Raw genomic sequence first — 56,131 nt, forward strand, 5'->3', positions numbered from 1 at the left:
GATTCAGCCAAACGGATTGCGTATTCACGCAAAAAGTACTGGCGACTGTCATGCACACATGAATTTCATCGTGCAATAACAACAGAAAGACTCAGCAAGTGGGGCTTAGTTCCACTAAGCACTATCGCTGAGTCTGCTTACGCAAGATATTGAACCGCCGTGTACGGAACCGTACGCACGGTGGTGTGAGAGGTCGACTAGCCAATTAATGGCTAGTCTCCTACTCGATTTCTTGTTTTATCGGTCTAAGCCTAGCCTAAACTTATCCGTCATCTGTCTTAGTCTGTGCTATAATAGAATTATCTATGGCGAGACATAGCTTGCTAGGCAAGTGAATCTGTTATTAAAGGGGTAAGGACATGGACCAGGATAGAGTAAACCGCGTCAACGACCAACTGGTTTTGATTTTTAATGAGATTCTTGAAATTCAAGAAAGGGTACTTAAAAAGAGCCGGTTTTCAGATTTAACCCTTAAAGAAATGCATACCATCGAAGCCATCGCCCAGGATGGGAGTTTGAGTTCCAACCAGGTAGCTAAAAACCTAAAAGTCACCCCTGGGACCTTGACCGTAGCCATCCAAGGACTTGAGAAAAAAGGTTATGTGAAACGAGTCAAATCGGACAAGGACCGTCGCGTAGTCCTACTCCAATTAACTGACCGAGGCCAAGCCATCTACCAGGTCCATAAAAACTTCCACCAAGAAATGGTGGAAGAAACCTTAACTGGTTTAGACCCTAAAGAAGTGGAAGTCTTGACCAAGGGGTTGAATAACCTCCAGCAATTTTTGCTAAAGAAAAAGTAAGCTATACGTTTTGACCATATAAAATAGATGGAAAAGCAAGCCTAGTCCGGGCTTGCTTTTTTATGTGGTGATTTTGTAATTGAAATGAGAAGGTAATTGAAGGAAGGCAAGTGGCCTTATAATGGAGGACAAGTGTAAATCCTATCATAGCAGTAAAATAAAAGTTGCATTATCAAATTATTTTTCAAAAATAAGATGTATTATTATTGAACTTTAATGACATTTGTCTATAATAATTATATATGAATTCTATATGAGTTATATATAATAGAATTCATATTAAAAATACATAAAGAAGGTGTGCTTGTATGAAGTTACTGCGCAAGAAAAATGGTCAGTGGCTAACGGTCTCGCTAGCAGTCAGTGGCCTACTTTTAGGAGCTAATTCCCTTCAAGTCTCAGCGCAAGATCCGGCTGGTGACCTGGAGGAAGACCAGTTGACTAGCGGACTCGACTTTTTAGCTGATCCTGTAGGGGTTAGTGACACGGATTCTGCGGAGTCAGTTGAATTGAGAGGACTTGAAGAAGCTTTAGAGGAAGAGACAGATAATGGCGAAGGGACTTGGCAAGAATTTGAATATGATCAGGGCTATGATGAACCTGGTTCAGCTTTGCCAGAGTCTTTTAGAGAAGGCCTTAAACCTAGTCGACCAAATGAAGGTTTAACGGCAGAAGACAAGGAAGACCAGTCAAGTCCTTCAGCTCAGGAGGTCCAAACTTCTGGTCAGGAAGCTCAGGTTCAAGAGTCAGTTAATGGAGAAGCAGACCGCAAAGACCGAGAAGCTGAGGCAAGGAGTGAGAACCAGGATTCTGCTTCTTATGAGGACCAGAAAAGCAGTGATCCAAACCAGGTTGATTGGCAAGAGAATGGGGCGACTGACTTGGCTAGAGTTGGGACTACAGTCCTTTCCCCTGTAGAAGTGGAGACTGAGAACCCGGCTGATCAAGCAAGAGACCAGTTAGTTTCCTACCGTAGCGACCAAGTGAACTTACAGCAAACCTGGTCAGATGGCTACCGAGGTCAAGGACAAGTTGTTGCGATTATTGACTCCGGTTTATATGTCGACCATGATGCCTTTGCCCCCCTTTCAGACCCAGACCAAGCCCTCTACCGGACAGAAGAGGAATTAAACCAGGCTAAAGCAGCGGCTGGTATTGATTATGGCCGTTGGTTTAATAATAAGGTCATTTTTGGTCATAACTACAATGATGTTAATGACAACCTTTCTGAACTTGCCCAAGCTTCTCACGGGACCCACGTTTCAGATTCAGCAGTTGGAAACACCCCTCAAGCTCTCGATATCGGGACAGAGGCCAATCCAGCTTCACGTTACAATGTCCATGGGGTTGCACCGGAAGCCCAATTGATGTTTATGCGGGTCTTTTCAGATGTGAACGGTGCTGGAACCAGTGAATACTTATATGTCCAAGCTATTGAGGATGCAGTGGCCTTAGGGGCTTCCAGTATTAACTTGAGTTTAGGGGCAGTTGCTGGGTCGCAATACGAAACCTCTGGAGCCCTGGAACGAGCTATTGCCCAAGCCCGGCGCCAAGGTGTGTCCGTAGTCATTGCAGCTGGGAATGAGAACAGTTTTGGAGACGGTCATAGCAAGCCCCGGGCCCAACACCCCGATTATGGAGTTGTTGGGACACCTTCAACTTCGCGCGATTCCATTTCTGTTGCAGCATTTGAATCAGACTGGTTAGTCAATGATGTGATGAACTTGGTTGACCAAGACGGACAGGTGACCAGCCTGCCTTATACTATTGTGGCTAATGGCGGTGAGGCTACTTTAGAAACACCTGCCTATGCTGGACAAGCCTTTGCCTATGAACACGTTGGCCTTGGAACACCTAGTGAGTTACTAGGGGTGGATCTGACTGGTAAATTTGCCCTTATCAGCCGGGGTCAAATTACCTTTACAGAAAAAGCCCAATTTGCTCGTCAAGCAGGAGCAGCTGGAGTTGTGATTTATAATAATGTAAACGATGGTACGACAGTTAATATGGGGATAGAAGGCTTGGAAGGCTACCCAATTATTGGGGTCACTTACGATGTAGGCCAAGTCTTGATAGACAACCAGGAAAGTCACCTTTTGAGTTTTACAGGCGAAAAATTGCGGTTTAAAAACCCCAACGCTGGTCAACCAACCAACTTTACTAGTTGGGGCTTGACAGCAGATGGGGAACTCAAGCCGGACCTCGCAGCGCCAGGGGGCAATATCTATGGGGCGGTCAACAATAATGATTACCAATCCATGAGTGGGACTAGTATGGCTTCGCCTCACGTTGCTGGAGCTGTAGCCTTGTTAAACCAGCGTTTACCTGATTTATATCCTGGGCTTGAAGGGGAAGAGCTGTCAAGTTTGGTGAAGGCTCTTTTAATGAGTTCGGCCAGACCCCACTATAATACCGAAAGAGGAGCCTTTACCTCGCCACGTCAGCAAGGTGCTGGTCTTATCGATGTTGATAATGCTTTGAACTCAGGAGTATACCTCACTGGTCTTGATAATTATCCAAGTATTTCTTTGCGTAATGTCGGCGACCGGTTTGAATTCGACATTAAGGTCTACAATATTTCTAATGAAGACAAGTTGTTAAATATCACCAGTCACCTGACTACTGATGCTGTGGAGGATAGTATCTTGGGTAAGGTCTTTGCTTTAGAACCTCGCCACCTAAAAGATATCCCTGAAGGGCAAGTTTTGGTGCCAGCCCACAGTCATGAGATTGTAACCATCAGTATTGACGCTCGGGAGTTTGCCCAAACTTTATCCAGAGACATGCCAAATGGTTACTTCCTAGAAGGCTTTGTCAGTTTCGGAACTAGTCAGGATCCACTTTTAGCTAGCATTCCATTTGTAGGCTTTAGGGGAGATTTTGCCAACCTAGATGTTGTTGAAAAACCCGTTTACGATTTTGACTTTGACATGACGACTGACTACTCTGACACACCATTCTATTTTGTAGACTTATCCAATAACACGACAACGCCAAACTTTACAACTTTGATTACCAACCAGGGCAATTACCTTTTGAACTTGGGTCTGGACACCATTGCTTCATTGGACTCAGACGAAGAGGTAACCCTGGCAATTTCACCTGATAATGACGGAAGCAAAGACTTCCTTGGTTTCAACGGTGTCTTCTTGCGTAACTATGAAGACTTCAGGGCTAGCGTTTACGCCTTAAATGACTTGGGGGAAGCAGAATTAGTTTGGGTCAGCCAGCCAGCTTGGGGTATTAAGAATTATTTTGGAGGGACCCCTTTTAGTCCTAAATCATCTTTTGTCTTATCATCCATTTGGGAGGGACAAGATTTCTGGGGCCGGCCTGTGGCAGATGGGCTCTACCGCTACGATATAACTGTTCGGTCACAGGTTCCAGGTAGTTTGAACCAACTCCTGTCCTTTAATATCCATGTCAGCAGAACAAAACCTCGTGCAAGTGGTGCTGATTTTGATGAGGACACCAGACTCTTAACCCTCCGGGAAGTCGAAAATGTCTACCCGGGCCTGAACCCCTACCGAACTCGAATTATGATCGGTAATCCCCCAGATTCAAGACTTCTTTCTTTGGGATTAGTCCAAGATACTCGTCCAGCTATTTACTTAAATGGTCATGGCAACCATTCTTTCACTATTCCTGACCAAGTCGATCTTTTCGCCGTCAATGCCTACCTTCACTTAGAAGACTATGCGGGAAATACTTCGGTGACCCTCCTATCTGATATCCTGCATGGTCAAGGTGGTGTAGTTGAATTTAAATTAACGGATGCTAGGACAGGTCAAGATTTAACTGGAATGGGACTCCGAGTCCGTATAAGGGATGAGGAAGGCAACATAGTCGAAGGGCACCGCCTACAAGGATTAAACAAGCAGAATGTTAGACGTTTGCCGTATGGGGCTTATACAGCTGAAGTTTTCTTGATGAACGATGAACGAGGAGTATTTAGACTTGGTTAATGAACCAGTTCAAACCTTCTTTGTCACTGAAGACAATTCTTGGCAAGAGGTTGAATTTTTGGTCAATCTTGTAGAACAAGTGGACGTTCGAATCGAATTAAACGAGCCTCTGCCTGCCGGGGGCGCTATTTACTTGGTTGATGGACTAGGTCATGCAAGCTTGGTCCCACAAACCAGCTACGTTAATACTGTTCATCAGGTAAGGGTCCGGGCTGGTGACTATGTTCTTAGAGTCCAATTGCCAGAGGGATATGTTTCAGACCAAAACGGCCAGCAAGTGACAGTAGATTCCACTCAAAATGTGTTAGTAGTGGAGGTTAGACGAGAAGAAGTTGACAAGTCTGACTTGGGTCAATTGATTGACTATGCCCGAGGAGTCGACCAGTCACAATTGGAATTTGTAGACCAGTATCTACTTAATTCTGTCTTAAGAAGAGCCGAATCAGTTTATGAAGATCCCGAAGCGCTCCAACAAGATGTTGATTACATGACAGCTGGTTTGAGGGGCACTTTAGAAAGACTAAACTTATTAGATACCCTAGCAGAAGACCGGACAGTCGCTAAAGACCGGGTATCTGAATTGACCTTGTTAAGTGAAGCAGAAGTTTTGGCATACAACGACCAGATTGACTTAGCTGATAGTCTTGAAGCTATTGCTAGAGTGGTTAGTGAAGCAGAAGACCTGCAAGCAGAGCGGCAAGCCCAGTTAGAGGCAGCTGAAACATTAGCCCGGGTTAAAGACCAGGCAAGCAGCCAGATTAATGACTTAGAAGCTTTAGATGAAAACCGAAAAAACCAATACTTGGAAGCTATTGCTGGTGCTGAATCAGTTGAGGCGGTAACCACCCTTGTTTCTGCTGCCCGTGAAGAAAATGAACAAGCAAAGGCTGAAGCAGAACGGCAAGCCCAACTAAACCAAGCTAAACAAGTGGCCTTAGATGAATTAGGACAACTGGAAAATCTGCCTGAAGACCAAAGCCGTGACTTTGCAAGGAGAATTGAAGCAGCAGATAGTTTAGAAAACGTCCAGGCTATTCTTGCAGAAGCTAGACAAGCTGATGAACTGGCACGGGAAAGACTGGAAAATGAACGCTTGGAACAATTGCTTGCCCAACAAGCCTTGGCTACAAGCAAGGACCTAGCTCGCAGACTGGTCGATCAATTGTCTGAATTGTCTGACCAAGAGACAAGTCGTTTCCTAGACCGGGTTGAAGCTGCTACAACACCTGAAGAAGTGAATGCGGTCATCGAGTCGGCCCTAAAAGCCAATAATGATGCCCTTCTTGCTAACCAGGAGGCAGAAAAAGCAGCCCTCCAAGCACAGTTGGAAGCTCAAGCCGAAGCAGCCCGTCAACGGGAAGCAGAACTCCAGGCTCAGTTAGAAGCCCAGGAAGAAGTAGCTCGCCAGCGGGAAGCGGCCCTTCAAGCACAATTGGAAGCCCAAGCTGAAGCAGCTCGTCAGCGGGAAGCAGCCCTTCAAGCCCAAGTAGAAGCTAGTCAGAAATTGGCTGAAACACTTCAGGCTAGACTCGTTGGTTTAGAGTCTCAATTAGAGGAACAAAGTAAGACTACTCGTCAATTGTTAGAAGATTTACAGGCACAACTAGCTAAGCAAGTAAATGAACTTCAAGCTCAACTAGTTGCGCAGACAGCTGAATTACAAGCTGTGTTAGCAGAACTAGAAGGACGGTTGATTGACCAGCCAAAAGCAACACGCGAACGAGTGGAAGAGTTAGAAGACCAGCTAGGAAAACATACTCGTGACTTGGAAGCTGAGCTAGCAGACCTTGTCAGACAAGTCCAAGCTCAATTGGATGCTCAAGCGGAAGAGGCCCGTCAACGGGAAGCAGCCCTCCAAGAACAGTTGGAAGCCCAAGCTGAAGCAGCTCGCCAGAGGGAAGCGGCCCTTCAGGCTCAACTAGAAGCTCAAGCAGACCTGAAAGCTCAAATTGAAGCGAGCCGACAACAAGTAGCTGAATTACAGGCTGAGTTGATCAGACAAGTTGAACTTGCTGACCAGCGTGAAGAAGAGCTTAAAGCTCTTCTGAAAGAAAAAGAAGAAGCCAGAGCGCAGCAGCAAGCAGACCTAAAAGCTAAGTTAGAAAATCTTCAGAAACAATTAAATGATCAAGCAAAAGCAAGTCGAGAGCGTGAAGCAGCACTTCAAGTGAAATTAAACCAAGCTATCCAAGCCTTAAAAGACCTATTGTCAAGAATACATGAAGATGAACCTAGCCCTAGTGAGGGGACACCAAAACCGAGTGATCCACAAGGTCAGAACCCTGACCAAGTTGATCCTGGAAAGACAGGTGATGATGACAAGGAAAGGGAAGATAATGAGAGCATTCCGGATGACTCCAACCCAGAAGAGTCTTACCCACGAGAAGGTGAGACTTCAGTTGATTCAGTTTATGACTTCTTAGCGCCCGTCTTTGAATGGAGACCAGGAAATAATGGAGTCAAACCTGACCCAGAAGCAGAGGACGACAAGGAAGGTCAAGGAGATTCAGGATCAGTTGACCCAGACCAGGTTAAACTTGACATCATTAACTCCGATGAGGATGCTACATCTCCCGACGAAAGTGGCTCCCAAGACCAGGACTCAAATTCAGGGACTGACGAAGGGGCTAATCCGACTGTAGGAGTTCCAAGTCCGGAAGCTCCAGATGTAGAGGATCCAAGTAAGGGGAGTTTAGGATCTGATGATCAAGAAGGAGCAGACGGTCCAAGTCTAGAAACACCAAAAGATGACTCTCCTGAAGTCAAAAAAGCTCTTGGTGAAGTTGACTTTCCAATAAAACTAGATGAAGCAAGAGATCCAGATCACACCACTATTTCTGATAAAAAAATTCCAGCTTCAGACCAAGCTGGGAGCACAAAACCTAATGCTGATCCAGTCTTAGCAAGTAATCCACCAAACAAAAAGAAAGCAAGTCTAACTAAGAAAAACCTGAGCCAAAAAACGAGTCAGACCAAGCAGAGAGAAGATTCGCCAAGTCAAGACAAACAGGTCTTGCCGAAAACAGCTACAGGGACTTGGATTTTAGGCATGTTAGGCTTAACCAACCTAGTGGGCGGTTTATTTGCTGGTAAAAAGAAGAAAGGGTAAATTGATTAATTATATTCTCTCGATAGTGATAAGTAAATAAAGAAGACATTTTTATGGAATAGCTTGATGGATAAGCTTAGTCCGAGAACCCAGCCATTTATGCTTAGCATACTTGGCAGGGTTTTTCGGTTTTTTCTTCTATTGAATAAAAACCATCCCAAAAGCGAACTCTTGGCAAAAATAACGAAAAACTTTAAGAAAAACTTGAAAGTACCTAGCAGAGTCTGTATAATGTCAAGAGTGTCTATGGAAGAGATAAGCTTTTTTTAGCATGCCCATTGAAGCAGCTAAAAACCATGAAACACCCATACAGGGGTGCGATTCATAGATAGCAGGCCAAGAAGTGAGAGGTTGCGACACACCCGGATGCATTGCCATGTGGAGGGTGTGCGGAAATTTTCATGGAGCCAGTTTATTTTTAAAGTAAGCGAAGGAGGGAATAACATGGCAAAACAAAAAATCCGTATCCGTTTGAAAGCATACGAACATCGCGTGTTAGATCAATCAGCATCTAAAATCGTTGAAACGGCAGAAAGAACAGGTGCCAAGGTTGCTGGCCCTATTCCATTGCCAACTGAACGAAAATTATTTACAGTGATTCGTTCACCACACAAACACAAAGATTCACGTGAGCAATTCGAAATGCGTACCCACAAACGTGTCGTTGATATTGTTAACCCGACACCAAAAACAGTCGATGCCCTAACTAAACTCGACCTACCATCTGGTGTTGACATTGAAATTAAACTTTAAAGACTAAATCAATCATATTAAATATGGAGGTGTAATCATGACCAAAGGAATCTTAGGGAAAAAAGTCGGTATGACACAGATTTTCGCAGAAAATGGTGAATTAGTGCCTGTTACTGTCGTTGAAGCTAAACCCAACGTAGTCTTGCAAGTTAAAACTTCTGAAACAGACGGCTACGATGCAGTTCAAGTTGGTTTCGATGACAAGCGAAATGTTTTGTCTAACCAGGCTGAGCAAGGTCATGTTAAAAAAGCTAACACTGCTCCTAAGCGCTTCGTTCGCGAATTTCGTGATGCTGAGCTAGGAGAGGTTGAAGTCGGTAGCGAAATTACAGTCGAAACATTTGCAGAAGGCGACATCATTGATGTAACCGGTACTTCAAAAGGTAAAGGATACCAAGGTGCCATCAAGCGTCACGGCCAAAGTCGGGGTCCTGAAACTCACGGGTCTCATTACCACCGAAAAGCAGGTGCTATGGCCATGGCTGCTGACCCATCTCGTGTTTACAAAGGCAAAAAATTACCAGGTCGTATGGGTGGTAACCAAGTAACCGTCCAAAACCTAGAAGTTGTCCGCGTTGATGCCGACCGCAATGTTCTCTTGATTAAAGGGAATGTACCGGGTGCTAAAAAATCCCTAGTTGAAATTCGAACAGCTAAAAAATCAAACTAAAATACTCGGAAGGGAGGATTAACCAATGCCTAAAGTAACCGTATTTAACCAAGAAGGAAAAGAGAATGGTGAAATCACTTTAAACGATACAATCTTTGGTGTCGAACCAAACGATAACGTCTTGTATGATGCCATTATTATGCAACAAGCCTCACAACGACAAGGAACTCATTCGGTCAAAAACCGAAGCGCTGTTCGTGGTGGTGGACGTAAACCATGGCGTCAAAAAGGGACTGGTCGTGCTCGTCACGGGTCTAACACCTCACCAATCTGGCGTGGCGGTGGTGTCGTATTTGGACCAACACCACGTTCTTACAGCTACAAATTACCGAAGAAAGTTCGCCGTTTAGCGATTTTATCTGCACTTTCACAAAAAGTCATTGATTCAGAGCTATCTGTCATTGACAAACTCGAATTTGACAAACCAAAAACAAAAGATTTCAGAGCCCTACTAGACCAATTAGAAGTCGACCGCAAAGCATTAGTCGTGTTAGAAAAAGACAACGAATTTGCTGCCCTATCCGCACGAAATATCCCAGGAGTTAAAGTAGTAGCCCCTGATAATGTATCTGTGCTGGATGTTGTTGGTCATGACGACTTAATCCTTACCCAGGCTGCTCTGGAACAAGTAGAGGAGGCACTTCAATAATGTCAGCACATGATATCATCAAGCGACCAGTGATCACTGAAAAATCAATGTATGCTATGGAAGATAAAAAATACACATTTGAAGTGGACGCTCGTGCTACTAAAGTTCAAGTTAGAAAAGCCGTTGAAGAATTATTTGATGTTGATGTCTTAAAAGTTAATATCGTCAACACTGCCCGTAAACCAAAACGAATGGGTCGCTACAATGGTTACACTAAACGCAAACGTAAAGCCATTGTTAGCCTAACCGAATCATCAAATGAAATTGATGTTTTTGGTGACGAAGAAGAATAAAACTTTGAAAACAAATTAAGGAGGGGAAGACCGTGGCGATTAAAAGTTATAAATCTATCACTAATGGACGTCGTAATATGACTACGCTCGATAACTCCGAAATTACGACTCACAAACCAGAAAAAAGCTTGCTAGAACCACAAAAAAGAGGGTCTGGTCGAAACAATGCTGGTAAAATTACTATCCGTCACAAAGGCGGAGGCCACAAACACAAATACCGTGTGATCGACTTTAAACGTCGAAAAGATAGTGTCCGCGGTGTTATTAAAACAGTTGAATACGATCCGAACCGTTCAGCTAATATTTCCTTGGTCCAATATGATGATGGAGTTAAAAGCTACATCCTAGCACCAAAAGGAATCAAGGTTGGACAAGAGATCTTCTCTGGAGAAGATGTTGACATTAAAGTGGGCAACGCTTTGCCACTAGCTAACATTCCAGTTGGGACTACCATCCACAACCTTGAATTAAAACCAGGCAAGGGCGGACAACTTGCTCGATCTGCTGGTTCAAGTGCCAAGATCCTAGGTAAAGAAGGCAAATACGTGCTCGTTAAGTTGAGTTCAGGTGAAAACCGTTTGATCCTAGCAAACTGCCGGGCAACAATCGGCTCTGTTGGGAATGAACAACACGAACTCATCAACTTTGGTAAAGCAGGCCGAAGCCGTTGGAAAGGGAAACGCCCTACTGTCCGTGGTTCTGTCATGAACCCCAACGATCACCCACACGGTGGTGGTGAAGGTCGTGCTCCAATCGGTCGACCAAGTCCTGTTTCACCATGGGGTAAACCAACCCTTGGTAAGAAAACACGCAAAGGCAAAAACAAGTCGGATAAATTGATTGTCCGTCGTCGCCGAACTAAAAAACGAAGCAAATAATCTGAGAAGAATAAATGGGTTTTCCCGTAAGGAGGGCGTAACATGGGTCGTAGCTTGAAAAAAGGACCTTTTGTCGATGATCACTTAATGAAAAAAGTAAAGGCTATGGACGATGACAATAAAAAAGTAATCAAAACATGGTCTCGTCGTTCAACTATTTTCCCAAACTTTGTTGGGCATACAATTGCTGTATACGACGGTCGCAAACATGTCCCTGTCTACATTCAAGAAGACATGGTCGGCCACAAATTGGGTGAATTCGCACCAACTCGAACATTTAGAGGTCACAGTAAAGATGACCGCGTGACTAAGAAATAATAATCGGAGGGAGGAAAAATCATGACAGACAAGGTAACAGAAGCTAAAGCATCTGCTCGTATGATTCGAATTGCTCCACGTAAAGTTCGCTTAGTCGTTGACCAAATCCGTGGCAAAGATGCTGGTGAAGCAATTGCTATCCTTCGATTTACCAATAGAGGTGCAGCTGAAGCGGTAGAAAAAGTCTTAAAATCAGCTATTGCCAATGCTGAGCACAACTATGACATGAATGTCGAAGACTTATTTGTCAGTGAAGCATATGCCAATGAAGGACCAACCTTAAAACGTTTCCGTCCAAGAGCGAAAGGTGCAGCTTCAAAAATCAACAAACGAACAAGCCACATTACTGTTGTGGTATCTGAGAAGAAGGAGGGTTAAAGCATGGGATCTAAAATTAATCCACACGGCTTGCGTGTTGGCGTTATCCACGATTGGGACGCAAAGTGGTATGCTGAAAAAGATTTTGCAGACAAATTACACGAAGATTTGGCGATTCGAAACTACATTGCAGACAAACTAGTTGATGCTTCGGTTTCCCGCGTTGAAATTGAGCGTGCAGCGAACCGGGTCAACATTTCGATCCACACAGCTAAACCAGGTATGGTGATTGGTAAAGGTGGGTCTGAAGTCGATGCTTTAAGAAACCAATTGGCCAACTTAACTGGCAAACGCGTTCACGTTAACATCATCGAAGTGAAAAAACCGGATGTCGATGCAACACTTGTCGCTAAATCGATTGCGGAACAACTTGAAAACCGTATTTCATTCCGACGAGCACAAAAACAAGCCATCCAGAGAGCTATGCGTGATGGCGCTCAAGGAATTAAAACACTTGTTGCTGGTCGGTTAAATGGTGCAGATATGGCTCGTTCAGAAGGATTCTCTGAAGGAACCGTTCCTCTTCACACTATCCGAGCTGATATTGATTACGATAACGTCGAAGCGGATACCCAATTCGGTAAAATTGGTGTGAAAGTCTGGATTTACAAAGGAGAAGTTCTTCCTGAAATTGAAGATAGCAAGGAAGGAGGAAAATAATCAATGTTAGTACCTAAACGTGTGAAATACCGACGTGAATTTCGCGGTAAAATGAAAGGTGAAGCAAAAGGCGGTAAAGAAGTTGCTTACGGTCAGTACGGTTTGCAGTCACTTGACTCCAAGTGGATCTCTAACCGCCAAATTGAATCAGCCCGTATTGCTATGACCCGATACATGAAACGTGGTGGGAAAGTATGGATTAAAATTTTCCCTCACAAATCAGTAACTGCTAAAGGTATCGGAGTTCGTATGGGTTCCGGTAAAGGTGCTCCTGAAAAATGGGTAGCTCCAGTTAAACGTGGTAAAATCATGTTCGAAGTCGGTGGTGTTTCGGAAGAAGTCGCTCACGAAGCCTTGAGACTTGCTTCAATGAAATTACCAGTGCGAACTCGTGTGGTAGCTCGTGAAGAAAGTGGTGAATCACATGAAGGCTAAAGAATTGAAAGAATTATCCACTGCTGAACTACTTGAGAAAGAAGCGGAGTACAAAGAAGAACTCTTTAACTTACGTTTCCAATTGGCTACAGGACAGCTGGAAGATACAGCCCAAATTAAAAAAGTTCGGAAAAATATTGCTCGTGTGAAAACTGTTTTAAGACAAGCTGAGCTTGCCCAATAAGCAGTCCCCTAGTTCCATTAAAGGAGGTTAAAGAATGGCTGACCGCAATTTGCGTAAAGAGTATGTGGGGAAAGTTGTTTCTGACAAAATGGACAAGACCATTGTGGTTGAAATCAGAACAACCCGAGAACACCCTAAATACAAAAAACGGATCAAATACTCAACTAAATTTAAGGCACATGATGAAAATAACACTGCCAAAGAAGGCGACACAGTTCGAATCATGGAGACCCGTCCACTTTCCAAAGACAAACGATACCGTTTAGTTGAAGTAGTAGAAGAAGCAGTTATCCTATAAGACTGGTATGTCTGAGTTGAAAGGAGGATTCTAACGTGATTCAAAGTGAAAGTCGTATGAAAGTTGCTGATAACTCTGGTGCCCGTGAAGTACTGGTTGTAAAAGTACTGGGAGGGTCAGGTGCTAAGACAGCTAATATCGGTGACGAGGTAGTTGTTAGTGTTAAAAATGCTACACCAGGTGGCGTTGTCAAAAAAGGTGATGTAGCCCGAGCTGTCATCGTTCGATCAAAAACTGGCTTGCGCCGTCCAGATGGTTCATATATCAAATTTGATGAGAATGCTTGTGTAATCGTACGTGAAGACAAAGCACCTCGAGGAACTCGTATTTTTGGACCAGTTGCCCGCGAATTACGTGATAGCAACTTCATGAGAATTATTTCGTTAGCTCCGGAAGTATTATAAAAAGAGATGGTTTAGGAGGTGCGAGACATGTTTGTAAAAACAGGAGATAAAGTACAAGTAATCTCTGGTAAAGAAAAAGGGAAACAAGGTACGGTTATTGAAGCTTTGCCAAAACAAGACCGAGTTAAAGTTGAAGGCTTGAATATCATCAAAAAACACCAACGACCTGGCATGGGAGTCGAAGGTGGGATCGTTGAAGAAGAAGGCCCGATCCACGTATCCAACGTCCAACTAGTCGACCCTGAAACAGGTGAACCGACTCGAGTTGGTTACCGGTTTGAAGACGGCAAAAAAGTTCGTTACGCTAAAAAATCTGGCAAAAAAGTTTAATGAGTTTAGTGCGAAAGGAGGACAAGTAAAGATGTCACGATTAAGTGAAAAATACCAAAACGAAGTACGCCCATCACTAATGGATAAATTTGACTACACTTCCATTATGGAAGCACCTAAAGTTGAGAAGATCGTTGTCAATATGGGTGTCGGTGATGCAGTTGCAAACACTAAAAACCTAGATGATGCAGTAGAAGACTTGACTAAAATTACAGGTCAAAAACCTGTCGTCACCAAGGCCAAAAAATCTATTGCAGCTTTCCGTTTACGTGATGGTATGCCAATCGGTACCAAGGTAACCTTGCGTGGTCAAAGAATGTACGAATTCTTGGACAAATTAGTTACGATTTCATTACCACGGGTGCGGGACTTCCGCGGCGTCAGCCAAAACTCTTTTGACGGCCGAGGGAACTACACTCTGGGAATTAAAGAGCAACTGATTTTCCCTGAAATCGACTTTGATGAAGTGAATAAAGTACGCGGCATGGACATTGTGATCGTCACATCAGCTAACACTGATGAAGAAGGACGCGAATTACTCAGAGAATTGGGTATGCCCTTTAGAAAATAAAAATAGGAGGTTATAACGAAATGGCTAGAAAAGCAATGATTGAAAAAGCTAAAAAACCAGCAAAATTTTCTACTCGTGAATATACCCGTTGCCAACGATGCGGACGACCTCATGCTGTCTACAAAAAATTTAAATTATGCCGTGTTTGTCTTCGTGAACTTGCTCATAAAGGACAAATCCCAGGCCTTAAAAAAGCAAGCTGGTAAAAATAATATTACTGATAAAGGAGGCTACTTTGAATGGTCATGACAGATCCGATTGCAGATTTCTTAACTCGCGTTCGTAACGCTAGTGATGCACACCACGAAAGTGTGGAAATCCCTGCATCTAATGTTAAAAAAAGTATGGCCGACATCCTTAAAGCTGAAGGTTTTGTCAAAGATGTAGAAGTCATTGAAGACAATAAGCAGGATGTTGTTCGTATCCAATTGAAATATGGACAAGATAAAGAACGGGTCATTACAGGGATCAAGCGTATTTCTAAACCCGGGTTACGTGTCTATGCTAATGCAGAAGAAGTACCCAAAGTTTTAAATGGCTTGGGGATTGCTATTATTTCAACTTCCCAAGGTGTCGTTACTGATAAAGAAGCTCGTGCTAAAAAAATCGGTGGCGAAGTATTAGCATACGTTTGGTAAACAATTTATTTATTAAGGAGGTGCCGGTCAGTGAGTCGTATCGGAAATAAACCTATTAATATTCCAGAAGGCGTTGAAGTATCTTTAAAAGAGGGGAACGTCCTTACAGCTAAGGGCAAACAAGGCGAAATTACCCGTAGCCTTAGCCCAAGTATTGAAATTAATGTTTCTGACCAAGACATTGTTTGTGAACGTCCCAATGATTCGAAAGCTAACCGTATTGCCCACGGAACTACCCGGTCTTTAGTCTTTAACATGGTTGAAGGGGTAGCCAATGGTTTTAGCAAAAAATTAGAATTGAACGGGGTTGGGTACCGTGCCCAAAAACAAGGGAACAAATTGGTCTTAAATGTTGGGCTATCCCATCAAGTAGAATTTGAACAGCCTGACGGTATTGAGATTGAAGTTCCATCTAACACCGAAATCGTCATTAAGGGTGCTAGCAAAGAGGCGGTTGGTCAACTAGCAGCCAAAGTTAGAGGAGTTAGACCACCTGAACCTTACCAAGGTAAAGGGATTAAATACGCCGATGAACAAATTCGCCGTAAAGAAGGTAAAACTGGTAAATAGGCTAGTGAATAAGCTAGTGAATAAGCAAGACTGGACGATCGTCTTCTATTGCCAGACAAAATAGAATAAAGAGGTGACAATTGTGATTTCAAAACCAGATAAAAATAAAGTGCGTAAAAAAAGACATAAACGGATTCGTCGCAATCTTTCTGGTACTGCTGAGTGCCCACGTTTAAACATCTTTCGTTCAAACAAAAACATCTACGCTCAAGTTATTGATGACGTAGAGGGTGTAACGCTCGCAAGTGCATCTACATTGGACAGCGAAGTTTCCAATTCCGAAAGCAAAACCGAGCAAGCTGCCTTGGTAGGCGAATTAGTGGCTAAACGGGCTAAAGAACACGATATTGAACAAGTCGTTTTTGACCGTGGCGGTTACAAATACCACGGCCGGGTCCAAGCCTTAGCAGATGCAGCCCGTGAAAATGGACTAGATTTTTAAGCAAAAAGGAGGAAAATAGACTATGGTATCAAACATTGATCCTTCAACATTAGACCTAGAAGATCGTTTGGTTGAAATCAACCGAGTAACGAAAGTTGTAAAAGGTGGACGTAACTTACGATTTGCGGCAGTTGTCGTTGTTGGCGATGGAGATGGCCATGTCGGCTTAGGAACTGGTAAAGCTCTTGAAGTGCCAGAAGCTATCCGAAAGGCTGTTGAAGATGGGAAACAAAACCTTATCTATCTCCCTCGCGTTGGTACAACCATCCCACACGAAGTGATTGGTGAGCACGCTGGTGGTCGTATCTTACTCAAACCTGCTGTTGCTGGTTCTGGTGTTTCAGCCGGTGGACCAGTCCGTGCCGTCTTAGAACTTGCTGGTGTGGCTGATGCAACTAGTAAATCAATTGGGTCTAACACAGCAATTAACATGATTCGTGCGACCTTGGATGCCATTTCGCAACTAAAAACTGCTGAAGAAGTAGCTAAATTGCGTGGCGTCTCAGTTGAAGACTTACAAGGATAAGGAGTGGACACATTGGCAAACTTAGAAATAACCCTTAAGCGAAGTTTGATTGGTCGTCCACAAAACCAACACAAGATTATCAAGGCATTGGGACTTGGTAAGGTTAATTCTAGTGTTATCAGACCTGATAACGAAGCGGTTCGTGGCGCAATCAAACACGTCGATCATTTAGTAGAAGTTAAAGAAGTCAACTAAGTAAAAGATTTGAATAAAGGAGGTGCCAGGTTATGAAACTTCACGAATTAAAAGCTCCCCAAGCTCGAAAAGCCCGTAAACGGGTCGGTCGAGGCTCATCTAGTGGACAAGGTAATACAGCTGGCCGAGGTGAACACGGTCAAAAATCAAGATCTGGTGGAAATGTTCGTCTAGGTTTTGAAGGTGGTCAAACTCCACTTTTCCAAACATTGCCTAAACGAGGCTTCACCAATGTTAATCGTAAAGAATATGCGATTATTAACTTAAAAACTTTAAACGAATTAGATGAAGGCACTGAAGTTACACCAGAACTTCTGAAAGACAAAGGAATTATCAAAAATCAAAAATCCGGTATTAAAGTTTTAGCTAAAGGCGAATTAGACCGCAAATTAACTGTGAAGGCGCACAAATTCTCAGTTGCAGCTAAAGAAGCAATTGAAAACGCCGGAGGATCAGTTGAGGTGATCTAAGGGAATGTTCAAAATATTAAAAGGGGCATTCACCGAGAAAGAAGTTCGTGGCCGAGTTTTTTTCACCTTGGCCTTGCTCTTCGTCTTTCGAATCGGGACCCACATTACGGTTCCTGGTGTTGATGCCTCAGCATTAAATGAATTATCAGAAACTGGACTCTTCACCCTCCTTGATACATTTGGTGGGGGTGCCTTATCCAGTTATTCCGTTTTTGCTCTAGGTGTTTCGCCTTATATTACTGCATCCATTATTGTCCAATTACTACAGATGGATGTTATACCCAAGTTTAAGGAATGGTCAGAGCAAGGTGAAGTTGGCCGGCGTAAGCTGAACAATGTCACCCGGTATGGGACAATCGCTTTAGGTTTCTTACAAGGCTTAGGGATCTCGATTGGTTTTAATGCCTTGGCCGACTTTGGTCTCGTCAGAAATCCAAATGCAGCAACGTATATTACCATCGCTATTATTTTGACTGCAGGGACCATGCTGGTCATGTGGCTGGGTGAAATGATATCCGTCCATGGGGTCGGCAATGGGACCTCCTTGATCATCTTTGCTGGTATTGTTGCGACTATCCCGCAGGACTTGATCAACTTTTACCGGGTGCAGGTCGGCAATGCCGGGGACGAACTCATCCAATCAGTACTTGTCTTTGCCCTCGTCATGCTTGCTTTAATTGCCCTAGTCATTTTTGTCACCTGGATGGAAAATGCCAAACGGAATATTCCAGTGCGGTATTCTAAACGTGCTTCATCAGCTGGAGATGCGACTTTACCATTAAAAGTTAACTCAGCTGGTGTTATCCCGGTTATTTTCGCCAGTTCTTTTATCATGACACCGCAAATTTTCTTAAACCTGTTTGCTCAAAGTAGCCAGGATTCGACTTGGTTCCAGGTAGCGACTAGTATTTTCAGCTTGGAAGAACCAATTGGGGCTATCTTCTATACCATTTTGATTGTAGCCTTCACTTACTTTTATGCCTTTATCCAGATTAATCCGGAGAAAGTTGCTGAAAACTTGCAAAAACAAAATGCCTATATTCCTAGTGTTAGACCAGGGCGGGCAACGGAAGACTACATTTCCTACATGCTCATTCGCTTAAGTACGGTAGGAGCTCTTTACTTGGGAGTTATCTCAGTCCTACCGATTATTGCTTCCAATTTCTGGAACTTGCCTTCTTCCATTACCCTAGGCGGTACAAGCTTACTCATTGTTGTCGGTGTCGGTTTAGATACCATGCGACAGCTTGAAGGCTTGTTGAGCAAGAACAACTACCAAGGATTTATTCAATCCTACCAAAAAAGTGAGGAATAAGGTGTTAGCTTAAGCTTGACCTTATTCCTTGCAGGACACATTAATGGAGGACTTTATGAATTTAATCTTATTAGGCTTGCCAGGTGCCGGCAAGGGAACACAAGCAGCAAGAATTACTAAGAAATACGACCTGCCTCATATTTCAACCGGGGACATGTTCCGGGCAGCCATGAAAAATGAAACAGAACTTGGCAAGGAAGCTAAGAAATACATGGATGCTGGCGACTTGGTACCTGACCAGGTCACCAACGGAATTGTGGAAGAACGTTTAGATGAGGATGATGCCCAGACTGGCTTCTTGCTAGACGGTTACCCTCGCACAATCAACCAGGCTCAAGCCTTGGAAGACATGCTGGAAGACAAAGGTAGATCGCTGGACACAGTCTTGTACATCCAAGTGGATAAAGAAATCCTCCTGGAAAGACTGACCGGACGCTTTATATGCTCTAATTGCGGGGCTACCTACCACAAGAATAACAAGCAACCTGAAAAAGAGGGCGTTTGTGACGTTTGTGGCTCTACTGATTTTTACCAGCGTGATGACGACAAACCAGAGACAGTTAAACGCAGAATTCAGGTTAACGAAGACCAAACTAATGACCTCGTTGACTTTTACAAGGACCGGGGTATTGTCGCAAGGGTTGACGGTCAAGGGGACCCGAATGATGTCTTTGAGGATGTCAAGGAAATCTTGGATCAAAACTTGTAGTACTTGTTTTTTTGTGATACAATTGTAAGAGTGTCGAAACTAGGATAAAAGCAAGTGGAACAGAAACCTCAAAGGAGGAAATTTCGTGTCAAAAGAAGATATGATAGAAGTTGAAGGGACTATTCTTGAGACCCTGCCAAACGCTATGTTTAAGGTAGAACTTGAAAATGGTCACGAAATTCTTGCTCATGTTTCAGGTAAAATCAGAATGAACTACATTCGTATCTTACCTGGGGACAAGGTCACTGTCGAAATGTCTCCCTATGATCTTTCTAAAGGCCGCATAACCTACCGTTATAAATAATTGACCCCGAGCTAACTAGGCTAATCCCCCTTGCCTAAGATTAGGCGGGCTTATCCTGCTTGGCAAGTGGGTGTCTTGAAGCGAAAACGAAGGAGGTTAATCCAATGAAAGTAAGACCATCAGTTAAAAAAATGTGCGACAAATGCAAAATTATTCGTCGAAATGGACGGGTTATGGTTATTTGCTCAAACCCTAAACACAAACAACGTCAAGGCTAATTTAAATTTATAGGAGGTGTAAATTATGGCACGTATTGTCGGTGTAGATATTCCCCGTGATAAACACATTGTTATTTCATTGACTTACATTTACGGTATCGGCAAATCAACTGCTCAAAAAGTTTTAGCGGATGCTGGCGTTCCAGAAGAAATCCGTGTCCGTGACTTGACCAACGACCAATTGGATGCCATCCGTCGTGAGGTTGACAAGCTAAAAGTTGAAGGTGACTTGCGCCGTGAAAAAAGTCAAAATATCAAACGTTTGACTGAAATTGGTTCCTACCGTGGTATCCGCCACCGTCGTAACCTACCCGTTCGTGGTCAAAGAACCAAAAACAATGCCCGTACCCGTAAAGGCCCAGCTGTTGCAATTGCTGGTAAGAAAAAATAATTAAATTAAAAAGTTAGGAGGTATATTGTATGGCAAAAGCTAAAAGAAGAAGCCAAGGTTCACGTAAACGTCGTGCCAAAAAGAATATTGAACATGGTGTAGCCCACATTCGTTCTACTTTTAACAACACAATCGTTATGATTACAGATGTTCAAGGGAATGCCATTTCTTGGTCATCTGCTGGACAGCTAGGCTTTAAAGGATCTCGTAAATCAACTCCTTTCGCTGCTCAAATGGTGGCTGAAGCTGCAGCTAAAGGTAGCATGGAAAATGGTATGAAATCTGTTGAAGTATCAGTTAAAGGTCCTGGTTCAGGCCGTGAATCTGCAATTCGTTCACTTCAAGCTACTGGTCTAGATATTACAGCTATCAGAGACGTGACACCAGTCCCACACAACGGATGCCGTCCTCCAAAACGTCGTCGCGTTTAATGAATTGCCTAGTAGATGATAATGTTCATTACATGTACTAACGTTTTGAAAGGGGTAAATGGGTAGATGATCGAAATTGAAAAGCCAGTAATTGAAACAGTAGAGATCAGTGAAGATGGCAAATTTGGTAAGTTTGTTGTTGAACCATTGGAACGTGGTTATGGGACTACCTTAGGGAATTCCTTGCGCCGTATCTTATTATCATCACTACCGGGTGCTGCGGTCACCAATATTCAAATTGATGGTGTTTTGCATGAGTTTACTGCTATTGATGGTGTGGTTGAAGATGTGACTTCCATCATCTTAAACCTGAAAAAACTGGCTTTAAAACTTCATACTGAAGAAACAAAAACAATTGAATTGGATATTGAAGGCCCTGCTGAAGTGACAGCAGCTGATATTATTACTGATAGTGATGTTGAGATTATGAATCCAGACCTATACTTGTGTACTGTTTCTGAAGGTGGTCATTTACACATCCGGATGGAAGCAGAAACTGGTAGAGGTTATGTGAATGCAGAGCACAACAAGCATGATGATATGCCAATCGGTGTTTTGCCAATTGATTCAATTTATACCCCAATTAGTCGTGTCAACTATACTGTTGAAGACACCCGCGTTGGTGAGCGCGAGCAATATGATAAGTTAACCTTGGATATTTGGACAGATGGATCCATTTCCCCAGAGGATGGCTTGAGTCTAGCGGCTAAGATCATGAATGAACACTTGAACATCTTCATTAACTTAACTGAGCAAGCACGTGAAGCGGACATTATGGTTGAAAAAGAAGAAGACCAGAAAGAAAAAATGCTTGAGATGACCATCGAAGAGCTTGATTTATCTGTTCGGTCTTACAACTGTTTGAAACGTGCTGGCATCAATACTGTCCAAGAACTAACGGACAAAACTGAACCAGAAATGATGAAGGTCCGTAATCTCGGACGTAAGTCATTAGAAGAAGTTAAAAACAAGCTTGATGACTTAGACCTAAGCTTGAAAGAAGAATAGTAGGTAAAGGAGGAATAGTAAAATGGGATACCGTAAACTCGGACGTACAAGTTCACAACGAAAAGCCATGCTTCGCGATTTAGTATCCGACTTAGTTATTAATGAACGCATCATTACCACAAAAACTCGTGCCAAAGAAGCCCAACGTCTCGCAGACAAAATGGTGACCTTAGGCAAACGTGGTGACTTGCATGCTCGTCGCCAAGCTGCTGCTTTCTTGCGCAATGAATTGGCAACTGTAGGTGAAACAGAAGAAGAAATTATTGTTCAATCAACGCTACAAAAGTTATTTGACGACATTGCTCCTCGTTTTGAAGACCGTAATGGTGGCTACACTCGTGTCTTGAACACTGAACCTCGTCGCGGTGACAATGCTCCAATGGCTGTCTTGGAATTCGTTGTTAAAGGCGACACCGATTCTATCGACGAAGATGACGATGTTGAAGAAGTTGTAGCAGAAGAAGAATAAACTTTTAACTAACTTTAGATGTATGGAGCGTTACGATGATGGGACTCATTAGTTCCAAGTGTCTAGCTCTCGTTTTCCTGGAGGCAACTTGCTTCCAGGAAAACCCATATATCAAAGTTCTTTTTTTATACATAATAATTTGCGGCAGGGAGATTCTCTACAGCAAGCAAAGTGATCATACTTATCACATCCATTTCATTTCTTGTCTAGTTTAAGTTCCGAGCCGTTTTCACAGTAGTGTTCGGCTTTTTGTCTGGCACTTTGACTTATAACTAATTTAAATTGTAAAAAGCTTTTGTTTTTGTTAGTCTAATAGCGTTAAGGTGAAATGTTAATGATATGTAAATATGGAGCGGTTGGATGGCTGAAATAATAAGTGTAGAGAATATTAGCTTTAAGTATAATAGTGAAGATGACCACAAGGCCTTGAATGAGGTCTCTTTTACCATTGACAAGGGAGATTGGATTTCGGTTATTGGGTCTAATGGTTCAGGCAAATCGACCCTGGCCAAGACCATCAATGGCCTTATTGCCCCAAACTCCGGCCGAGTCCAGGTGGGAGACTATGAACTCAATGAAGACAATGTGTGGTCCATCCGTCAGATGGTGGGAATGGTCTTCCAAAACCCAGACAACCAATTTGTTGGCTCAACCGTCCAGGATGATGTCGCCTTTGGTTTGGAAAACTTGGGTGTGCCACGAGAAGATATGGTGGTTCGGATACGGGCTGCCTTAGACCGGGTTGGCATGCTAGAATATGCTGATCGGGAACCTGCCCGCCTGTCAGGGGGGCAAAAGCAACGGGTTGCCATTGCTGGAATTATAGCCCTCCAACCTGAGATTATGATTTTAGATGAGGCTACCAGTATGCTGGACCCATCTGGCCGGTTAGATGTTTTGCGGACAGTCAAAGAAGTCAAGGACCAGGAGAACTTAACCGTTATTTCCATCACCCATGATATTGATGAAGCAACGGAAAGCGACCAAATCATTGTCATGAAAGACGGCGAGATTGACCGGATTGGCCCGCCCAAAGAGATTTTTGACCTCGGACAAGACTTGATTGACTTGGGCTTGGACTTGCCCTTTTCCGAACAAGTCAAATTAGCCTTAAAAAATCAGGGCATTCCAGTGCCAGAAGACTACCTATCAGAAGAAGGGATGGTGGAATGGCTATGGACATCCGTTTCCAAGAAGTAGGCTTTACATACCAAAAAGGAACCCCCTTTGAAAGCCGTGCCCTTTATGACATCAACCTCTCCATTAAAGACGGTTCTTACACCGCCTTGGTTGGCCATACGGGGAGCGGAAAGTCCACTGTTTTACAACACTTAAATGCTCTGAAAATCCCCACTGAAGGTCAAGTCCATATTGGAGACCGGGTCATTTCCCAAGAAAGTGAAAATAAGAAATTAAAAGCCTTGCGCAAAAAAGTGGGCATTGTTTTTCAGTTTCCTGAAGCCCAACTTTTTGAAGAAACGGTCGGCCAGGATATTGCCTTTGGTCCTAAAAACTTTGGCAAGAGCCAGGAGGAAGCCGATGCCATTGTCCAAGACATGCTTCTTTTGGTTGGCTTAGATGAGTCCTTTAAAGACCGGTCCCCCTTTGACCTATCTGGGGGCCAGATGCGGCGGGTTGCCATAGCTGGTGTTTTGGCCTTGCAACCGGAAGTCTTGGTCCTGGACGAACCTACAGCTGGTTTAGACCCCAAGGGCCGGCAAGAAATCATGGACATGTTTTACAAACTCCATAAGGAAGAAGGCTTGACCATTGTCCTCGTGACACACCAGATGGAGGATGTGGCAGACTATGCGGACCACATGATTGTGCTAGATCATGGAACGGTCAAGCGTGAAGGTCAGCCCCGGGAGATTTTTAAGGAAACAGATTGGTTGAATAGCCTGAAACTTGGGCTTCCAAAGTCTGTTCGATTTGCCAATAGGCTCCAAGAAGAGTTTGGCTGGGACTTTGACTTCCTCCCCTTGACCACAGAAGAATTGGGTCAAGCAATTGCCGGTAAACTGGGAGAGGAGAGTGGTTCATATGATGGATAAGTTAATCTTTGGGCGCTATATTCCAGGCGACTCCATCATCCACCGACTCGATCCCAGAAGTAAGCTTCTGTCCGCCATGGCATTTATCATTATTATTTTCTTTGCCAATAATTGGCAGACCTACCTGCTTTTGGCGGCCTTTGTTTTCTTGGGACTGAAGCTGTCTGGCATCAAGTTTTCCTTCTTTCTTAATGGTGTTAAACCCTTGATATGGCTGATTTTATTTACCGTAGTCCTCCAAGTCCTCTTCACTTCGGGTAATACTATCCTATTTAGCTTTGGTCCTATTGTGGTATCTGAAGAAGGCTTGGTTAACGGGGTTTTCATTGCCCTGCGCTTTGTCTTAATTATCTTTATGTCTACCCTTTTGACTTTGACCACTATGCCACTCAGTTTGACTGATGCGATTGAATTTATCCTCCGACCTTTCAAGTATGTTAAGGTGCCGGTCCATGAAATTGCCTTGATGTTATCTATTGCCCTGCGCTTTGTCCCAACTTTGATGGATGAAACCGAGAAAATTATGAATGCCCAGCGTGCTCGAGGGATAGAGTTTGGAGAAGGCAATTTGTATGAGCAAATGAAAGCCATTGTTCCCATGCTGATTCCCCTCTTCGTTTCGTCATTTAACCGGGCAGATGACCTGGCTACTGCTATGGAAGCCCGTGGTTACCGGGGAGGGGAAGATCGGACCAAGTTCCGGCAGTTGGAATGGTACAGACGAGACACCTTCCTCCTCTTGGTCATGTTGGCCTTGGCCATTTTACTTTTACTACTGCGAACTTAGGAGAACATCTTGAAAATCTCTACCAGCCAAGAGCTTGTTCTTTTTGGCTGGTATTTTAACGGCTTTAAAAGCTGATTGAATTCGAAGTAAGGAGGGAGTCCATGACTTTACGGTATAAAATGGTGATAGCCTATGATGGTACACGGTATTCGGGCTACCAAACCCAGGTCAATGCTTTGACCGTCCAAGATGAAATTGAAGGAGCCCTCCAAAAATTAGCCAAGGGAGAATTTGTTCGCATCCATGCTGCCTCACGAACGGATGCTGGAGTCCATGCAAGGGGACAGGTGGCCCACTTTGACTTTCCCTTTGAAATCGAAAGCGAGGGGCTCCAGCGAGGTTTGAACACCCTCTTGCCAGGTGACATCTCCATCAGGTCTCTAGACCGGGTAGGAGGGAACTTTCACTCCCGCTTTGATGCCAAAGGGAAGCACTACCGTTACTGGTTGTCTAATAGTCCCATCATGGACCCCTTTAACCGCCTCTATGCCTGCCACCACCCTTACCCGCTTGACCTAGAAGCCGTACAAGCTGCCCTGGCCCACTTAGTCGGCTGCCATGACTTTACTAGCTTTGCGGCTAGCCAAACTGACGTAAAAGACAAGGTTCGCACCCTCTACCGTGCCGACTTGGAAGTGCTGGGCCATGACTGGATTTTTAACTTTGTGGGAGATGGCTTCTTGTATAATATGGTCCGGATCATGGTGGGAACAGTGGTCGCTGCAGGTGAAGGCAGGATTGCACCAGACCAAGTCCCAGACATTATCCAGGCAAAAGACCGGTCCCAGGCAGGTAAGACCATGCCTAGCAAGGGCTTGTGCTTGATGAAACTTTACTACGGGTCGGTCCCCGGCAGTGAGGGCGAAAAAATGGAAAAATATCCAGAGAAACATTGACAATAAAGGGATATTTCGGTATGATGTATTTTGGTATTGTTTACCCCATGATAAGCCCCGGAAACTTATTGTGTGACCGATTGTAAACAAATGAATCGAATTAAAGCCAAGCTATAAGGAACGGTAGTCTTGGCAATGAATGAATCTAGAGATACTGGAGGAAGAACATGCGTACAACCTATATGGCTAATGCAAGCGATATTGAACGGAAATGGTACGTCCTTGATGCAACTGACGTCTCTCTTGGTCGTCTTTCAGCAGCAGTTGCTAAAATTTTACGTGGCAAACACAAGCCAAGCTACACACCACATGTGGACACTGGCGACAATGTCATTATCGTTAATGCATCAAAAGTTAAATTAACTGGTAAAAAAGCAAGCGACAAGATCTATTCACGTCACTCTGGTTACCCAGGTGGTCTAAAACAAATTTCAGCTGGCGAATTGCTTCGTGACAAGCCTGAACGTTTGTTAGAACTATCCATTAAAGGTATGCTACCAGACAACCGCCTTGGCCGTCAGCAACTGAAAAAACTTCATATTTATGCTGGCCAAGACCACAAACATGCCGCTCAACAACCAGAAGAATTAGACATTACAAACTTGATTTAAGGAGGGAATTACTTTGGCTAAAGTACAATATTTCGGAACTGGTCGCCGTAAAAACTCTACTGCCCGGGTTATTTTAACACCTGGATCAGGTTCCATTGTCATTAACGGTAGAGACATGAGCGATTACCTAAACTATGACCACCACCACATCATCGTTAGACAACCCTTTGAAGCAACTGACACAGTCGGCAGCTACGACGTTTCCGTAAACGTTAAAGGTGGCGGCTTTACTGGCCAAGCAGGAGCCATCCGTCACGGTATTGCCCGTGCCTTGACTAGTGTTGACCCTGACTTCCGTGGTCCGCTAAAAGAAGCAGGACTCTTGACCCGTGATTCACGTATGAAAGAACGTAAAAAACCTGGGCTCAAAAAAGCGCGTAAAAGCCCACAATTCTCAAAACGTTAAGCTATCTTACTCTCTTGAGAAAGAAAAACACCAGCATCCGGCTGGTGTTTTTTTATGCATTTTTGTACTTAACTGAACTAGGCGAATTATTCAGGCTATTGGGTTAGACGCCAGCACCATTTTGCTAGTAGGGACTAGCCTGGCTTTTGCCTACTAAGCATGTCAGCTAAGGTTAAGCTGGGCTAGCTTGAGGAGGAGGGCTTGACTAGATGTCCTATTTTCTTCCAGTAGTTTAAGGCTGGATTTGGTCAGTTAAAGAGATCATCTCTAGTAAGGCCTGGGCTACTTCGCTCCCCTTGTTACCGGCCTTGGTGCCAGCCCTCTCAATGGCTTGGTCAATGTTGTCGGTGGTTAATACGCCAAATAAGATGGGAATATCGGCTTGTAAGGACAGGTTGGCAACACCTTTAGCGACTTCATTGCTAACTAGGTCATAATGGCTGGTGGCCCCTCTGATAACGGCTCCTAGGGTGAGGATACCGTCATAATCTTTGTGTTTTAACAACTGCTGGCTCAGGTAGGGGATTTCAAATGAACCCGGGACCCAGTAGGTGTCGATTAGGTCTGGGTCAATCCCGTGCTGGACGAGGGTGCTCTTAGCCCCCTCAACCAAACGTTCGGTGATAAAGTCATTGAATTGACCTGCTACCAGGGCAATTTTTGTCTTAGCTTTTAGGGTGAAATTTCCTCTGTAACTTGTCATGGTCATACTCCTTTACAATGATAATAGATGGTGAAATTTTTCTTTTTTGGTTTTGAGATAAGACTGACTGCTCCCGGTGGCTTGGACTTCTAAGGGGATACGTTTGGTGACTTCAAGGCCTAGCTCCTCCAGCTGGTCAATTTTTTCAGGGTTATTGGTTAAGAGTTGGACTGACTGGATACCTAAAGCTTGGAGGATTTTATAGGCAAAACGGTAGTCCCTCTCATCCGGCTTAAAGCCCAAATGGACATTGGCATCATAGGTGTCCATCCCTTTTTCTTGGAGCTTGTAGGCCTTGATTTTATTTTTTAGGCCGATCCCTCTTCCTTCTTGCCGCAGGTAGATGATGGCACCCCGGCCAGCCTCTTGTATCTTCTGCATGCTTACTTCTAACTGCTGACCGCAGTCACACCGCTCAGAGCCAAAGACATCCCCAGTCAAGCATTCAGAATGGATTCGGACTAAGAGAGGGTCAGGACTCTGGCGGATGTCTCCCTTGGATAGGAGGAGGTGGTCTTTTTGCTTTTGGTCTTGGAAGAGGGTAAGGTCAAAATCGCCGTATTTGGTAGGTAGGGAAACATGGAGGTCACTGTCAAAGGCTAAGGTGATAGATAAGTCCTCGATGGTGATGAGGGGAAGTTGCCACTGGTCGGCTAATTGTTCCAAGTCTGGCAACCGGGCCATGCTGCCATCTTCTTTTAAAATCTCACAGATATAAGCTGCTTGACGGTCTCCGGCTAATTTGGCTAGGTCGATGGCCGCTTCAGTGTGTCCCCGGCGCTCTAAAACGCCCCCTTCCTTAGCAATCAAGGGGAAGATGTGGCCGGGCCGGCGGAAATCCAAAGCTTGAGACTTCGGAGAAGCAAGTTGTTTAATGGTTTCGGCCCGGTCGAAGGCTGAAATTCCGGTAGTGGTGTTCTGGTGGTCAACACTAACGGTAAAGCCGGTGCCAAAGGGATCGCTACTGTCCTGGGTCATGGGACCTAAGTCTAACTTCTTAGCGATTTTAGGGGATAGGGGAGCGCAAACCAAGCCTCTTGCATGGGTGACCATGAAGTTAAGGGTTTCTGAGCTAGCCTGGCTGGCCAATCCGACTAAATCGCCTTCTGCTTCCCGGTTGTCGTCGTCAGCAACTATAATGAGCTTACCGTCTTGTAAGGCCTGAACAGCCTCTTGAACTGTGTCTGTCAATGATATGACCTTCTTTCTATTTTAGACTGGCAATCTCTGAGCTTTTAAGTATTTAGCCAGCATGTCTGTTTCAATATTCACCTTGTTACCAATTTGCACTCTTCCAAGATTGGTCAAGTCTAAAGTGTGGGGGATCAGGCTAACTGAAAAGGTCTGGTCGGTGACTTGGCTGACCGTTAGACTGACCCCATTGATGGCAATGGAACCTTGGCTGATAATTTCTCCTCTATGGTCTTGGGGATATTGAAAGGTCAAAACCAAGGCATTTTCTCTTTCTTCCTTTTGTAGGAGCCGGACGGTAGTATCGATGTGGCCCGCCACAAAGTGGCCTTCAATCCGGTCCTTCACTCCTAAGGGTCTCTCTAAATTGACTGGATCACCCGGCTCTAAGTCTGCAAAATTTGTCCGGTTAAAGGTCTCAGGCATAATATCAACTGAAAATTTAGCTTGGTCAATCTCTGTAGCGGTTAGACAGGTGCCGTTTACTGCCATGCTGTCGCCTTCTTTATAGTCCTCAAGTAAGCTTGGCGAAGCCTGGCAGGTTAAGCGGATGGTCTGTCCGCTCTTTTCGATATTCAAAATTTTGCCTTTTTCCTGAACTAATCCGGTAAACATCTTATCTCCTCCCTGATATGCGAATATCCTGGCCGATTTGCTGAACTTTGACATCCTTCAAGTCTAAAAGTTCCTGGCTCACTCGGTCACTTGATGTGGCTGGCAAGCCATTGCCTGCAATAATTTTTGGAGCTAGGTAGCTGATAAATGCATCCCACAAGCCTTCTTTGATAAAGGCGTCATGGATCCTGGCCCCACCCTCCACATAGAGGGACTGGACCCCTTCCTGGCTCAAATAGTCAACCAGGCTTTCGATAGTTACTTTTTCTTGAACAATCCACCGGCAGTGGTCCGGCAGACTTGTGGGCGGATTGGATTCTGAAAAAATCCAGACTACCTGGTCCTGGTCATGGAATAGTTGAAGCTGGTCGTAGTCTTTCAACCTACCCCGGCGGTCAAGGATAATCCGAAGTGGGGGGTAGGGCCCCCTTGGAATAGTGTGAAGGGTAGGGTCATCAGTGATGGCGGTTTGGCTACCGACTAAGATAGCCTGGTATTTTTTTCTTTCCCTGCGAACATATTGGTACACTTCCGGACCGGTAATTGGGGTTCTTAAGTCCCGTAAGCTAATTTTCCCGTCTAGACTGCTAGCTTGTTTCAAGGTAATAAAGGGCCTTTTGTTTTGGTAGAAAAAGTTATAGAAGGGGTTTAACTGCTTGCACTCTTCTTCAAGAACCCCACTTTCTACTGCAACTCCATTTTCTTGGAGCATAGTTTGACCACGACCAGCTACAAGAGGGTTGGGGTCTAGCTGGCCAATGACGACTTGCTTAATACCACTCTGTATGATGGCCTGACTGCAGGGGGGCTGCTTGCCCTGGTGGGAGCAAGGCTCCAGGGTGACGTACATTGTAGCCTCCGCCAAGACTTCATCAGGACAGTTTTGAAGGGCATTGACTTCTGCGTGGGGTTTTCCATATTGCAGGTGGCAGCCAGCTGCCACGATAGTACCCTGGTAGACAATCACAGCACCTACTAGGGGGTTGGTAAAGGTTTGGCCTTGCCCAGCCTGAGCCATTTGGATGGCTTTTTCCATAAAATATTGATCCACTCTCATTCCTCCTAAAAAAACTACTTTACTCTGTCCTCACACCACTTCCTTTCTTCAAAGTTAGTGAAAAAGGATGGTTAATGGGGCAGGGTAAAGTAGCTATCAAAAACAAGAAAAACCCCGTGCTCAAAACACGGGGCAAAAACCTTTATCAGTATAGGCTTAAATTGAATGGTTATTTACTATCATCAATTCAGTCGTTTCTTTTCTTCTCCCATCCAGACTTTAACTGTCGGTTCTAGATTCTCACTAGATCAACCACACTTGAATAGTGGGTCACGGACTTCAAGACTCGCTTGTCACCGTCGGTCGGGAATCGCACCCTGCCCCGAAGAAATATTAACTTAATAAAAGCATACCGACAACCGGTTACAATGTCAATGATAAAGAATTCACGTTCGGGTATTTCTTTGAAGCTATGAGTCGGTGTTACTTAAAAAATAATCTAACTGGTAAAGGGAAAGGTGGCACATTCCTCTATTGGTGCGCTTATTTGTAGGATTGATACCCAGCGTAGAACTTTACTGCAATTGATTTGTGATTATAGAATTTCCAAGCTAAAGTTCTACAATTGCTAGGCGATTATAGAATTCCCTGTTAAGTCCTGTCAGGTCTGAAAGGCGACAATCGGCTAGCCTTAAAGCAATTTCAAAGTTGAAACTGGACAATAAATCAAAATAAGGAAGTTTTGAAGCTGAAACTGGACAATAAATCAGAATAAGTAAGTTTTGATTCTGAAAGGCAACAATGGGCTAGACGGCTCGGTCTTACTGAACCTTTATGAGAATTGAAAAGCCCAGAATTATCCATTTTTACGAAAAGCTTGCCCCCCTTTAAAACTTGCCTTCCTCTGGAAAAAGCCCATATTCCAACCCATATTACTATATTGTAGAATTTACACATTGATTTGGACTTGACTAGTGTAACAGTTGTTGTTAGAAAAAAGTTGGAGAATTCTTGTGTAACAATTGTTGTTTGAGAAAAAGTCACTGAAATTATTTGATAACATATATTATTTTAGAAACCAGCAGAAAATTATCAAACCGCCAAGGGGTAAAAGAAAAGCAAACAGCTCCCCCAAAGACATTTTAAGTGTCTACTCTAGGGGAGCATAGTAATTAAGAATAAACTGTTTTACATTCCGACTGGGTTAATCAGTAAAATTATCGAAGTAGCCTTGGATGTAAACGAAGGGGGTTCCCTTGTCGCCGCTACCGGAAGTGAGGTCGGCCAAGGAGCCGATCAAGTCGGTCAGTCTTCTCGGGGTGGTCCCCTGTGATTCTAGGGACCCGACTAAGTCCTCATCTTTGTTTTTAATATAGTCTGATACGGCAGTCTTGAGTTCTTCCCCTTCAAGGTGGGCGAAGTTATTATCAGCTAAATATTTGAGCTTGATTTCACTTGGGGTTCCTTCAAGACCCTGGGTGTAGGCTGGGGAGACAATGGGGTCAGCTAACTCCCAAATTTGGCCAACTGGGTCTTTGAAAGCCCCGTCGCCATTAATCATGACTTCGATGGTTTTGCCTGTTCTTTCTTTAATTTGGGCTTGGATGGCTTCTACCACTTCCTGGCCGCCCTCGGGGAATAGTTTAACAGATTCTTCGGTCGACCGATTTGACCCTAGCAAGCCATAAAGAGTATTGTGGCCACTGCCCTTTACAGGTTTAGATAAGACGTCTTCGAGGCCGTAGACCAAGTTTGCCCCTCCAGCTTTAATTTGGGCCTGGGTTCGCTTACGGTTGTGGATATCGCAGGTCAAAACGTGTTTGGTGTAGTCTAAGATGGTCCGGGGATCGTTGGAGAAGATAATGTCAAGGTCAGCCCCCTCTTCTTGGACAATAGATTTGTAGTAGTCGATGTAGTCAATGCCGGTAAAGGGGTGTTTCTGGTAGCCAAAGAGCTCCCGGAATTCTCCTTCATCAAGGACTTGCGACCAAGGATTAACACTTTTTTTGTCTAATTGGTCCAAAGAGATAAGGTGGTTACCCACTTCATCAGCAGGGTAGGAGAAGAGGAGGACGATTTTCTGAGCCCCTCTGGCAATCCCTTTAAGCAAGTTGGCAAACCGGTTCCGACTTAAAATAGGGAAGACTAGGCCAAGAGTATGGTCTTGGAACTTATCTTTGATATCTTGTGCGATCTGGTCCAAGCTGGCATAGTTGCCCTGGGCGCGTGCGACCACAGATTCTGTAATGGTAACAATATCCCGGTCTTTAATCTCAAATTTTTCAGCATCTGCAGCTTGTAAGATGGTCTGAACGACCGTCTCTACCATGTCGTCTCCTTTATGGACAATAGGGCCCCTGAGCCCGCGTACGACCGTGCCGACTGCTCTTTCCATTGCTTACCTCTCCTCATTGATTCTTTCAGTCAAATTTTAAAAACTCCATTCCTGAGTATACCGATAATGGGGCAAAAAATAAATATCTTGTCATTAAATAACAGTTATTTTATAAGGAGTTTTCTTGCGAGAAGCTGACTCTAATCTCAACTATCAGGGAAGGCTTAGGTCAAATGGTCATTTAAAAAGTAAATTTATGTGAGCGCTCTCAGTTAGTGTAAAATTTATCTCGGTGGGGGGTTCCGGAATTCTGGACAAAAAGAAAAGAGACCTCTATTCTTAAGTTAGGACACCAAAAGAAAGAGGTCTCTTTATGAAGTCGATTATAACACAAATGCTTCAAATGGTAAAAGCAAACGCCAACCCGCTCGCTTGGGAAGAGGCGTTGCAGTATCTTTTTCAGGATTGGCGGGAGGAGCTCGTCCTTCAAGCCTTGGGAGCCCTCGATAAGGCCTTATATTGGCATTATAAACAAGAGGGCTGGCGGATCGACCGCCTGGAACGGCGGACGGTCCAGTTTACCTTTGGCAAGTTAACCTTTCAACGACGTCGCCTCCGCAAGAAAGGGGAAAAGAGTTTTTTACCCCTCGATCAAGCGATTGGGCTCGAAAAACGCAAGCGCTACTCTTTAGCCGTCCGCAAAGGGATGGCGGAACTCGGTGCCCGGTTGCCCTTTCGGCAAGCCAGTCAGGTTGTGCGATTGTTAACCCCGCTCACCATCAGCCATACAACCCTCCATACCATGACACAAGAAATCGGAGAACATCTTCAAAATTACAGCGAACACCGGCCTGAACCAGACGCATCAGCGAAGCGAAAAGAAGTGCCAGTCTTATTTATTGAGGGGGACGGCTTATGTTTAAAAAGTCGAGATGGGGAGCCACTGACCTTGCATCGCCTGTTAATCCATGAAGGCATTGACCGCCGTAAAAAACGAACGCGGTTGATTCACCCCTTTTGCTTTGTCAGTACCCAGTCGAGTGCCGAGGCCTTCCGGCAATTGAGTCATTACCTGAATCATCATTATCAGTTGAAACAGACCTTAGTGATTTCCAATAGTGATGGGGGGAGTGGCTATGAAGCGGACAAATTTGAAATGGCCATCGGTGCTTGCCGGCAACATGAACATTGTCGAGACCCTTACCATGTCAACCGGAAGATCAAAGACCGCTTAAGCTTTGATCGACCGATGGAATACCAATTAAGAAAAGCCTTGAGGGCTTATGACTGGACTCAAATCGAATCCGTTTTAGCCACCGCCCAAAGTCGTGTAGCAGCTTGCCCGTCGGAGATCGTTGCAGATCGACTGGACCAAATCGAGCGTTTGAGGGGCTATTTAAGTCGGCATTGGCCTTACCTGCAACCGATCGCGGACCGTTCTCTTCCCGTTCAAAAAGGAACGGGTGTCTGCGAAACAGGGCACCGCTATTATAGCTATCGTCTCAAGCACCAAGGACGGGCTTGGACTCATGATGGTGCCCGTCATGTGGCTGCCATCCTCAATGCGGTGAAAAACAAGGAATACGCCCGTATCTTAACGCAAAAAGGCGATCCCACCGTCCAATCACTGGGCGAAGACATCAAAGGAGCTGTCAAAGCGGCCCTTCGCACCCTGCAGCCAGCGACTAGCCAAGTCCAACAAGGGCATATTGTCAATCAAGGGCCGAGCTCCAGTCCTATAGGAAAACTGGCCAAAATGTTTCGCTAACAGCCCCTGTCTCCAGGCCCCATGCGGGGAGCATGGGCCTGGAGACAAGGCATCATGCGCTAGCATGAGGAAAAACATTGGATAAAACGAACTTTGATAGAGCGTTTCTGACGTTACCGAGGAAAACTTGACACATACGCGCTCTCATAAATACTGCTTCTCCTTGCTAGTCATGCTAGAATAGCTGTAACCAAGAAAAAAGGAGGATCTTGTATGGGAGACAAGAAAAAAGAAAGCGGCAACACGGGTCTTTTAGGCTACATCGAACGTGGGGGTAATGCCTTGCCCCACCCGGTTGTCCTCTTTATTATTTTGATTGGGATCGTCATGGTTGCTGCCCACCTAGCTTATATGATGGGGGCTTCTTTAAGTTATTTTGATGCTTCAAGCAATGAGGAAATATTGGTTGAGGCCAAAACCATGTTTGACTTTGAAGGCTTGCGGTATATTTTTAACCAGGCTGTTGATAACTTTATGGGCTTTTCAGCCTTAGGGGTTGTCATTTTAGCCATGTTAGGGGTAGGGATTGCGGAATGGACCGGTTTGATAGGGGCTAGTTTAAAAAGACTCCTGGACAACTTACCATCTGCCTTCTTGTCCATGGCTGTCGTCTTTGCCGGTGTTATGTCCAGTATCGCTTCTGACGTGGGCTATGTCGTCATCATTCCCTTAGGTGCCACCATTTTTGCTGGGGCCGGACGCCACCCGATTGCGGGACTTGCAGCAGCCTTTGCCGGAGTATCCGGTGGCTTTTCGGCCAACTTACTGGTCGGACCGATTGACGCCCTAGTTGTTGGGATCATCAATGATGCCTTGGCTTCAGCCAATATCGGCTATGAAGTAACGGTGACTGCTAACTGGTACTTCCTCATTGTTTCAACAATCTTACTGACCATTGTGGGGGCGATTGTGACCGAAAAAATTGTGGAACCAAGGCTGGGAGAGTACACCGGGTCCTATATGCCGGACAATGAACCCTTAACGGACCAGGAGCGGAAGGGGCTTAAATGGGCCTTGGCAGTTTTTCTTGTTTATGCCCTTGTGATGGCTTTGTTGATGTTTCCACCAGGAGCCCCCTTTCAGACCTACAATGAAGTGACTGGCCAAGTTGATTTAAATGACTTTCTTGAAAATGGCTTATTGCTAGCCATCTTCTTCCTCTTTGCCCTGCCTGGTTTGTGTTACGGACTTGTGGTGGGCAAGATCAAGGACTCAGCTGACTTTGTAGCTGGGATGACCGAGGCCATTTCTTCGATTGCAGGTATGATTGTCCTAGTCTTCTTTGCAGCCCAGCTAGTTAATTATTTTGAATACACCAATCTTGGGACCTTGATTGCGGTCGGAGGAGCCAACTTTTTAAGGGACATCAACCTAAGCGGGATTCCTTTAATTATTGGTTTTATTCTCTTAACTTCCATTATCAACCTCTTTATTGGTGGGGCAGTGACCAAGTGGGTTATCTTGGCTCCAATTTTTGCCCCTATATTTATGAGTTTGAATATTCCGCCTGAAGTTACCCTAATGGCTTACCGGATTGCCGACTCCTCAACCAATATCATTGCCCCCTTGATGAGTTTTATGCCCATCATCCTCATAATGGCCCAGCGCTATGATGAAGAAAGTGGCCTAGGAACGATCATTTCTACCATGTTCTCTTACTCTATGGCCTTCCTAGCCTTCTGGTCTATCCTGCTCATCGTCTGGCTCGGTTTCGGTATTCCACTGGGTCCATAAGCCAAGCTTAAAATTGAGGTCTCTAGCTGGTTTAGACCGACTAGCTAGAGTTTTTCTTTTGCTAAAAAGGACTTATCAGTGCAAGAGGCTTTTATTATTGGTAAGATTTGAAGTAAAGCAAGTGAAGAGGAGGCAGTCAATGTGACACAAGCTCGGGTTTTGATTATCCAGGATATATCGGCTAGTTGCCGGATTTCCATGAATGTGGCCCTGCCGGTTCTGTCCTGCCTGGATAATGAGGTCAACATCTTGCCCACTGCCCTGCTCAGTACCCATACTACGGCCGGCTTTGACCAGTATACTTACTTAGACTTAACCGAGGAGAGCGAAAAAATCCTAGCCCACTGGGACAAGCTAGGAATTCGCTTTGATGGTATTTTAGTGGGCTATATTGGATCGGTTAAGCAGATCAAGCGGATTGAAGCCATTGTTGACCGCTTTTTAAAAAATGATGGACACTTTATTCTTGACCCGGCTATGGCTGAATCCGGAAAGCTCTATGATGGCTTTGGCCAGGATTATGTAAAAGAGATGTGGCTTTTAGCCAAGCGGGCCTCTGTCCTCTTGCCCAACCAGACTGAAGCCAGTTTATTAGTAGGCAGTCAGGACTTAGTCCAAGAATCGGTCGATCTCGAGAACTTGGTTATCCAGGTTGCCCAAATCAGCCAGGAGACTGCTATTTTAACCGGGGTTCATTCTAAGGATGGCCAAGAGATTGGGGCCTATTCCTGCAATGGCCAAGCCCAGCAAGTACAGCGGGAATTTGCCCCTTACTATCCAGGACACTATGAAGGGAGCGGGGACCTTTTTGCTAGTGTGGTGACTGGTTTGATACTACAAGGCAAATCAATCCACCAGGCTATGACGATTGCGGTGGGCTATGTTAGCCGCTGTATTGGTCGGACCAGCCATCTGTCAGAGGATAAGCGTCGGTATGGGATTCAATTTGAAAGTGACTTACCTTACTTAATGAACCAGCTTTAAAGCCTGAGAGAAGGAGACCATAAATGAAAAAGAAAAGCTATATGACCTTGGCTAGTTTGATCGGAATAGCCGGCATTTATTTGGCCATCAACCAATGGCCTGTTCAAAAGCAAAAATCAGCCTTTACCAAGAAGGCGGAAGGCATGAAAAAAGGCCAACTTCCCCTGGTGATTGCCCACCGTGCTGGGGCAGGTTTGGCACCTGAAGGGAGTCAGGAAGCCTTTGACCAGTCGATTGACTTGGGTGTCAATTTTTTTGAACTGGATGTTCACTTGACTAAAGATGGCCAGTTGCTTGTGATTCATGACCCCGTAGTGGACCGGGTCACCAATGGGTCAGGCCGGGTGAATGATATGACCCTGGCTCAAGTCCAAGACTTAGATGCTGGCTACCATTTTCAAGATGAAGCCGGTCATTTTCCCTACCGGGGCCAAGGGGTCTCTCTTCTAAGCCTAGACCAAGTTTTTGCCCGCTATCCAGACCAGTTATTTGTCATTGAATTTAAAGCTAGCAACCGGAAAGACCTCCACCAGCAAGGGCTTGAGGAATTGTGGCGACTGATCCAAGCTTATCAAATGCAGGACCAAGTTACAGTGGGAAGTTTCGACCAGGCCTTGTTAGATGACTTTGCCCGCATCAGTGACGGTCAGGTTGCTTTAGGAGCAGGGATTTCCGCTGTTGCCTCTTTTGTGGTCAAGTCCCAATTTGGTCTAACCGGTCTGACTAAGAGTTCAGCTTCTTCCTTCCAACTCCCCTTAGCTCGTTACGGTTTTGACCTGACCCGTAAGTCTCTTCGGAAAATGGCCCATAAAAGAGGTCTCCACTTTTATTACTGGACAGTGAATGATGAGCGAGAAATGAAGCGGCTAATTGACCTAGGAGTTGACGGTATCATGACGGACTATCCTGACCGCTTGCTTGCCCTTTTGGATGACTTAGAAAAAGATAAATGCTAGTCACTGATCAGCGGTATAAAGGTCTGCCTTGTTCGCTTGCCTAGCCGGGTGTAAATAACTTTCATGTCATGACATTGTTAAGCTAGGTACTTGTCAGTTGGAAAGCCGAATTAAAATCATATCTATTTAAAGAAAAACCACCCATTTTGATGGAGTGGTTTTTTATATACCTACTGCTTGCTTTTAGCCTTCTTACCAAGTCCTAGCTAAAAGCCAGTCGTATCCTTCTTACCAACCGCCAGCTTGCTAGTCAGAATAGTCATTCACAAAAGCTTGGATCTTGGCATGGATTGGGTCTGGGAGGTCTTCTTCCAAGTGGTAGTATGCTTCAATTTGGTCTAAGTCTAAACGAAGGTCTCGGCTGAGTGTGTTCTGGCTAATCTGGTAGCGACTGATCACTTCCTTTAAGTCCTGAATCAAAAGAATTTGATCAATTTCCCTTTCCGTCAGGGCAGATTGACTGGCCAGGTCGTAGTCGATATAGGCTTTGAGGGAGTCTTTGGTCAAGTACCGACCAAGATTATCGATGACCTGGTGGATTTGTCGCATGATAAAGTCTTTTTCTTCTTCCATAGCCTGAACCTCCTTTTTTATAGTATACCGGAAATCTTCTAAGAAGAATACAGCCTTCTTATTGAGAATGGTTACGGTTTAGATTGTTTTTAAAGAAACCCTTAATCTCACTTGTGGTTATTATTTATAATTGGTATAATGTATTTATAAATAAAGATCTCGATAAGCTGATTAACAATAATGATTATAAATAAAGACCACCAGGGAGGGGTCAGCATGTTACAATTTTTATTCAAGTCACGAAAGGGTCAGTTTTTTTCTTTGGCTATCCTATTTACCGTTGCCGGATTTGTCCTGATGCCCATTCATGACCTAGCCAGTCGGATCTGCTTTTATATTGCTATATTCTTTGGTGGTTTTTTTGCTGCCAAGGATGCTGTTGTTGATACGATAAGAGAAAAAAGTCCTAATGTCGACTTGCTTATGATTTTGTCCGCATTAGGGGCAGCTGCCATTAACTTTGAATCAGAAGGGGCTGTCCTTTTAATTATTTTCTCCGGGTCTGATTTGTTAGAAGAGTATGCCACTGACAAGACAACTAATGAAATTTCAGCCTTGATGTCCAATGTGCCAGAAACAGCCAAACTAGTTATGTCGTCCGGACAGACCAAGGAAGTGTCGACTGAGGACCTTCAATTAGAAGACCAGGTCTTAGTCGCAAAGGGAGAGCAGGTTCCGATCGACGGCTATGTTGACAGTCAGGTTAGCATTGATGAATCAGCCCTGACTGGGGAGTCTATCCCGGTTAGCAAGGAAGCGGGCCAGGAAGTGTTTGCCGGAACTATCAACCAAGGGAATGCCTTTAAGTTAACTGTTTCCAAAACCAGTGATGAGACTATCTTCTCTTCTATCGTTAAAATGGTGGAAGAAGCCCAAGACCACCCGTCCAATATTGCTAAATTTATCGACCGTTTCGAAACGAAATATGTTATTACCGTTTTAATCGCTGTTCCCCTCTTTGTCTTAGCCCTTTATGGTCTAACTGCTAATAACTGGCAGGAAGCCATCTACCGGGGTTTGGTCCTACTTACAGTTGCCAGTCCTTGTGCCTTGGTTGCTTCTGCGACCCCTGCTACCTTAAGTGCCATTAGTAATGGTGCCAAGCACGGTATCTTAGTCAAGGGAGGGGCAGCTATGGAGTCCTTGTCTTCCATGGACCAACTTTTTACCGACAAGACCGGGACCCTAACCTTTGGTGAATTTACCCTGGTGGACTACCAGGCCAGCGACCAAACCCTTGCCTATGTTACTTATATGGAAAACCAATCCAACCACCCCATTGCTAGGGCCTTAGTTGACCACTTTAAGAACCTTGATTTCAGCCAGGTCAATAGCAGTCAGCCGGTGGAAGAAGTAGCCGGTGTGGGACTAAAAATGGGGGACTGGCTTTTAGGAAAACTGTCGGTCTTTGAAGGCTACAAGGGTTACCAGGAACTGAATGAGGAATTGGAAAACAAGCAAACGACTGTGGTAGCGGCCTACAAGGATGAAATTAAGGGTTACTTTGTTCTAGCAGATGAAATCAGGCTAGAGGCCAAAGAAGCGGTCCACAATTTCATGGCGGCAGGGGTGGATGTATCCCTCTTGACTGGTGATAATGAAACGGCTGCCAGCCAGGTAGCCCAAGCTATTGGTCTAGACCATTATGAAGCCAGCCTAACCCCAGAAGATAAGACCGTCTTTGTCAAAGAAGCCCAAAATGAGGAAACCGTCATTGGTATGATCGGGGACGGGATTAATGATGCACCTGCCCTAGCCAATGCTGATATCGGGATCGCCATGGGGTCTGGGTCTTCGGTTGCCATGGAGTCTTCAGACCTGATCGTAGTTAAAAACAACTTAGCCAAGCTCTTCTACTCCTTTGACCTCAGCAAGCGACTAAACAAGATTATTATCCAAAACATCGTCTTTGCTGTCGGTGTCATTGTCATCCTAGTTATCTTAAACCTCTTAGGTATTTTAGACTTGCCAACAGGGGTCGTGGCCCACGAAGGGTCGACCATCCTAGTCATCTTAAATGGACTCCGCCTCCTCAAAACACCTAAGGATGCTGATGATGATGAAGTCGAAAAAGAGGAAGAAACTAGCTCAGTTAGTTTACAAGCATAAAGATTGAAACCCTTTGTCAGAAGACCTAAAATAAGATTAGTCGAGAATTCGAACAAAGGAGAGAGATCGATGTCAGACTACCAAAAAGTTTATTCTACCAGAGGCGTTAACGAAAATGGTCGAGACGGAAGAAGCTACATCGAAGGTGGCGACTTTGAAGTCCAAGTTTCTGCTCCAGGTAAAAACAAACCAGGGACCACTAATCCAGAACAACTTTTTGCCTTAGGCTACTCTGCATGCTTTAACGGCGCTTTAGAATCGGTTAAAGGCCAAGAAAATGTTGATGGCAAGTCAGTTGTCCGCAACCAAGTCGACCTTTATGCCAAACCTGACCAAGCCGACTTTCGATTGGCTGTCCGGATTGAAGTTGGTATAGAAGGTGTAGACAAAGACAAGGTTCAAGAATTAGCAGACAAGGCCCACACCGTTTGCCCTTATTCTAAAGCTGTTCAAAACGGCGACATTGATGTGGAAGTTGTCGCAGTCGATTTCCAAGATGCCAAATAAGCTAAGAGAAATTTAAAGAAAGAAGACCAGTTTAACTGACAAGGTTAAGCTGGTCTTTTTGTATTTTCTGGTCGGGATATTGGGGACAGACAGTGGTGAAAGCGTAAGGTTTTTAAGAAATTGACTGAAAGTGATTGAATTTGAATGTTAATGAGTGTATTATGGACTCGAGGTGATGGAAGTGCTTACGGAAAAACGGCGCCAGCTTATTTTAACCCAACTACAGCAAGATAAAATCATCCAAAGCCAGGACTTGGTTGACCGGCTAGGCATCTCTGAATCAACGGTGCGACGGGATTTGGCTAGCCTAGAAGCAGACGGTAAGCTTGTTCGGGTTCATGGCGGTGCCAAATTGCCCCGGGATTTGACCCCGGAATTGGACTTGAGTGAAAAATCAGTCAAAAACAGTCAGGAAAAGGCTCGAATTGCGTGTTATGCCGCTAGTCTCGTCCAAGACGGGGCCCGGATCTACTTGGATGCCGGGACAACCAGCCTGGAAATGGTGAGCCACTTAAAGGGTAAGGATATCCTCGTAGTGACTAATGGAGTCAACCATGGCCACCGTCTCCTGACCCTAGGGATTGAGACCATCCTAGTTGGTGGCCGGGCCAAGTTGAACACCCAGGCTGTGGTTGGGTCCCAGGCAGTCGACCAAGTTCGCAACTATCGATTTTCCCATGTTTTTTTGGGGACCAATAGTATTGATGCCAAGTTGGGGCTTACCACCCCCGACTCTGAAGAAGCCGCCATTAAGCAGGCAGTAGCAGCGAATGGGGACCGAGTTTTTGTCCTGGCTGACCAGTCTAAGTTTGACAAGGTCAGCTTCCACAAGTTTTTAGACTTAGCAGACTGTATGGTCATCACGTCCACTTTGACTGGTGAATTACGCAAAGATTATCAAGATTTAACCACACTGAAGGAGGTTTAGGAAATGTTTTATACGGTAACCTTTAACCCGGCAGTTGACCTCTTTATCCAAACCGACCAAATCAAGCTGGGCCAACTCAACCGGATTAACCAAGAGATTTTTATCCCTGGAGGAAAAGGGATTAATATTTCGGTTCTTTTAAAGAACTTGGGTATAGATTCGGTTGCTACAGGCTTTATTGGAGGCTTTACGGGTGATTACATAGCAACTAGCTTAGGAGACTGGGGCATCACAAGCCATTTTGTAGACCTGGGGCAGCCGAACCGGGTCAATATTAAACTGAATGACGGCCAAGAAACCGAAATCAATGGCCCGGGCCCTAAAGTCAGCCCAGACCACTTCGGTCAATTGACCCGCTATTTTAAAGACCACTTGGGTCCAGATGACCTGGTTTTTCTAGCGGGCAATATAGCTCCGGGTATGACCAAGGACCACTACCAGGCCATGGCAGACTTGGTGAAAAAAGCGGGGAGCCAATTAGTCGTTGACACCAACACTGACCTCTTGACCGCGATCCTGGCCTACCAGCCCTTTTTGATCAAACCCAACATCCATGAGTTAGGGGACATCTTTGGTGTCCAGCTTAAAACAGGGTCAGAGGCCCTCCCCTATGCCAAAAAACTCCAAGAAGCGGGGGCTAAACACATCCTCTTATCTATGGGGGGTGATGGGGCCCTCCTTCTCAAAGGGGATGGCCAGGTTCTCAGGGCCCAGGCGCCAAAAGGACAGGTGGTCAATCCTAGTGGGGCGGGTGACTCCATGCTAGCGGGCTTTATTGCCTCCCTTTGGGATAAGGGAGATTACCGTCAAGCTTTAGCCTTTGCCACCGCATGTGGGGCAGCTTCGGCCTTTAGTTCGGGGATTGCCAGCCAAGACTTGGTCCAATCCCTCGTTGACCAAGTTAGCATTCAAGAATGACCGAGAGAAAAAGGAGTATAGACTATGCAATTATCTGAATTATTTTCACCGGCCTTCATGGACCTCAACTTACAAGCAGACTCTAAGCAAGAAGCCTTGGAGAATTTGGTCAAGCTTTTACACCAGGAAGGGAAAATATCTCAGCCAGATAAGTTCTTAGAAGCCTTAATGAACCGGGAAAGTCAGTCAACCACTGGAGTGGGAGATGAAATTGCCATCCCCCATGCCCAAGATGAAGACTTGGCTGTCCCAGTCATTGTCTTTGCCCGAGTTCAGTCTGGACTTGACTGGGAGGCGATGGACGGCCAGCCTGCCAAGTTAATCTTCCTCATCGCTGCTCCCAAAGACGGCAACAATGCCCACTTGTCTGCCTTAGCCAAACTGTCAGGTGTCTTGATGAAGGAAGGGGTCAAAGCCCAGCTCTTACAAGCGACTAGTCCTGACCAAGTCTTGTCAGTCTTTAAGGCTTACGAAGAAGATCCAAAAGACAGCCAAGAAACGGAGTCAGATGACACGGGCCAAGCCGGTCTCAAAGACCAAGATCCTAATGAAAAGCAGCCAGAGATTGATCCTAGCAGCCAAAAAGAGCCCTATATCTTAGCGGTGACAGCCTGCCCAACTGGGATCGCCCACACCTTTATGGCTGAAGAAAAGCTCAAAGAAACCGCTAAAAAAAGAAATATTAATATCAAAGTCGAAACCAATGGCCAAAATGGGGTTAACAACCGCTTGACCAAGCAAGATATAGAAGACGCAAGGGCTATTATCGTAGCCGCTGACAAGCAGGTGGACATGGCCCGGTTTGATGGCAAGCCTGTCTTGATCCGCAAGGTGGCAGATGGGATTAACAAGCCGGATGAACTTCTTGACAAGGCCATTAACCAGGATGCCAAAATTTACCACGCTGGCAAAAATGAAAGGTCAGATGAAGACCAAGGGGGAGACGAATCACTTGGCCGACGTTTTTACAAGCACTTGATGAACGGGGTCTCCCACATGCTCCCCTTCATTGTAGCAGGTGGTCTCCTGATCGCTATTTCCTTCTTTTGGGGCATTAATGCAGCTGGTTCAGCCAGCCCAGACTTCAATGCCAATGCCCACTTTATCAACAGTTTAGGCAACATGGCCTTTGCCATGATGCTGCCCATGTTAGCTGGCTTTATCGGCCAATCCATGGCCGACCGACCGGGACTGGTGGTTGGCTTTATGGGTGGGATATTTGCCGACCCAGAAATTCTATCCGCCTTTGGTCAGGAAGGATACTTTGAAAACTTCCAGGGGTCTGGCTTCCTAGGGGCTTTGGTAGCCGGCTTTCTAGCTGGAGGGATCATCTACTTCCTCCGCTGGGCCTTCTCTTGGCTACCCAAGTCCTTGGATGGTTTAAAACCCATCTTTATCTTCCCGATTTTAGGTGTCTTATTGATGGGTGGCCTCATGTTCTTTGTCATCAATAGTCCCATGGCTTGGGTGATGGATGGTTTGATCAATTTTATCAATAGCATCCCGAGAGAATATTCCATCCTACTTGGTTTTGTGGTGGCAGCCATGATGGCCATTGACATGGGTGGGCCAATTAACAAGGCTGCCTATGTTACTGGGACAGCCCTCTTAACCACCTCAGCTGGGTCTGGTTCTGATATCATGGCGGCTGTTATGATCGGCGGGATGGTGCCACCCCTAGCCATAGCGGTATCAGCTCTGATTAACAAAAACTTATGGCCTGACCAGCAAAGAAAAAGTGCCTATGTCAATATTGTTATGGGGGCAAGCTTTATTACTGAAGGGGCTATTCCTTTTGCGGCCAGCAATCCCCTAAGGGTCATCCCACCCCTAGCTGTCTCTTCAGGTCTAGCTGGTGCCTTGTCTATGTTCTTTGGGTCAGCCAGCCAAGTCCCTCACGGTGGTCTCTTTGCGGTTGTCGCTGGCGGCGTATCTAGCCCCTTGTTTTACACCTTATCCTGGCTTGTTGCTGGTATTTTAGGGGGCTTCCTACTCAACCTCACTATGAAAAAGAGGGGCTAGGCCTGAAGCAAGTTTGAGAAGCAAGCTGGCATGATTTTAACTGCTAGTCTTATCAAAGAGACCGACTTATAGCACATATTTTCCGTTCACTGCTTGAACCAAGCCTTTCCTTAGACTAAAGGGAACTTGTTTGTTATGGTTAAGATGTAACAAATAAGAAAGGAAGTGTGTTTGATGAATGTTTTAATTGTCGGTGCCCATGGTCAAATTGGCCAACACCTAGTAGACCTATTAAAAGAAGAAGGACAGCACAATCCTATAGCATTTGTTCGAAGTGAAGACCAGATCAAACAATTCCAAGACAAGGGTGTAGAAGCTCGGCTTGGGAACTTGGAAGACTCGATTGATGAGATTAAGAAAAACTTAACAGACATTGATGCCGTTGTCTTTTCCGCTGGTTCTGGCGGGTCAACAGGGGCAGACAAGACCCTCCTCGTTGACTTAGACGGGGCAGTTAAAGTGATGGAAGCTACCAAGGCTAGTGGCATTAAACGTTTCTTGATTGTCTCTGCCTTTGGTGCAGGTAACCGAGACCGATTTAGCGACCAAATTAAGCCTTACTATGTCGCTAAACACTTTGCTGACCAATGGCTAGTTGACAAGACTGACCTTGATTACACTATTATCCGGCCAGGTCTCTTAAGTGATGAAGATTCCAAAGATACGGTACGTCTTGAGTATGAAATCACTGATGCTGAAGACAATACAGTGCCAAGAATCGATGTGGCCCGGGTGATTGCAGCTAGCTTAGACAATGACTCAACCGTCCGCAAGGCTTTTGATTTGGTCTCTGGCTCAGACCAGATTGAAGATGCTTTGAACAAACTCTAAAGCTCTAAAATAGCCAAAACCACTAAGCTCTTTGGAGCTTAGTGGTTTTTTACTTGAAAGCAGGGAATGTAGAGAACTCATAAAGGGACCGGCTGCAGCTGTTACTGGCCAGTTAGGGGTGGTTGACTTTCTTATCGGTTCAAGTTTGAACCGGTTTTGCAAAAGGCGTAAAATAAAAGTGAATATTTAAAACGAATGTTGAAAGGGAGTGGAGCAAATGGAAAGACAAGATATTGCTAGTTTAATTTTGGACCGAGCCCAAGACCGGTTACTTGAATCGCTAAACCAAATGACTGTTGAAGAAGCCAACACCATGCCAAAACCCCTTATCAAGTCCGTGACCTGGTTAGTCTGGCACACAGCCCGCATGATTGACCTGCAAATATCCAGCTTAAAAGGCGGGTCTCCTCTTTGGACCAGTAAAGGCTGGACCGACCGTTTTGACCTAGACCTGCCAGATGATACCCCGGACTACAAGCACAGTCCTCAAGAAGCCGAAAAAGTAAAAGTAGAAGACAAAAGTCTTTTGACAGACTATTTATCTGAAAGTATCGACCTAGCCAAGGACTACCTGGATAAAATCGACCCGGCTAGTTTGGAAGAGGTCATTGACCGGTCCTACACACCTCCAGTGACCCGGCTGACCCGGTTGATATCAATTGTCGATGATGCTGACATGCACTCGGGTCAAGCTGTCTACACCAGACGTTTGGTTCTTGGCAAATAAGAGGATAAACCTAGGCCACACTAGGATTAAGAGACCAGATCAATATCAATTTGAAGTGGAGATGATATTTCCAATTAATAAGAGCCTAAAAAAGCCCTAGCCTTGTATTTTGAATACAAGACTGGGGCTTTTAGCTTTATTTCTATTTTAGCAAGCCTGCTTGGTCTAAGAAGTCTCTAGCAACTTGGTTGGCATCGGCCTGGTTGACTTCTACCTGGTAGTTCATTTCCCGCATGGCCTCATCATCAATGAGACCTTCCAATTGGCTGATGATTTCAGCAATTTCAGGGTGGTCATCCAAGAGTCCGTCCCGTAAAATAGGGGCCGCATGGTAGGGTGGAAATAGGTTTTGGTCATCTTCTAAGACGACTAGGTCATAGGATTCAATTTCGCTGTCGGTAGAATAGGCATCTACTAGGTTTACCTCCCCTTGCTCCATGGCTGTATAGCGGAGCTGTGGGTCCATGGTAGTCAGGTTATCAAATTCAATGCCGTAGGTGTCTTGGATTCCCAAGTAGCCATCTTCCCGGTCGGCAAATTCTAAGGTAAAGCCTACCTTGATGTCATCTTGGACGGCTTTTAAGTCAGAGATGGTCTCTAGGTTATGTTCTTCGGCGTAAGCTGGGTCAACTGCCAGGGTGTAGGTATTGTTAAAGCCTAAAGAAGGTAGGAGGTCCATGCCGTATTCTTCTTTAAGCCGGTCTTGGGCCCGGTCAAAGACTTGGTCGGCAGGTGTTCCGGGCTCTGGTATTTCGTCGAAAAAGGTACCCAAGACTGTCCCGGTATATTCGGTAGCGATGTCGATGTCATGGCTTTCCAAGGCATTGAAGACGAATTGGGTCTTGCCAAAGTTTTCTTCAACCTGGACATCTAGGTCGGTGTCCTGTTCAATTAATTCTTTGTACATGTTCATTAGAATTTCAGGCTCAGCTCCCAACTTACCAGAAACTACTAGCTGGTCATTAGGGAAGATGAGGCTGGGTAAGAAGATAAAGGCTAGGATGATTCCCCCAGTTACCACTAAAGTCGTGGCAACTTTTTTGAAACTAGACTGCTCCAAGTAGTGGAGGAGGCCGTCAAAGACCAAAGACAAGATGGCGGCCGGGATAGCTCCAATTAAGATCAGGTAGTTGTCAGCCCGGTCAATTCCGAGCAGGATCAAGGACCCCAAACCCCCAGCCCCGATTAGGGCAGCAACAGTAGCTGTTCCGATGATTAAGACGGTGGCTGTCCGGATGCCGGCCATGATAACGGGCATGGCAAGGGGGAGTTGGACTTTTTTAAGCTTCCGGGACCGGTCCATTCCCATGGCATCGGCTGCCTCTAGGAGGGAGTCGTCAATTTCGGTTAGACCGGTATAGGTATTGCGGAGGATGGGCAGGAGGGCGTAGACCGTTAAAGCTACCACTGCTGGAAAGAAGCCAATCCCCAAAAGTGGAATGAGAAGACCTAAGAGGGCCAGGGAAGGGATGGTTTGGAAGATCCCGGTGACTTGGATGATGGGCTCGGCAATTTTTTTCCGATCCATCAAGTAAATCCCCAAAGGAACAGCAATGATAACGGCCAGGGCAAGGGAGATAAAGGACAACTGGATATGTTCTAATAAGGACTCCCAGAGTTGGCCACTGCGCATGTCAAAGGTTTCGATTAAGTTGTCTAAGAAATTCATTTGCCTCTATCCCCTAGACCTGGTTTTTTACTGAGGTATTGGAGATAATCTGTTTGGCTGATGAGGTAGCTTTGCCCTTGGTGTAAAACATAAACTGAATCTTTTTGGCTTAAGGCCTGTAAAAGGGCATGGGTTTCTTGGTCTGCTTGTAAGCTTGAGCTGCCCTCTAAGTTCTTGCTTACTTTACTATAAAAACCACCCGCAATCACCTGGTCAATGTGGTCTTGGTCAGGATAAGTTGGCAAGCCAGTTTTGACAAAGTCTTTGACGAAGTCTGACTCGGGCTGGTTTAGGATTTGGTCAGGTGTCCCGATTTGCTCCACCTGGCCTTCTTTCATGATGCAAATCCGGTCGCCCAATTTGAGGGCTTCTTGGATGTCGTGGGTAACAAAGACAATGGTTTTATGTAGCTGGTCTTGGATGGCCAAAAGCTCATCTTGCAATTTGGACCGACTCAAGGGGTCTAAGGCTGAAAAAGGTTCATCCATGAGTAGGATATCTGGGTTGGCTGCCAGGGCCCGTAAGACACCAATTCTTTGCTGCTGGCCTCCAGACAAGTCAGAAACGGGCCGTTTCCGGTAGCTTTTAGGGTCTAGGTTGACCATGGTGAGTAATTCGTCAATTCGTTGGTCTATACTCTCTTTGTCCCATTCCTTCATTTCGGGGACCAGGGCGATATTTTCCTCCACCGTCATATTGGGGAAGAGGGCAATTTGCTGGAGGACATAGCCGATATTCCAGCGGAGTTCATGCAGGTCATACTGGCTATGAGGCTTGCCGTCTATCAGAATATCCCCTTTGGAATTTTCTATCAGCTTGTTGATCATTTTAAGACTAGTTGTTTTACCACTACCACTAGGTCCAATAAAGACAAAAACTTCACCTGTTTCGATGGTGAGGGTCAAGTCCTTGACAACTGCCGTGTCACCGTAGACCTTGGACACCTGGTCAAATGTAATCATACTTTCACCTCTTTATCTAACTATTCTAACGCATTAGCTGGTTAGAAGCTGACTTGATGCTATACGGATTATTTATAAGAAAAAGCCCCTCCAATAAACTGGACCTTTAATTGTGAGGCGCAGTTGCAAAGGGGGAAAGGTATTCATTTGTTTTAAAAATGTAAATCGTCATCGTCTTCAGGCTCAATGATTTCAGCTTCCTGGTTTTTTTGCCGACGGTTGAAGAAATAGATAATCAAACCGATGACCAATAAGACGATGAGGACACCGAAGATAATCCGGGGCCAGCTTATTTGGGTTTCAGAAGAATCACTGGTAAAGATACTAGGTGAAACATCCATCATGTCCTGGCCGGTCTTTTCAAAGACGGTAGAAAAGTAGTCTTCTTCGCTAAAATCGGAATAGTAGTAATAGTCTAAGTAGTCAAACAAGATTCCCTGGGCTTCGTCGCCAAATATTTTGTGGGCCTCAGACCCGACCGCCGTGTGGTAGCTAACGCCTCGTTCATAATTGTCTCCCTCGAAAAAAACCAGAAGGAGGTGGGCTTCATCCGTAAAGAGCTGGTCGTAGAGGTCCTGGGTAAAGTTTTGGATTTCTTGAAATTCTGGATTGGTCTCCCCGTCGATCTCGTCAGTCAAGTAGAGGTGGGGCTGGATATTGGTAAGGTCATAGAAAACCTCCATGCCCTCTGTCAATTCATCGGGATTGGTTATCCAGTTGACCTGGTCGGTATAATAGTCTGTTTCGTTAACCAAACCTTCTGGAATGGGGTCTCGATCAATAGTTGAATCCCTAACTTGGACTTGGGGTTCAGCTTGGTTGAAGTCAAAGTTGGGGTTGTCGGAGTTATTGAGAAGGGTAATGCCCAGGATGAAGAGGAGGAGGACAAAGAGACCACACCCTAAGCCGTTGCCACAGCCACAGCCACCGCAGCCCCCGCCTGGTCCATAGTAGCGGCGGCGTCCGCCAGTCATGGACCCTAAGAGGAAGCCAGGTAAGAAGGAGCCAAAACCAAAGCCACCTCTCGGTCTTGAGTAGCCAGGTCTAGGTCTATAGCCTCCCTTATTAGGACCGCCACCACGGCCACTTCGTCCTCGACCACCGCCGACACCTTGTCTGAAACCACCAGCCCGTCCTCCGCCCATGCGGGGACCGCCTCGGCCGCCCCCCATGCCACGACCTCTTCTTGCCATAATAAAACTCCTTTCTCCACTGGTCTATCCCTTGCAAAAGGCTTGGTTTAAGCTTATCTGGACCAGAAAGTTTTGCTTCCGCTTGCTAACTACTTGTCTTTTTTACTGATATAGATATGGTTGACTGCGTTGGGACTAAGGATGGTTTTGACTCCTTGGTCATCTTTAAGGGTGATGGCCCCGTCAAAGGCCTGGATATCTGCGACTAAGTATTGCTTGTCTAGTTGGACTTCCTTTTGGGTTAGGTAGCTTAAGAGGGACCGGTCATCTTCGACTTGTTTGATGGTGATTTCATCGCCTACCCGGCAGGTGTTTAACCGGACATATTCGCTTGGGTCAACCTGCCCCGCCTGGTCAGGGATAAAGGCACCATGAGGGTCTATTTCTGGGTGGTTGAGGTAGTCGTCCAAGCGGTTGATCAATAAGTCGGAAGAAACATGTTCCAAAAGGTCCGCATCTTGGTGGAGCTCATGCCACTGGTAGCCTAACTTTTCATATAAGAAGACCTCCCACAAACGGTGCTTGCGGATCAATTGTTTGGCGATGGCCAAGCCCTTGTCTGTGAGTTGGACCCCCTTATATGGGTAGCTTTCGATAATATCTTCGGCTACCAAGCGGGCGTTCATTTCGGTTATGGATGCAGCTGAAACCTCTAAAATTTCAACCAGCTGGCGGTTGGTCACAATTTCCTGGTCACCGTTCAACTCGTAGATTGCCTTGATAAAATTCTCTTTGTTCGGGGTCAAAGAATCACCATCCTCCTTAGCGTTATCTATTATACATGGATTTTTAAGAAATTGAAATTCAAGTATTGACTTAGCGTATGTTTTAGGATAGACTAAAAATCAACCGATAGCATTATAAAATATATTATCAATTATAACAAAAGAAGGGATGAATGCTATGAAAATATTACTGATGACCTTAGTCGCCTTCCTCCTGACCGCCTGTGGCAATCAGGCAGAAGGAGGAAGCCAAGCCAATGACCAAGCAAGCGAAAATGGTGGTGACCCCATTAACTTTGTGGCGACGACCACTCACGCCAAAGATATCGTGACCCAAATTGGTGGTGACCACATTGAAGTCGATGCCTTGATGGGACCTGGTGTAGACCCTCACGAGTACCAACCTTCATCTGCCGATGTGGAGGCCTTGCAAAACGCGGAAGTCGTAGCTTATAACGGCTTGCACCTAGAAGGGATGTTTGACTCGGTTTTTGAATCTCTCGATGAGATGGGCAAAGATACTTTGATCTTGGCAGATGCCTTGTCAGAGGATCAAATCTTAGCCTCTGATGAAGATGACTTGGCCCATGACCCTCATATCTGGTTTAGTGTGGAAAACTGGCGTGATATTGCCCAGCATACAGCCGATTACCTCAGTAACCTAGACCCTGCCAATGAAGCGGACTACCAGGCTAATGCCGAAAATTACCTGGCTGAGTTAGATGAATTGGATGATTACATTAATAGTAGAATTGAAGAAGTACCGGAAGAATCCCGCTACCTGATCACAGCCCACGATGCCTTTAACTACTTTGGTGAAGACTTCGACTTTGAAGTGGTTGGGATCCAGGGCTTGAACACCAAAACAGAAGCGGGGACAGGCGATATCGCTGACTTGGCTGACTTTATTGTCGAAAACAATATCAAGGCCGTCTTTATTGAAAGTTCCGTGTCTGACCGTAACGTTTCTGCCTTGGTTGAAGCTGTTGAGTCCAGAGGCGGGAACTTAGAAATTGGGGGCGAACTTTATTCAGATGCCCTTGGTAGTGACGAAGATGGGGCTGGCAACTATATTGACATGTACAAAGCAAATATTGATACTATTGTTGATGCCCTCAAATAGGAGTGGTTAGAATGACAGAAGAAAACGACGTTGCTATAAAAGTAGATCAATTAACTGTAGCCTACGACCAAACTCCAGTTTTAGTGGATAATAATGTGACCTTTAAGAAAGGTCAGATGACAGCTATTGTAGGGCCAAATGGAGCTGGTAAGTCAACTCTCTTAGATAGTATTTTAGGCTTCTTGACCCCATTAAACGGTCAGGTGACCTTCTTTGACGGTCTCAGCTATAATCAGGCCCGGGACCAAGTTACCTACGTCCCGCAAAAACAAGCTGTGGACTGGCAATTTCCGGCCACGGTTATGGATGTTGTCTTAATGGGACGCTATGGCAAGCTAGGTCTTTTTAGCCGTTTGTCCAAAGAGGACCGAACCATCGCTCGGGATAAACTAAGGGCAGTAGAAATGTTAGACTATGCTGACCGCCAGATCAACCAATTGTCTGGTGGTCAAAAACAGCGTATCTTTCTAGCCCGGGCCCTAGCTGCTGAGGCAGAAATATACTTGCTAGATGAACCCTTGGCAGGGGTGGATAAAAAAACCGAAAAAATTATCATGGACCTCCTTGGTCAATTGACCCGGGAAGGCAAGACCGTGGTAGTGGTCCACCACGACCTCCATACGGTGGAAGCATACTTTGACCAGATCGTTTTCTTGAACAAAAAAATCTTTGCCAGTGGACCAGTGGCCGACATTTTTAATGACGAAACAGTTGACCGGACATTTCGGTCTGGCCAAGAAGTAGAGAAGGGTTATGAATGAGCGGAATTTTAGATTGGTCCTTTATGAGCCAGGTCCTTAGTGACTATACCTTTCAAATCGTTGCCTTAGGGACAGTAGTCCTAGGCATAGCTACTGGAGTAGTCGGGTCATTTGCTACCCTAAGACGGGAAAGTTTGATGGGGGATGCCTTGAGCCACGCAGCCTTGCCAGGTATTGGCCTAGCCTTTATCTTGATTCAAGTTAAAATCACCCCTCTCTTATTGCTAGGGGCTTTGGTGACTGGTTTAATTGCTATTTTCCTGATCCAGTTATTTACCAATAAGTTACCTGTCAAACTGGATGGGTCCATGGCCTTGATTTTATCCTCTTTCTTTGGCTTGGGTTTGGTCTTTCTGACCGCCATCCAAGGCCAAGAAAATGCCAACCAGGCCGGTCTCTCCAGCTTTGTTTTTGGTCAGGCCAGTGCCATGTTACGTAGTGATGTCCGGATGATTATCCTTGTTTCAGCCATTATTTTACTCGTGATAGCCCTGTGCTGGTATCCCTTTAAGCTGATCACCTTTGACCAACAATATGCCCAGTCCATTTATCCAAATATTAAATGGTATAACTTTACCATGGCTCTGTTAATTGTCGCAGCCATTATGATCGGTTTGGAGTCTGTTGGGGTTATCTTAATGTCAGCCCTCTTAGTGGGGCCATCGATAGCTGCTCGCCAGTGGACTGATCGCTTGCTTCCCCTTGTTATCCTAGCCGGAGTTTTTGGGGCTGTGTCCAGTTTTATCGGAACCTATATTTCCTCCACGGCTGGACGGATACCGACAGGACCAGCCATTGTGGTCGTCCTCAGCTTGATCTTATTTGCCAGTTTATTTATTGCCCCTAAAAATGGTCTGATCAGTCAAACCCTCAGACGACGAAAACAGCAACGAAAAATAAAACGGGAGGTGGCTGATCGATGAGTTATCTATTCCCTATGATTTTAATTGCCATTGTTGTTTCCATGGCTTCTAGTCTCTTAGGAACTTTCTTAGTCCTCAGGGGAGCAGCTATGGTATCAGATGCCATTACCCACACGGTCTTGTTGGGGATTGTCCTAGCCTACTTTGTCGTTCATGACTTAGACTCGCCTTTTCTGATGCTAGGGGCCACTTTGGTTGGTCTTTTAACAGTCTGGTTGATTGAATTGGTCAGCAAGTCCAAGTTAATCAACTACGATGGAGCGATCGGGGTTGTCTTCCCCTTCCTCTTCGGCTTAGCCATTATGCTCTTAACCTTGTATGCTAGTGGTACCCACTTAGACGTGGATGCTGTTTTGATGGGTGAATTAGGCTTTGCCCCCTTCAATCGTTTGATTATTAATGGGGTAGACCTTGGACCAGTTGCCTTGGTTCGGATGTCTATCATTCTTGTGATCAATATCTTATTTGTGACCATCTTTTACCGACAACTAAAAATTACTACCTTCGACCCAGGCTTTGCCCGGTCTATCGGGATTTCACCAAGCAAGTATTATTATGCTTTGATGACCTTGGTTTCTCTAACAGCAGTTGGGTCCTATGAAGCGGTAGGGTCAGTCTTGGTTGTTGGTTTCGTGGTTGGCCCAGCCTTGGCCGGTTACATGCTATCGGATGACCTCAAGCACATTATTGGCTTGGCCATGATCTTCTCCGTCCTCAACAGTGTCATCGGTGTCTACTTAGCCTATCAATTTGACACCACCTTTGCCGGCATGATTGCTGTGGTCACAGGGGTAACCACCATGCTTGTTATGGTCTTCTCCCCTAAAAAGGGCCTAGTCAGAAAGCTAGGCAAAAGTAAATCCTATAGTGAATCTAGCGCTTGACTTTCCAGTCATGGGCTAATTGACTAAACGACTTGACTCTCCTTCAAAAAAAGTCAAGTTCACCTGTAAGGTTTGAGCCTTACAGGTGTTTTTTTATGGGGGTTCGCTGGTTTCTAACTTCAGAGAATAAATCTGCAGCTGGGGCCGGCTTAGAAAATGTCTAATGGGGAGTTTGAATCTGGTTTAGGTGACTTTGTACCATTAAAGCCAGACTTAGGTTATAATGTGGGGGCAAGGAGGCTAACCATGTCCGTTTTTGATGAGTTAAAACAAGAAATTATGGCTGATCCCATGAACCAGGACTACACTGATAAAGGAATTGAACCCCTCTTCAGCGCTTCAAAAGAGGCCAAGATGGTCATCGTTGGTCAAGCACCGGGTAAAAAGGCTGAGGCAAGCCGGCTCTTTTGGAATGACCTCAGTGGGGACCGCCTTCGTGAGTGGATGGGAATTAGCCGCGAGCAATTTTACCAGACTGACCAGATTGTCCACCTCCCCATGGACTTTTACTATCCTGGTAAGGCCAAAACTGGAGACAAACCTCCCCGCAAGGCCTTTGCCAAGAAATGGCACCCCAAAATTTTGAAACAGATGCCCCAAGTTAAAACCATTGTGTTAGTGGGTAGCCATGCCCAAGAATTTTATTTGAGGAAAGACCGGAAGCGGAACCTGACAGAAACGGTCAAGAACTACCAAGACTACCTACCAAACTACTTGCCCCTTGTCCACCCCTCCCCCTTAAACATGGGCTGGCTAGCCAAGAATCCTTGGTTCGAAAAAGAAGTGGTGCCAGTTTTAAAAAAACGGGTCCAGGAGATTGTGGACGGGACAGCTGGATAGGTAAAAAATGCGAGG

The 56,131-nt window shown here is 45.2% G+C and carries 64 protein-coding genes and 1 riboswitch; of the genes, 54 read left to right on the forward strand and 10 right to left on the reverse strand.

All coding sequences use genetic code 11. The annotated features are described in order from the left end of the window. Positions 1 to 359 precede the first annotated feature (359 nt). The 38 genes from HMPREF9698_RS04295 (at position 360) to rpsI (ending at position 27,138) form a co-directional block, all read left to right on the forward strand. A complete protein-coding gene (locus HMPREF9698_RS04295; protein ID WP_003777669.1) occupies positions 360 to 803 on the forward strand; it encodes a MarR family winged helix-turn-helix transcriptional regulator in 444 nt (147 codons plus the stop codon). A gap of 308 nt (positions 804 to 1,111) precedes the next feature. Beyond that, entirely contained in the window at positions 1,112 to 4,768 is a 3,657-nt protein-coding gene (locus HMPREF9698_RS09185) for a S8 family serine peptidase (protein ID WP_003777671.1), read from the forward strand. Beyond that, positions 4,761 to 7,877, forward strand: a complete 3,117-nt coding sequence (locus tag HMPREF9698_RS08450) for a GA module-containing protein (protein ID WP_003777673.1) — start codon at positions 4,761 to 4,763, stop codon at positions 7,875 to 7,877. The genes HMPREF9698_RS09185 and HMPREF9698_RS08450 overlap by 8 nt, the downstream gene beginning before the upstream one ends. Before the next feature lie 444 nt (positions 7,878 to 8,321). Continuing rightward, positions 8,322 to 8,630: a 30S ribosomal protein S10 gene (gene rpsJ / locus HMPREF9698_RS04310; protein WP_003777675.1), complete on the forward strand. Its 309-nt coding sequence runs from the start codon at positions 8,322 to 8,324 to the stop codon at positions 8,628 to 8,630. Positions 8,631 to 8,667: 37 nt separating this feature from the next. Next, positions 8,668 to 9,300: a 50S ribosomal protein L3 gene (gene rplC / locus HMPREF9698_RS04315; RefSeq protein WP_003777677.1), complete on the forward strand. Its 633-nt coding sequence runs from the start codon at positions 8,668 to 8,670 to the stop codon at positions 9,298 to 9,300. 25 nt (positions 9,301 to 9,325) lie between these two features. Further along, on the forward strand, positions 9,326 to 9,949 hold the full coding sequence (gene rplD / locus HMPREF9698_RS04320) for a 50S ribosomal protein L4 (protein ID WP_003777678.1): 624 nt from the start codon (positions 9,326 to 9,328) through the stop codon (positions 9,947 to 9,949). Next, on the forward strand, positions 9,949 to 10,242 hold the full coding sequence (gene rplW, locus HMPREF9698_RS04325) for a 50S ribosomal protein L23 (protein WP_003777680.1): 294 nt from the start codon (positions 9,949 to 9,951) through the stop codon (positions 10,240 to 10,242). The genes rplD and rplW overlap by 1 nt, the downstream gene beginning before the upstream one ends. A 32-nt stretch (positions 10,243 to 10,274) precedes the next feature. Continuing rightward, the gene (gene rplB / locus HMPREF9698_RS04330; RefSeq protein ID WP_003777682.1) at positions 10,275 to 11,120 is read left to right on the forward strand and encodes a 50S ribosomal protein L2; all 846 of its coding nucleotides are present in this window, start codon (positions 10,275 to 10,277) and stop codon (positions 11,118 to 11,120) included. Positions 11,121 to 11,162: 42 nt separating this feature from the next. Next, positions 11,163 to 11,438, forward strand: a complete 276-nt coding sequence (gene rpsS, locus HMPREF9698_RS04335) for a 30S ribosomal protein S19 (protein ID WP_003777684.1) — start codon at positions 11,163 to 11,165, stop codon at positions 11,436 to 11,438. Between the two features lie 21 nt (positions 11,439 to 11,459). Next, complete coding sequence (gene rplV, locus HMPREF9698_RS04340) at positions 11,460 to 11,816, forward strand: 50S ribosomal protein L22 (protein WP_003777685.1); 357 nt, start codon at positions 11,460 to 11,462, stop codon at positions 11,814 to 11,816. A 3-nt stretch (positions 11,817 to 11,819) separates the two neighbouring features. Next, positions 11,820 to 12,476, forward strand: a complete 657-nt coding sequence (gene rpsC / locus HMPREF9698_RS04345; RefSeq protein ID WP_003777687.1) for a 30S ribosomal protein S3 — start codon at positions 11,820 to 11,822, stop codon at positions 12,474 to 12,476. Positions 12,477 to 12,479: 3 nt separating this feature from the next. Then, complete coding sequence (gene rplP, locus HMPREF9698_RS04350; protein ID WP_003777689.1) at positions 12,480 to 12,911, forward strand: 50S ribosomal protein L16; 432 nt, start codon at positions 12,480 to 12,482, stop codon at positions 12,909 to 12,911. Next, positions 12,901 to 13,095: a 50S ribosomal protein L29 gene (gene rpmC / locus HMPREF9698_RS04355; protein ID WP_003777691.1), complete on the forward strand. Its 195-nt coding sequence runs from the start codon at positions 12,901 to 12,903 to the stop codon at positions 13,093 to 13,095. Before rplP ends, rpmC begins: the two co-directional genes overlap by 11 nt. Positions 13,096 to 13,129: 34 nt before the next feature. Further along, positions 13,130 to 13,393 (forward strand): 30S ribosomal protein S17, encoded by a 264-nt coding sequence (gene rpsQ / locus HMPREF9698_RS04360; protein ID WP_003777692.1) that lies wholly within the window; start codon positions 13,130 to 13,132, stop codon positions 13,391 to 13,393. Positions 13,394 to 13,428: 35 nt separating this feature from the next. After that, positions 13,429 to 13,797, forward strand: coding sequence for a 50S ribosomal protein L14 (rplN, locus tag HMPREF9698_RS04365; RefSeq protein WP_003777694.1), 369 nt, complete (start codon positions 13,429 to 13,431; stop codon positions 13,795 to 13,797). A gap of 27 nt (positions 13,798 to 13,824) precedes the next feature. Further along, positions 13,825 to 14,127, forward strand: coding sequence for a 50S ribosomal protein L24 (gene rplX / locus HMPREF9698_RS04370; RefSeq protein WP_003777696.1), 303 nt, complete (start codon positions 13,825 to 13,827; stop codon positions 14,125 to 14,127). Positions 14,128 to 14,158: 31 nt separating this feature from the next. Then, positions 14,159 to 14,698 (forward strand): 50S ribosomal protein L5, encoded by a 540-nt coding sequence (gene rplE / locus HMPREF9698_RS04375; protein WP_003777698.1) that lies wholly within the window; start codon positions 14,159 to 14,161, stop codon positions 14,696 to 14,698. Between the two features lie 20 nt (positions 14,699 to 14,718). Then, positions 14,719 to 14,904, forward strand: coding sequence for a type Z 30S ribosomal protein S14 (locus tag HMPREF9698_RS04380; protein WP_003777700.1), 186 nt, complete (start codon positions 14,719 to 14,721; stop codon positions 14,902 to 14,904). Between the two features lie 33 nt (positions 14,905 to 14,937). Then, positions 14,938 to 15,336, forward strand: coding sequence for a 30S ribosomal protein S8 (rpsH, locus tag HMPREF9698_RS04385; RefSeq protein WP_003777703.1), 399 nt, complete (start codon positions 14,938 to 14,940; stop codon positions 15,334 to 15,336). Positions 15,337 to 15,366: 30 nt separating this feature from the next. Beyond that, entirely contained in the window at positions 15,367 to 15,906 is a 540-nt protein-coding gene (rplF, locus tag HMPREF9698_RS04390; protein WP_003777704.1) for a 50S ribosomal protein L6, read from the forward strand. A 73-nt stretch (positions 15,907 to 15,979) separates the two neighbouring features. Continuing rightward, complete coding sequence (gene rplR / locus HMPREF9698_RS04395; protein WP_083860992.1) at positions 15,980 to 16,348, forward strand: 50S ribosomal protein L18; 369 nt, start codon at positions 15,980 to 15,982, stop codon at positions 16,346 to 16,348. Positions 16,349 to 16,370: 22 nt separating this feature from the next. After that, positions 16,371 to 16,874, forward strand: a complete 504-nt coding sequence (rpsE, locus tag HMPREF9698_RS04400; RefSeq protein WP_003777709.1) for a 30S ribosomal protein S5 — start codon at positions 16,371 to 16,373, stop codon at positions 16,872 to 16,874. A gap of 12 nt (positions 16,875 to 16,886) precedes the next feature. Then, the gene (gene rpmD / locus HMPREF9698_RS04405; protein ID WP_040292468.1) at positions 16,887 to 17,069 is read left to right on the forward strand and encodes a 50S ribosomal protein L30; all 183 of its coding nucleotides are present in this window, start codon (positions 16,887 to 16,889) and stop codon (positions 17,067 to 17,069) included. Positions 17,070 to 17,101: 32 nt separating this feature from the next. Beyond that, a complete protein-coding gene (gene rplO / locus HMPREF9698_RS04410; RefSeq protein ID WP_003777712.1) occupies positions 17,102 to 17,539 on the forward strand; it encodes a 50S ribosomal protein L15 in 438 nt (145 codons plus the stop codon). 4 nt (positions 17,540 to 17,543) lie between these two features. Then, positions 17,544 to 18,854 carry a preprotein translocase subunit SecY gene (gene secY / locus HMPREF9698_RS04415; RefSeq protein WP_003777714.1) on the forward strand — a complete coding sequence of 437 codons (1,311 nt, stop codon included), beginning with the start codon at positions 17,544 to 17,546 and terminating at the stop codon, positions 18,852 to 18,854. A gap of 55 nt (positions 18,855 to 18,909) precedes the next feature. Continuing rightward, positions 18,910 to 19,563: an adenylate kinase gene (locus HMPREF9698_RS04420; RefSeq protein WP_003777716.1), complete on the forward strand. Its 654-nt coding sequence runs from the start codon at positions 18,910 to 18,912 to the stop codon at positions 19,561 to 19,563. A 100-nt stretch (positions 19,564 to 19,663) separates the two neighbouring features. Further along, positions 19,664 to 19,867 (forward strand): translation initiation factor IF-1, encoded by a 204-nt coding sequence (gene infA, locus HMPREF9698_RS04425; protein ID WP_425386751.1) that lies wholly within the window; start codon positions 19,664 to 19,666, stop codon positions 19,865 to 19,867. 104 nt (positions 19,868 to 19,971) lie between these two features. Next, the gene (rpmJ, locus tag HMPREF9698_RS08655; RefSeq protein WP_083860993.1) at positions 19,972 to 20,085 is read left to right on the forward strand and encodes a 50S ribosomal protein L36; all 114 of its coding nucleotides are present in this window, start codon (positions 19,972 to 19,974) and stop codon (positions 20,083 to 20,085) included. 25 nt (positions 20,086 to 20,110) lie between these two features. Beyond that, positions 20,111 to 20,476 (forward strand): 30S ribosomal protein S13, encoded by a 366-nt coding sequence (gene rpsM / locus HMPREF9698_RS04430; RefSeq protein ID WP_003777720.1) that lies wholly within the window; start codon positions 20,111 to 20,113, stop codon positions 20,474 to 20,476. 29 nt (positions 20,477 to 20,505) lie between these two features. After that, positions 20,506 to 20,907 (forward strand): 30S ribosomal protein S11, encoded by a 402-nt coding sequence (gene rpsK, locus HMPREF9698_RS04435; protein WP_003777722.1) that lies wholly within the window; start codon positions 20,506 to 20,508, stop codon positions 20,905 to 20,907. A gap of 66 nt (positions 20,908 to 20,973) precedes the next feature. Beyond that, complete coding sequence (locus tag HMPREF9698_RS04440; RefSeq protein ID WP_003777724.1) at positions 20,974 to 21,915, forward strand: DNA-directed RNA polymerase subunit alpha; 942 nt, start codon at positions 20,974 to 20,976, stop codon at positions 21,913 to 21,915. A gap of 22 nt (positions 21,916 to 21,937) precedes the next feature. Continuing rightward, positions 21,938 to 22,384, forward strand: a complete 447-nt coding sequence (rplQ, locus tag HMPREF9698_RS04445) for a 50S ribosomal protein L17 (RefSeq protein ID WP_003777726.1) — start codon at positions 21,938 to 21,940, stop codon at positions 22,382 to 22,384. A gap of 360 nt (positions 22,385 to 22,744) precedes the next feature. After that, entirely contained in the window at positions 22,745 to 23,584 is an 840-nt protein-coding gene (locus tag HMPREF9698_RS04450; protein WP_003777727.1) for an energy-coupling factor ABC transporter ATP-binding protein, read from the forward strand. Then, positions 23,560 to 24,438, forward strand: a complete 879-nt coding sequence (locus tag HMPREF9698_RS04455; protein ID WP_040292472.1) for an energy-coupling factor ABC transporter ATP-binding protein — start codon at positions 23,560 to 23,562, stop codon at positions 24,436 to 24,438. The genes HMPREF9698_RS04450 and HMPREF9698_RS04455 overlap by 25 nt, the downstream gene beginning before the upstream one ends. Continuing rightward, entirely contained in the window at positions 24,428 to 25,225 is a 798-nt protein-coding gene (locus HMPREF9698_RS04460) for an energy-coupling factor transporter transmembrane component T family protein (RefSeq protein WP_003777731.1), read from the forward strand. Before HMPREF9698_RS04455 ends, HMPREF9698_RS04460 begins: the two co-directional genes overlap by 11 nt. A gap of 101 nt (positions 25,226 to 25,326) precedes the next feature. Continuing rightward, a complete protein-coding gene (truA, locus tag HMPREF9698_RS04465) occupies positions 25,327 to 26,121 on the forward strand; it encodes a tRNA pseudouridine(38-40) synthase TruA (protein WP_003777734.1) in 795 nt (264 codons plus the stop codon). A gap of 167 nt (positions 26,122 to 26,288) precedes the next feature. Continuing rightward, complete coding sequence (gene rplM, locus HMPREF9698_RS04470) at positions 26,289 to 26,732, forward strand: 50S ribosomal protein L13 (RefSeq protein WP_003777735.1); 444 nt, start codon at positions 26,289 to 26,291, stop codon at positions 26,730 to 26,732. Positions 26,733 to 26,745: 13 nt separating this feature from the next. Next, entirely contained in the window at positions 26,746 to 27,138 is a 393-nt protein-coding gene (gene rpsI, locus HMPREF9698_RS04475; RefSeq protein WP_003777737.1) for a 30S ribosomal protein S9, read from the forward strand. A gap of 232 nt (positions 27,139 to 27,370) precedes the next feature. Here the strand turns inward: rpsI and ribH are convergent, their stop codons facing one another. The 5 genes from ribH to HMPREF9698_RS04500 all read right to left on the reverse strand — a co-directional run bounded on the left by ribH (position 27,371) and on the right by HMPREF9698_RS04500 (position 33,039). Continuing rightward, entirely contained in the window at positions 27,371 to 27,841 is a 471-nt protein-coding gene (ribH, locus tag HMPREF9698_RS04480; RefSeq protein ID WP_003777739.1) for a 6,7-dimethyl-8-ribityllumazine synthase, read from the reverse strand. A gap of 12 nt (positions 27,842 to 27,853) precedes the next feature. After that, positions 27,854 to 29,032, reverse strand: a complete 1,179-nt coding sequence (gene ribA / locus HMPREF9698_RS04485) for a GTP cyclohydrolase II (RefSeq protein WP_003777741.1) — start codon at positions 29,030 to 29,032, stop codon at positions 27,854 to 27,856. 21 nt (positions 29,033 to 29,053) lie between these two features. Then, entirely contained in the window at positions 29,054 to 29,647 is a 594-nt protein-coding gene (locus HMPREF9698_RS04490; protein ID WP_003777743.1) for a riboflavin synthase, read from the reverse strand. 1 nt (position 29,648) lies between these two features. Beyond that, the gene (gene ribD / locus HMPREF9698_RS04495) at positions 29,649 to 30,698 is read right to left on the reverse strand and encodes a bifunctional diaminohydroxyphosphoribosylaminopyrimidine deaminase/5-amino-6-(5-phosphoribosylamino)uracil reductase RibD (RefSeq protein ID WP_003777745.1); all 1,050 of its coding nucleotides are present in this window, start codon (positions 30,696 to 30,698) and stop codon (positions 29,649 to 29,651) included. Positions 30,699 to 30,900: 202 nt separating this feature from the next. Next, a riboswitch (FMN riboswitch) is annotated at positions 30,901 to 31,038 on the reverse strand. Between the two features lie 810 nt (positions 31,039 to 31,848). Next, a complete protein-coding gene (locus HMPREF9698_RS04500; RefSeq protein WP_003777747.1) occupies positions 31,849 to 33,039 on the reverse strand; it encodes a coenzyme F420-0:L-glutamate ligase in 1,191 nt (396 codons plus the stop codon). 313 nt (positions 33,040 to 33,352) lie between these two features. On the opposite strand from HMPREF9698_RS04500, the gene HMPREF9698_RS08455 reads away from it, so the two are divergent. From HMPREF9698_RS08455 to HMPREF9698_RS04520, 4 genes are all read left to right on the forward strand, one after another. Beyond that, on the forward strand, positions 33,353 to 34,747 hold the full coding sequence (locus tag HMPREF9698_RS08455; protein ID WP_003777750.1) for an ISLre2-like element ISAot1 family transposase: 1,395 nt from the start codon (positions 33,353 to 33,355) through the stop codon (positions 34,745 to 34,747). A gap of 213 nt (positions 34,748 to 34,960) precedes the next feature. Continuing rightward, positions 34,961 to 36,481, forward strand: a complete 1,521-nt coding sequence (locus tag HMPREF9698_RS04510) for an AbgT family transporter (protein WP_003777752.1) — start codon at positions 34,961 to 34,963, stop codon at positions 36,479 to 36,481. A 141-nt stretch (positions 36,482 to 36,622) separates the two neighbouring features. Continuing rightward, the gene (locus tag HMPREF9698_RS04515) at positions 36,623 to 37,465 is read left to right on the forward strand and encodes a pyridoxamine kinase (protein WP_003777753.1); all 843 of its coding nucleotides are present in this window, start codon (positions 36,623 to 36,625) and stop codon (positions 37,463 to 37,465) included. Positions 37,466 to 37,488: 23 nt separating this feature from the next. Beyond that, positions 37,489 to 38,421: a glycerophosphodiester phosphodiesterase family protein gene (locus tag HMPREF9698_RS04520; RefSeq protein ID WP_003777755.1), complete on the forward strand. Its 933-nt coding sequence runs from the start codon at positions 37,489 to 37,491 to the stop codon at positions 38,419 to 38,421. 246 nt (positions 38,422 to 38,667) lie between these two features. Here HMPREF9698_RS04520 and HMPREF9698_RS04525 read toward each other — a convergent pair whose 3' ends face one another. Further along, positions 38,668 to 38,994, reverse strand: a complete 327-nt coding sequence (locus tag HMPREF9698_RS04525) for a hypothetical protein (RefSeq protein WP_003777757.1) — start codon at positions 38,992 to 38,994, stop codon at positions 38,668 to 38,670. Between the two features lie 216 nt (positions 38,995 to 39,210). Between HMPREF9698_RS04525 and HMPREF9698_RS04530 the strand changes: the two genes are divergently transcribed. The 7 genes from HMPREF9698_RS04530 (at position 39,211) to HMPREF9698_RS04560 (ending at position 47,036) form a co-directional block, all read left to right on the forward strand. After that, on the forward strand, positions 39,211 to 41,103 hold the full coding sequence (locus HMPREF9698_RS04530) for a heavy metal translocating P-type ATPase (protein ID WP_003777760.1): 1,893 nt from the start codon (positions 39,211 to 39,213) through the stop codon (positions 41,101 to 41,103). 69 nt (positions 41,104 to 41,172) lie between these two features. Further along, a complete protein-coding gene (locus HMPREF9698_RS04535; protein ID WP_003777762.1) occupies positions 41,173 to 41,610 on the forward strand; it encodes an Ohr family peroxiredoxin in 438 nt (145 codons plus the stop codon). A gap of 175 nt (positions 41,611 to 41,785) precedes the next feature. After that, positions 41,786 to 42,538: a DeoR/GlpR family DNA-binding transcription regulator gene (locus tag HMPREF9698_RS04540; RefSeq protein ID WP_218914948.1), complete on the forward strand. Its 753-nt coding sequence runs from the start codon at positions 41,786 to 41,788 to the stop codon at positions 42,536 to 42,538. 3 nt (positions 42,539 to 42,541) lie between these two features. Next, on the forward strand, positions 42,542 to 43,456 hold the full coding sequence (pfkB, locus tag HMPREF9698_RS04545) for a 1-phosphofructokinase (RefSeq protein WP_003777766.1): 915 nt from the start codon (positions 42,542 to 42,544) through the stop codon (positions 43,454 to 43,456). Between the two features lie 24 nt (positions 43,457 to 43,480). Beyond that, positions 43,481 to 45,478 carry a PTS fructose transporter subunit IIABC gene (locus tag HMPREF9698_RS04550; RefSeq protein WP_003777768.1) on the forward strand — a complete coding sequence of 666 codons (1,998 nt, stop codon included), beginning with the start codon at positions 43,481 to 43,483 and terminating at the stop codon, positions 45,476 to 45,478. Between the two features lie 174 nt (positions 45,479 to 45,652). Next, positions 45,653 to 46,309 (forward strand): SDR family oxidoreductase, encoded by a 657-nt coding sequence (locus HMPREF9698_RS04555; protein WP_003777769.1) that lies wholly within the window; start codon positions 45,653 to 45,655, stop codon positions 46,307 to 46,309. A 217-nt stretch (positions 46,310 to 46,526) separates the two neighbouring features. Next, a complete protein-coding gene (locus HMPREF9698_RS04560; protein ID WP_003777771.1) occupies positions 46,527 to 47,036 on the forward strand; it encodes a DinB family protein in 510 nt (169 codons plus the stop codon). Positions 47,037 to 47,178: 142 nt separating this feature from the next. On the opposite strand, the gene HMPREF9698_RS04565 is transcribed toward HMPREF9698_RS04560, so the two are convergent. The 4 genes from HMPREF9698_RS04565 to HMPREF9698_RS04580 all read right to left on the reverse strand — a co-directional run bounded on the left by HMPREF9698_RS04565 (position 47,179) and on the right by HMPREF9698_RS04580 (position 51,606). Beyond that, a complete protein-coding gene (locus tag HMPREF9698_RS04565; RefSeq protein ID WP_003777773.1) occupies positions 47,179 to 48,705 on the reverse strand; it encodes an ABC transporter permease/substrate-binding protein in 1,527 nt (508 codons plus the stop codon). Then, the gene (locus HMPREF9698_RS04570) at positions 48,702 to 49,667 is read right to left on the reverse strand and encodes an ABC transporter ATP-binding protein (protein WP_003777775.1); all 966 of its coding nucleotides are present in this window, start codon (positions 49,665 to 49,667) and stop codon (positions 48,702 to 48,704) included. The genes HMPREF9698_RS04565 and HMPREF9698_RS04570 overlap by 4 nt, the downstream gene beginning before the upstream one ends. Positions 49,668 to 49,819: 152 nt before the next feature. After that, positions 49,820 to 50,860 carry an EGFR-like transmembrane domain-containing protein gene (locus HMPREF9698_RS09010; RefSeq protein WP_003777777.1) on the reverse strand — a complete coding sequence of 347 codons (1,041 nt, stop codon included), beginning with the start codon at positions 50,858 to 50,860 and terminating at the stop codon, positions 49,820 to 49,822. A gap of 89 nt (positions 50,861 to 50,949) precedes the next feature. Then, a complete protein-coding gene (locus tag HMPREF9698_RS04580; RefSeq protein WP_003777779.1) occupies positions 50,950 to 51,606 on the reverse strand; it encodes a metal-dependent transcriptional regulator in 657 nt (218 codons plus the stop codon). Positions 51,607 to 51,763: 157 nt separating this feature from the next. On the opposite strand from HMPREF9698_RS04580, the gene HMPREF9698_RS04585 reads away from it, so the two are divergent. From HMPREF9698_RS04585 to HMPREF9698_RS04605, 5 genes are all read left to right on the forward strand, one after another. Beyond that, positions 51,764 to 52,708 carry a metal ABC transporter solute-binding protein, Zn/Mn family gene (locus HMPREF9698_RS04585; protein WP_003777781.1) on the forward strand — a complete coding sequence of 315 codons (945 nt, stop codon included), beginning with the start codon at positions 51,764 to 51,766 and terminating at the stop codon, positions 52,706 to 52,708. 11 nt (positions 52,709 to 52,719) lie between these two features. Next, a complete protein-coding gene (locus tag HMPREF9698_RS04590) occupies positions 52,720 to 53,469 on the forward strand; it encodes a metal ABC transporter ATP-binding protein (RefSeq protein WP_003777783.1) in 750 nt (249 codons plus the stop codon). Next, entirely contained in the window at positions 53,466 to 54,392 is a 927-nt protein-coding gene (locus tag HMPREF9698_RS04595) for a metal ABC transporter permease (RefSeq protein ID WP_003777785.1), read from the forward strand. Before HMPREF9698_RS04590 ends, HMPREF9698_RS04595 begins: the two co-directional genes overlap by 4 nt. After that, entirely contained in the window at positions 54,389 to 55,276 is an 888-nt protein-coding gene (locus HMPREF9698_RS04600) for a metal ABC transporter permease (protein ID WP_003777786.1), read from the forward strand. Before HMPREF9698_RS04595 ends, HMPREF9698_RS04600 begins: the two co-directional genes overlap by 4 nt. A 246-nt stretch (positions 55,277 to 55,522) precedes the next feature. Next, positions 55,523 to 56,116 carry a uracil-DNA glycosylase family protein gene (locus HMPREF9698_RS04605; RefSeq protein ID WP_003777789.1) on the forward strand — a complete coding sequence of 198 codons (594 nt, stop codon included), beginning with the start codon at positions 55,523 to 55,525 and terminating at the stop codon, positions 56,114 to 56,116. The last annotated feature ends 15 nt before the right edge of the window (positions 56,117 to 56,131 follow it).

Origin of the sequence: Alloiococcus otitis ATCC 51267 (genome assembly GCF_000315445.1) — a bacterium.
GTDB lineage: Bacteria > Bacillota > Bacilli > Lactobacillales > Carnobacteriaceae_A > Alloiococcus > Alloiococcus otitis.

Coding starts and splice junctions, on each gene's coding strand:
- HMPREF9698_RS04295 (WP_003777669.1), top strand. CDS start 360: ATGGACCAGGATAGAGTAAACCGCGTCAACGACCAACTGGTTTTGATT.
- HMPREF9698_RS09185 (WP_003777671.1), top strand. CDS start 1,112: ATGAAGTTACTGCGCAAGAAAAATGGTCAGTGGCTAACGGTCTCGCTA.
- rpsJ (WP_003777675.1), top strand. CDS start 8,322: ATGGCAAAACAAAAAATCCGTATCCGTTTGAAAGCATACGAACATCGC.
- rplC (WP_003777677.1), top strand. CDS start 8,668: ATGACCAAAGGAATCTTAGGGAAAAAAGTCGGTATGACACAGATTTTC.
- rplD (WP_003777678.1), top strand. CDS start 9,326: ATGCCTAAAGTAACCGTATTTAACCAAGAAGGAAAAGAGAATGGTGAA.
- rplW (WP_003777680.1), top strand. CDS start 9,949: ATGTCAGCACATGATATCATCAAGCGACCAGTGATCACTGAAAAATCA.
- rpsS (WP_003777684.1), top strand. CDS start 11,163: ATGGGTCGTAGCTTGAAAAAAGGACCTTTTGTCGATGATCACTTAATG.
- rplV (WP_003777685.1), top strand. CDS start 11,460: ATGACAGACAAGGTAACAGAAGCTAAAGCATCTGCTCGTATGATTCGA.
- rpsC (WP_003777687.1), top strand. CDS start 11,820: ATGGGATCTAAAATTAATCCACACGGCTTGCGTGTTGGCGTTATCCAC.
- rplP (WP_003777689.1), top strand. CDS start 12,480: ATGTTAGTACCTAAACGTGTGAAATACCGACGTGAATTTCGCGGTAAA.
- rpmC (WP_003777691.1), top strand. CDS start 12,901: ATGAAGGCTAAAGAATTGAAAGAATTATCCACTGCTGAACTACTTGAG.
- rpsQ (WP_003777692.1), top strand. CDS start 13,130: ATGGCTGACCGCAATTTGCGTAAAGAGTATGTGGGGAAAGTTGTTTCT.
- rplX (WP_003777696.1), top strand. CDS start 13,825: ATGTTTGTAAAAACAGGAGATAAAGTACAAGTAATCTCTGGTAAAGAA.
- rplE (WP_003777698.1), top strand. CDS start 14,159: ATGTCACGATTAAGTGAAAAATACCAAAACGAAGTACGCCCATCACTA.
- HMPREF9698_RS04380 (WP_003777700.1), top strand. CDS start 14,719: ATGGCTAGAAAAGCAATGATTGAAAAAGCTAAAAAACCAGCAAAATTT.
- rpsH (WP_003777703.1), top strand. CDS start 14,938: ATGGTCATGACAGATCCGATTGCAGATTTCTTAACTCGCGTTCGTAAC.
- rpsE (WP_003777709.1), top strand. CDS start 16,371: ATGGTATCAAACATTGATCCTTCAACATTAGACCTAGAAGATCGTTTG.
- rplO (WP_003777712.1), top strand. CDS start 17,102: ATGAAACTTCACGAATTAAAAGCTCCCCAAGCTCGAAAAGCCCGTAAA.
- secY (WP_003777714.1), top strand. CDS start 17,544: ATGTTCAAAATATTAAAAGGGGCATTCACCGAGAAAGAAGTTCGTGGC.
- HMPREF9698_RS04420 (WP_003777716.1), top strand. CDS start 18,910: ATGAATTTAATCTTATTAGGCTTGCCAGGTGCCGGCAAGGGAACACAA.
- infA (WP_425386751.1), top strand. CDS start 19,664: ATGATAGAAGTTGAAGGGACTATTCTTGAGACCCTGCCAAACGCTATG.
- rpmJ (WP_083860993.1), top strand. CDS start 19,972: ATGAAAGTAAGACCATCAGTTAAAAAAATGTGCGACAAATGCAAAATT.
- rpsM (WP_003777720.1), top strand. CDS start 20,111: ATGGCACGTATTGTCGGTGTAGATATTCCCCGTGATAAACACATTGTT.
- rpsK (WP_003777722.1), top strand. CDS start 20,506: ATGGCAAAAGCTAAAAGAAGAAGCCAAGGTTCACGTAAACGTCGTGCC.
- HMPREF9698_RS04440 (WP_003777724.1), top strand. CDS start 20,974: ATGATCGAAATTGAAAAGCCAGTAATTGAAACAGTAGAGATCAGTGAA.
- rplQ (WP_003777726.1), top strand. CDS start 21,938: ATGGGATACCGTAAACTCGGACGTACAAGTTCACAACGAAAAGCCATG.
- HMPREF9698_RS04450 (WP_003777727.1), top strand. CDS start 22,745: ATGGCTGAAATAATAAGTGTAGAGAATATTAGCTTTAAGTATAATAGT.
- HMPREF9698_RS04455 (WP_040292472.1), top strand. CDS start 23,560: ATGGACATCCGTTTCCAAGAAGTAGGCTTTACATACCAAAAAGGAACC.
- HMPREF9698_RS04460 (WP_003777731.1), top strand. CDS start 24,428: ATGATGGATAAGTTAATCTTTGGGCGCTATATTCCAGGCGACTCCATC.
- truA (WP_003777734.1), top strand. CDS start 25,327: ATGACTTTACGGTATAAAATGGTGATAGCCTATGATGGTACACGGTAT.
- rplM (WP_003777735.1), top strand. CDS start 26,289: ATGCGTACAACCTATATGGCTAATGCAAGCGATATTGAACGGAAATGG.
- ribH (WP_003777739.1), bottom strand. CDS start 27,841: ATGACAAGTTACAGAGGAAATTTCACCCTAAAAGCTAAGACAAAAATT.
- HMPREF9698_RS04490 (WP_003777743.1), bottom strand. CDS start 29,647: ATGTTTACCGGATTAGTTCAGGAAAAAGGCAAAATTTTGAATATCGAA.
- HMPREF9698_RS04500 (WP_003777747.1), bottom strand. CDS start 33,039: ATGGAAAGAGCAGTCGGCACGGTCGTACGCGGGCTCAGGGGCCCTATT.
- HMPREF9698_RS08455 (WP_003777750.1), top strand. CDS start 33,353: ATGAAGTCGATTATAACACAAATGCTTCAAATGGTAAAAGCAAACGCC.
- HMPREF9698_RS04510 (WP_003777752.1), top strand. CDS start 34,961: ATGGGAGACAAGAAAAAAGAAAGCGGCAACACGGGTCTTTTAGGCTAC.
- HMPREF9698_RS04520 (WP_003777755.1), top strand. CDS start 37,489: ATGAAAAAGAAAAGCTATATGACCTTGGCTAGTTTGATCGGAATAGCC.
- HMPREF9698_RS04525 (WP_003777757.1), bottom strand. CDS start 38,994: ATGGAAGAAGAAAAAGACTTTATCATGCGACAAATCCACCAGGTCATC.
- HMPREF9698_RS04530 (WP_003777760.1), top strand. CDS start 39,211: ATGTTACAATTTTTATTCAAGTCACGAAAGGGTCAGTTTTTTTCTTTG.
- HMPREF9698_RS04535 (WP_003777762.1), top strand. CDS start 41,173: ATGTCAGACTACCAAAAAGTTTATTCTACCAGAGGCGTTAACGAAAAT.
- HMPREF9698_RS04540 (WP_218914948.1), top strand. CDS start 41,786: ATGGAAGTGCTTACGGAAAAACGGCGCCAGCTTATTTTAACCCAACTA.
- pfkB (WP_003777766.1), top strand. CDS start 42,542: ATGTTTTATACGGTAACCTTTAACCCGGCAGTTGACCTCTTTATCCAA.
- HMPREF9698_RS04550 (WP_003777768.1), top strand. CDS start 43,481: ATGCAATTATCTGAATTATTTTCACCGGCCTTCATGGACCTCAACTTA.
- HMPREF9698_RS04555 (WP_003777769.1), top strand. CDS start 45,653: ATGAATGTTTTAATTGTCGGTGCCCATGGTCAAATTGGCCAACACCTA.
- HMPREF9698_RS04560 (WP_003777771.1), top strand. CDS start 46,527: ATGGAAAGACAAGATATTGCTAGTTTAATTTTGGACCGAGCCCAAGAC.
- HMPREF9698_RS04565 (WP_003777773.1), bottom strand. CDS start 48,705: ATGAATTTCTTAGACAACTTAATCGAAACCTTTGACATGCGCAGTGGC.
- HMPREF9698_RS04570 (WP_003777775.1), bottom strand. CDS start 49,667: ATGATTACATTTGACCAGGTGTCCAAGGTCTACGGTGACACGGCAGTT.
- HMPREF9698_RS09010 (WP_003777777.1), bottom strand. CDS start 50,860: ATGGCAAGAAGAGGTCGTGGCATGGGGGGCGGCCGAGGCGGTCCCCGC.
- HMPREF9698_RS04585 (WP_003777781.1), top strand. CDS start 51,764: ATGAAAATATTACTGATGACCTTAGTCGCCTTCCTCCTGACCGCCTGT.
- HMPREF9698_RS04590 (WP_003777783.1), top strand. CDS start 52,720: ATGACAGAAGAAAACGACGTTGCTATAAAAGTAGATCAATTAACTGTA.
- HMPREF9698_RS04595 (WP_003777785.1), top strand. CDS start 53,466: ATGAGCGGAATTTTAGATTGGTCCTTTATGAGCCAGGTCCTTAGTGAC.
- HMPREF9698_RS04600 (WP_003777786.1), top strand. CDS start 54,389: ATGAGTTATCTATTCCCTATGATTTTAATTGCCATTGTTGTTTCCATG.
- HMPREF9698_RS04605 (WP_003777789.1), top strand. CDS start 55,523: ATGTCCGTTTTTGATGAGTTAAAACAAGAAATTATGGCTGATCCCATG.